The organism is Streptomyces shinuiensis, from assembly GCF_043660855.1.
Classification (GTDB): Bacteria; Actinomycetota; Actinomycetes; order Streptomycetales; family Streptomycetaceae; genus Streptomyces.
Genome location: NZ_JBIHML010000001.1, coordinates 5756974 through 5814644 on the forward strand (window position 1 = coordinate 5756974; position 57671 = coordinate 5814644).

Annotated in this window: 49 protein-coding genes and 7 pseudogenes (1 of these 56 running past the window's edge); 27 read left to right on the forward strand and 29 right to left on the reverse strand. The window is 70.5% G+C overall.

The window, feature by feature from the left end:
• Positions 1 to 282 precede the first annotated feature (282 nt).
• Positions 283 to 978 (forward strand): IS3 family transposase, encoded by a 696-nt coding sequence (locus ACGRHY_RS25970; protein ID WP_394637729.1) that lies wholly within the window; start codon positions 283 to 285, stop codon positions 976 to 978.
• Positions 979 to 987: 9 nt separating this feature from the next.
• Here ACGRHY_RS25970 and ACGRHY_RS25975 read toward each other — a convergent pair whose 3' ends face one another.
• Together ACGRHY_RS25975 and ACGRHY_RS25980 are read right to left on the reverse strand one after the other, a co-directional pair.
• Positions 988 to 11874 carry an amino acid adenylation domain-containing protein gene (locus ACGRHY_RS25975; RefSeq protein ID WP_394637730.1) on the reverse strand — a complete coding sequence of 3629 codons (10887 nt, stop codon included), beginning with the start codon at positions 11872 to 11874 and terminating at the stop codon, positions 988 to 990.
• Positions 11834 to 13195, reverse strand: a complete 1362-nt coding sequence (locus ACGRHY_RS25980) for an MFS transporter (protein WP_394637731.1) — start codon at positions 13193 to 13195, stop codon at positions 11834 to 11836. The genes ACGRHY_RS25975 and ACGRHY_RS25980 overlap by 41 nt, the downstream gene beginning before the upstream one ends.
• 458 nt (positions 13196 to 13653) lie before the next feature.
• Here ACGRHY_RS25980 and ACGRHY_RS25985 point away from each other — a divergent pair, with 458 nt between their 5' ends.
• Positions 13654 to 13929: a hypothetical protein gene (locus ACGRHY_RS25985; protein ID WP_394637732.1), complete on the forward strand. Its 276-nt coding sequence runs from the start codon at positions 13654 to 13656 to the stop codon at positions 13927 to 13929.
• A gap of 5 nt (positions 13930 to 13934) precedes the next feature.
• Positions 13935 to 14276: an MFS transporter gene (locus tag ACGRHY_RS25990; protein ID WP_394637733.1), complete on the forward strand. Its 342-nt coding sequence runs from the start codon at positions 13935 to 13937 to the stop codon at positions 14274 to 14276.
• 57 nt (positions 14277 to 14333) lie between these two features.
• Here ACGRHY_RS25990 and ACGRHY_RS25995 read toward each other — a convergent pair.
• From ACGRHY_RS25995 to ACGRHY_RS26050, 12 genes and pseudogenes are all read right to left on the reverse strand, one after another.
• Positions 14334 to 14687, reverse strand: a pseudogene (locus ACGRHY_RS25995) (transposase); the annotation flags it as partial.
• A gap of 18 nt (positions 14688 to 14705) precedes the next feature.
• A pseudogene (locus ACGRHY_RS26000) lies at positions 14706 to 14870 on the reverse strand (transposase); the annotation flags it as partial.
• Between the two features lie 202 nt (positions 14871 to 15072).
• Positions 15073 to 15729 (reverse strand): HD domain-containing protein, encoded by a 657-nt coding sequence (locus ACGRHY_RS26005; protein ID WP_394637734.1) that lies wholly within the window; start codon positions 15727 to 15729, stop codon positions 15073 to 15075.
• Between the two features lie 35 nt (positions 15730 to 15764).
• On the reverse strand, positions 15765 to 17126 hold the full coding sequence (locus ACGRHY_RS26010) for a solute carrier family 23 protein (RefSeq protein ID WP_394637735.1): 1362 nt from the start codon (positions 17124 to 17126) through the stop codon (positions 15765 to 15767).
• Positions 17113 to 17928, reverse strand: a complete 816-nt coding sequence (locus ACGRHY_RS26015) for a hypothetical protein (protein WP_394637736.1) — start codon at positions 17926 to 17928, stop codon at positions 17113 to 17115. The genes ACGRHY_RS26010 and ACGRHY_RS26015 overlap by 14 nt, the downstream gene beginning before the upstream one ends.
• The gene (locus ACGRHY_RS26020; RefSeq protein WP_394637737.1) at positions 17925 to 19301 is read right to left on the reverse strand and encodes an MFS transporter; all 1377 of its coding nucleotides are present in this window, start codon (positions 19299 to 19301) and stop codon (positions 17925 to 17927) included. The genes ACGRHY_RS26015 and ACGRHY_RS26020 overlap by 4 nt, the downstream gene beginning before the upstream one ends.
• 76 nt (positions 19302 to 19377) lie before the next feature.
• Positions 19378 to 20310 carry a nucleoside hydrolase gene (locus tag ACGRHY_RS26025; protein WP_394637738.1) on the reverse strand — a complete coding sequence of 311 codons (933 nt, stop codon included), beginning with the start codon at positions 20308 to 20310 and terminating at the stop codon, positions 19378 to 19380.
• 75 nt (positions 20311 to 20385) lie between these two features.
• The gene (locus ACGRHY_RS26030) at positions 20386 to 21471 is read right to left on the reverse strand and encodes a glycosyltransferase family 4 protein (protein ID WP_394637739.1); all 1086 of its coding nucleotides are present in this window, start codon (positions 21469 to 21471) and stop codon (positions 20386 to 20388) included.
• Positions 21472 to 21477: 6 nt separating this feature from the next.
• Entirely contained in the window at positions 21478 to 22491 is a 1014-nt protein-coding gene (locus ACGRHY_RS26035; protein WP_394637740.1) for a formylglycine-generating enzyme family protein, read from the reverse strand.
• A gap of 7 nt (positions 22492 to 22498) precedes the next feature.
• A complete protein-coding gene (ribD, locus tag ACGRHY_RS26040; protein WP_394637741.1) occupies positions 22499 to 23623 on the reverse strand; it encodes a bifunctional diaminohydroxyphosphoribosylaminopyrimidine deaminase/5-amino-6-(5-phosphoribosylamino)uracil reductase RibD in 1125 nt (374 codons plus the stop codon).
• Positions 23620 to 24306 (reverse strand): GTP cyclohydrolase II RibA, encoded by a 687-nt coding sequence (ribA, locus tag ACGRHY_RS26045; protein ID WP_394637742.1) that lies wholly within the window; start codon positions 24304 to 24306, stop codon positions 23620 to 23622. Before ribA ends, ribD begins: the two co-directional genes overlap by 4 nt.
• Before the next feature lie 10 nt (positions 24307 to 24316).
• The gene (locus tag ACGRHY_RS26050) at positions 24317 to 26038 is read right to left on the reverse strand and encodes a WD40 repeat domain-containing protein (RefSeq protein ID WP_394637743.1); all 1722 of its coding nucleotides are present in this window, start codon (positions 26036 to 26038) and stop codon (positions 24317 to 24319) included.
• A 513-nt stretch (positions 26039 to 26551) separates the two neighbouring features.
• On the opposite strand from ACGRHY_RS26050, the gene ACGRHY_RS26055 reads away from it, so the two are divergent.
• The 3 genes and pseudogenes from ACGRHY_RS26055 to ACGRHY_RS26065 all read left to right on the forward strand — a co-directional run.
• A complete protein-coding gene (locus tag ACGRHY_RS26055; protein WP_394637744.1) occupies positions 26552 to 27586 on the forward strand; it encodes a questin oxidase family protein in 1035 nt (344 codons plus the stop codon).
• 52 nt (positions 27587 to 27638) lie between these two features.
• Positions 27639 to 29225 (forward strand): alpha-amylase family glycosyl hydrolase, encoded by a 1587-nt coding sequence (locus ACGRHY_RS26060; protein ID WP_394637745.1) that lies wholly within the window; start codon positions 27639 to 27641, stop codon positions 29223 to 29225.
• Between the two features lie 84 nt (positions 29226 to 29309).
• Positions 29310 to 29826 (forward strand): annotated as a pseudogene (locus tag ACGRHY_RS26065) (helix-turn-helix domain-containing protein); the annotation flags it as partial.
• Positions 29827 to 29860: 34 nt separating this feature from the next.
• On the opposite strand, the pseudogene ACGRHY_RS26070 reads toward ACGRHY_RS26065, so the two are convergent.
• Positions 29861 to 30520 (reverse strand): annotated as a pseudogene (locus ACGRHY_RS26070) (IS3 family transposase); the annotation flags it as partial.
• A gap of 65 nt (positions 30521 to 30585) precedes the next feature.
• Here ACGRHY_RS26070 and ACGRHY_RS26075 point away from each other — a divergent pair.
• Positions 30586 to 30729: pseudogene (locus ACGRHY_RS26075) on the forward strand (IS5/IS1182 family transposase); the annotation flags it as partial.
• Positions 30730 to 30732: 3 nt separating this feature from the next.
• Here ACGRHY_RS26075 and ACGRHY_RS30290 read toward each other — a convergent pair.
• From ACGRHY_RS30290 to ACGRHY_RS26100, 4 genes and pseudogenes are all read right to left on the reverse strand, one after another.
• Positions 30733 to 31363 (reverse strand): annotated as a pseudogene (locus ACGRHY_RS30290) (IS3 family transposase); the annotation flags it as partial.
• A 361-nt stretch (positions 31364 to 31724) separates the two neighbouring features.
• Positions 31725 to 32987 carry an MFS transporter gene (locus ACGRHY_RS26090; RefSeq protein WP_394637747.1) on the reverse strand — a complete coding sequence of 421 codons (1263 nt, stop codon included), beginning with the start codon at positions 32985 to 32987 and terminating at the stop codon, positions 31725 to 31727.
• A 416-nt stretch (positions 32988 to 33403) separates the two neighbouring features.
• The gene (locus ACGRHY_RS26095) at positions 33404 to 34171 is read right to left on the reverse strand and encodes an IS5 family transposase (RefSeq protein ID WP_394637748.1); all 768 of its coding nucleotides are present in this window, start codon (positions 34169 to 34171) and stop codon (positions 33404 to 33406) included.
• Between the two features lie 56 nt (positions 34172 to 34227).
• Positions 34228 to 34401, reverse strand: a complete 174-nt coding sequence (locus ACGRHY_RS26100) for a hypothetical protein (RefSeq protein WP_394637749.1) — start codon at positions 34399 to 34401, stop codon at positions 34228 to 34230.
• A 695-nt stretch (positions 34402 to 35096) separates the two neighbouring features.
• Between ACGRHY_RS26100 and ACGRHY_RS26105 the strand changes: the two genes are divergently transcribed.
• A complete protein-coding gene (locus tag ACGRHY_RS26105; RefSeq protein ID WP_394637750.1) occupies positions 35097 to 35246 on the forward strand; it encodes a hypothetical protein in 150 nt (49 codons plus the stop codon).
• A 226-nt stretch (positions 35247 to 35472) separates the two neighbouring features.
• Here ACGRHY_RS26105 and ACGRHY_RS26110 read toward each other — a convergent pair whose 3' ends face one another.
• Positions 35473 to 35604 carry a hypothetical protein gene (locus ACGRHY_RS26110; protein ID WP_394637751.1) on the reverse strand — a complete coding sequence of 44 codons (132 nt, stop codon included), beginning with the start codon at positions 35602 to 35604 and terminating at the stop codon, positions 35473 to 35475.
• A 228-nt stretch (positions 35605 to 35832) separates the two neighbouring features.
• Here ACGRHY_RS26110 and ACGRHY_RS26115 point away from each other — a divergent pair, with 228 nt between their 5' ends.
• Together ACGRHY_RS26115 and ACGRHY_RS26120 are read left to right on the forward strand one after the other, a co-directional pair.
• Positions 35833 to 36381 carry an RNA polymerase sigma factor gene (locus ACGRHY_RS26115; protein ID WP_394637752.1) on the forward strand — a complete coding sequence of 183 codons (549 nt, stop codon included), beginning with the start codon at positions 35833 to 35835 and terminating at the stop codon, positions 36379 to 36381.
• Positions 36368 to 37324 (forward strand): CU044_5270 family protein, encoded by a 957-nt coding sequence (locus ACGRHY_RS26120; RefSeq protein WP_394637753.1) that lies wholly within the window; start codon positions 36368 to 36370, stop codon positions 37322 to 37324. Before ACGRHY_RS26115 ends, ACGRHY_RS26120 begins: the two co-directional genes overlap by 14 nt.
• An 84-nt stretch (positions 37325 to 37408) precedes the next feature.
• Here the strand turns inward: ACGRHY_RS26120 and ACGRHY_RS26125 are convergent, their stop codons facing one another.
• Positions 37409 to 38047, reverse strand: a complete 639-nt coding sequence (locus ACGRHY_RS26125; RefSeq protein WP_394637754.1) for a peptidase inhibitor family I36 protein — start codon at positions 38045 to 38047, stop codon at positions 37409 to 37411.
• 962 nt (positions 38048 to 39009) lie between these two features.
• On the opposite strand from ACGRHY_RS26125, the gene ACGRHY_RS26130 reads away from it, so the two are divergent.
• The 3 genes from ACGRHY_RS26130 (at position 39010) to ACGRHY_RS26140 (ending at position 41292) form a co-directional block, all read left to right on the forward strand.
• Positions 39010 to 39597, forward strand: a complete 588-nt coding sequence (locus ACGRHY_RS26130; RefSeq protein ID WP_394637755.1) for a VanZ family protein — start codon at positions 39010 to 39012, stop codon at positions 39595 to 39597.
• Entirely contained in the window at positions 39516 to 40340 is an 825-nt protein-coding gene (locus ACGRHY_RS26135) for a hypothetical protein (RefSeq protein ID WP_394637756.1), read from the forward strand. Before ACGRHY_RS26130 ends, ACGRHY_RS26135 begins: the two co-directional genes overlap by 82 nt.
• A gap of 715 nt (positions 40341 to 41055) precedes the next feature.
• On the forward strand, positions 41056 to 41292 hold the full coding sequence (locus tag ACGRHY_RS26140; RefSeq protein WP_394637757.1) for a hypothetical protein: 237 nt from the start codon (positions 41056 to 41058) through the stop codon (positions 41290 to 41292).
• Between the two features lie 395 nt (positions 41293 to 41687).
• On the opposite strand, the gene ACGRHY_RS26145 is transcribed toward ACGRHY_RS26140, so the two are convergent.
• Both ACGRHY_RS26145 and ACGRHY_RS26150 read right to left on the reverse strand, forming a co-directional pair.
• Positions 41688 to 42104 carry a DUF4259 domain-containing protein gene (locus ACGRHY_RS26145; RefSeq protein WP_394637758.1) on the reverse strand — a complete coding sequence of 139 codons (417 nt, stop codon included), beginning with the start codon at positions 42102 to 42104 and terminating at the stop codon, positions 41688 to 41690.
• A 61-nt stretch (positions 42105 to 42165) separates the two neighbouring features.
• Positions 42166 to 42645: pseudogene (locus ACGRHY_RS26150) on the reverse strand (ISL3 family transposase); the annotation flags it as partial.
• Positions 42646 to 43111: 466 nt separating this feature from the next.
• On the opposite strand from ACGRHY_RS26150, the gene ACGRHY_RS26155 reads away from it, so the two are divergent.
• Both ACGRHY_RS26155 and ACGRHY_RS26160 read left to right on the forward strand, forming a co-directional pair.
• Positions 43112 to 43555, forward strand: coding sequence for a hypothetical protein (locus ACGRHY_RS26155; protein ID WP_394637759.1), 444 nt, complete (start codon positions 43112 to 43114; stop codon positions 43553 to 43555).
• A 14-nt stretch (positions 43556 to 43569) separates the two neighbouring features.
• Positions 43570 to 43983 (forward strand): hypothetical protein, encoded by a 414-nt coding sequence (locus ACGRHY_RS26160; RefSeq protein ID WP_394637760.1) that lies wholly within the window; start codon positions 43570 to 43572, stop codon positions 43981 to 43983.
• A gap of 65 nt (positions 43984 to 44048) precedes the next feature.
• Here ACGRHY_RS26160 and ACGRHY_RS26165 read toward each other — a convergent pair whose 3' ends face one another.
• A complete protein-coding gene (locus ACGRHY_RS26165; protein WP_394637761.1) occupies positions 44049 to 44543 on the reverse strand; it encodes a hypothetical protein in 495 nt (164 codons plus the stop codon).
• Positions 44544 to 44589: 46 nt separating this feature from the next.
• Positions 44590 to 44904 carry a hypothetical protein gene (locus tag ACGRHY_RS26170; protein WP_394637762.1) on the reverse strand — a complete coding sequence of 105 codons (315 nt, stop codon included), beginning with the start codon at positions 44902 to 44904 and terminating at the stop codon, positions 44590 to 44592.
• A gap of 267 nt (positions 44905 to 45171) precedes the next feature.
• Here ACGRHY_RS26170 and ACGRHY_RS26175 point away from each other — a divergent pair, with 267 nt between their 5' ends.
• Positions 45172 to 45807 (forward strand): hypothetical protein, encoded by a 636-nt coding sequence (locus ACGRHY_RS26175; RefSeq protein ID WP_394637763.1) that lies wholly within the window; start codon positions 45172 to 45174, stop codon positions 45805 to 45807.
• A 146-nt stretch (positions 45808 to 45953) separates the two neighbouring features.
• On the opposite strand, the gene ACGRHY_RS26180 is transcribed toward ACGRHY_RS26175, so the two are convergent.
• Entirely contained in the window at positions 45954 to 46706 is a 753-nt protein-coding gene (locus tag ACGRHY_RS26180) for a hypothetical protein (RefSeq protein ID WP_394637764.1), read from the reverse strand.
• A 194-nt stretch (positions 46707 to 46900) separates the two neighbouring features.
• On the opposite strand from ACGRHY_RS26180, the gene ACGRHY_RS26185 reads away from it, so the two are divergent.
• From ACGRHY_RS26185 to ACGRHY_RS26225, 9 genes are all read left to right on the forward strand, one after another.
• Positions 46901 to 47056: a DUF8636 domain-containing protein gene (locus tag ACGRHY_RS26185; protein ID WP_394637765.1), complete on the forward strand. Its 156-nt coding sequence runs from the start codon at positions 46901 to 46903 to the stop codon at positions 47054 to 47056.
• A gap of 37 nt (positions 47057 to 47093) precedes the next feature.
• Complete coding sequence (locus tag ACGRHY_RS26190; protein ID WP_394638205.1) at positions 47094 to 47279, forward strand: DUF6417 family protein; 186 nt, start codon at positions 47094 to 47096, stop codon at positions 47277 to 47279.
• 46 nt (positions 47280 to 47325) lie between these two features.
• Entirely contained in the window at positions 47326 to 47505 is a 180-nt protein-coding gene (locus ACGRHY_RS26195) for a hypothetical protein (protein ID WP_394637766.1), read from the forward strand.
• Positions 47502 to 48236, forward strand: a complete 735-nt coding sequence (locus ACGRHY_RS26200) for a DUF6283 family protein (protein WP_394637767.1) — start codon at positions 47502 to 47504, stop codon at positions 48234 to 48236. Before ACGRHY_RS26195 ends, ACGRHY_RS26200 begins: the two co-directional genes overlap by 4 nt.
• Positions 48237 to 48779: 543 nt before the next feature.
• Positions 48780 to 49874, forward strand: coding sequence for a hypothetical protein (locus ACGRHY_RS26205; protein ID WP_394637768.1), 1095 nt, complete (start codon positions 48780 to 48782; stop codon positions 49872 to 49874).
• Between the two features lie 106 nt (positions 49875 to 49980).
• A complete protein-coding gene (locus ACGRHY_RS26210; RefSeq protein ID WP_394637769.1) occupies positions 49981 to 50343 on the forward strand; it encodes a hypothetical protein in 363 nt (120 codons plus the stop codon).
• A gap of 332 nt (positions 50344 to 50675) precedes the next feature.
• A complete protein-coding gene (locus tag ACGRHY_RS26215) occupies positions 50676 to 51170 on the forward strand; it encodes a hypothetical protein (protein ID WP_394637770.1) in 495 nt (164 codons plus the stop codon).
• Positions 51171 to 51207: 37 nt separating this feature from the next.
• Positions 51208 to 51849, forward strand: a complete 642-nt coding sequence (locus ACGRHY_RS26220; RefSeq protein WP_394637771.1) for a hypothetical protein — start codon at positions 51208 to 51210, stop codon at positions 51847 to 51849.
• A gap of 286 nt (positions 51850 to 52135) precedes the next feature.
• Positions 52136 to 52693, forward strand: a complete 558-nt coding sequence (locus tag ACGRHY_RS26225) for a hypothetical protein (protein WP_394637772.1) — start codon at positions 52136 to 52138, stop codon at positions 52691 to 52693.
• A gap of 446 nt (positions 52694 to 53139) precedes the next feature.
• Here the strand turns inward: ACGRHY_RS26225 and ACGRHY_RS26230 are convergent, their stop codons facing one another.
• Positions 53140 to 54228, reverse strand: a complete 1089-nt coding sequence (locus tag ACGRHY_RS26230) for a hypothetical protein (RefSeq protein WP_394637773.1) — start codon at positions 54226 to 54228, stop codon at positions 53140 to 53142.
• Positions 54229 to 54462: 234 nt separating this feature from the next.
• Here ACGRHY_RS26230 and ACGRHY_RS26235 point away from each other — a divergent pair, with 234 nt between their 5' ends.
• Positions 54463 to 54954 carry a DUF4145 domain-containing protein gene (locus ACGRHY_RS26235; RefSeq protein WP_394637774.1) on the forward strand — a complete coding sequence of 164 codons (492 nt, stop codon included), beginning with the start codon at positions 54463 to 54465 and terminating at the stop codon, positions 54952 to 54954.
• A gap of 72 nt (positions 54955 to 55026) precedes the next feature.
• On the opposite strand, the gene ACGRHY_RS26240 is transcribed toward ACGRHY_RS26235, so the two are convergent.
• Positions 55027 to 55743 (reverse strand): hypothetical protein, encoded by a 717-nt coding sequence (locus tag ACGRHY_RS26240; RefSeq protein WP_394637775.1) that lies wholly within the window; start codon positions 55741 to 55743, stop codon positions 55027 to 55029.
• A gap of 240 nt (positions 55744 to 55983) precedes the next feature.
• On the reverse strand, positions 55984 to 57021 hold the full coding sequence (locus ACGRHY_RS26245) for a hypothetical protein (protein ID WP_394637776.1): 1038 nt from the start codon (positions 57019 to 57021) through the stop codon (positions 55984 to 55986).
• Positions 57022 to 57504: 483 nt separating this feature from the next.
• Between ACGRHY_RS26245 and ACGRHY_RS26250 the strand changes: the two genes are divergently transcribed.
• Positions 57505 to 57671 carry the start of a DUF5131 family protein gene (locus ACGRHY_RS26250; protein ID WP_394637777.1) on the forward strand. The gene runs 583 nt beyond the window's last position, so the window shows 167 of its 750 coding nt (coding positions 1–167); it begins with the start codon at positions 57505 to 57507; its stop codon lies off the right edge, out of view.

Consider the following 57671-nt stretch of genomic DNA (forward strand, 5'->3'; position numbering starts at 1 on the left):
GTACGAGTGCTTCGTGGAGTCCCTGAAGCCAGGCTTGCGATCCTGGCCCGAAGGAGAACCACGAGCAGTGCCAGCACCACGCAAGTACCCGGACGAACTCCGCGAGCAGGCTGTCCGCGAGGTCCGCACCACTGGCCGTCCGATCGCGCATGTCGCGAAGGACCTGCGGGGAAAAGCGGAGTCGAGGCGGGCAAACGAGATTCCGAAGGCCGCGAGCTCGTTTTCGCGGCGGAACTCGACCGTCCCCGGACGAGGCCGAGCCGGGGCGCTCCCTTCGGGGGAGTGATCGAGTATCTCAGGGACAGGGACCTCGGGGCCGGGTTCGCCTGCCGGGCGCTGGGGCTGTCCGAGTCGGCGTACTACGAGCGCAGGAAGCGGCCGAAGTCGGCCCGCCGGCTGCGTGATGAGCAGCTCATGCCGCTGATTGAACAGGTCCGTGCCGAGCCCGGCGGCACCTATGGCGTCCGCCGGATCACCCGCGCGCTGCGGCGCAAGGGTGTGCACGTGGCCCGCTGCACGGTCGAGCGGCTGATGGCCGAGCTGGGTCGGCAAAACCGGCGGGACGTCCGCAACCCATTCCGTGATCGCGGTGAGGGAGGTGGCACCGGTCAGGGGCGTACAGGCTGCCAGGGCTACGACGAATACCAGCGGATGGCGACGGCCCGGTGGCGAGCGGGTCGAGCACGGCGGCCAGGTGGGCAGGCAGCCCGGCGGTCTCGCCGGGCTGCCTGCAGGGCGGGCCGAGGAGTTGACCCAGGCCGGGCGGGATGGGCGGTGATGAGCGGGCAGGCACGGTCTTCCGTTGTGGTGATCAGGGACTCGACACCTCGTGATCACCGGAGGCCGTGCCTGCCTCCGCGTCCGGTCCGGGCAACCGGTCACCGAGCCTCACAGGGCACTCAGCCCTCATCGACCGGGCGCGACCGCGGGAACGACGGAGCCCTGCCCCCTTCATCCCCACCGGCATCACATGATTGAACCGGGTCCTCAAGTGGAATGGTGCGGCCCTGCCCCCGGGCCGGCGCCACGCAAGCTCTCCAGCGGACGCCCGGGGTCCTCTGCCGCCGCTCTCAGGAGATCGATGAAGGATTGCCCCCACTTCTCAACGGTCGTATGGGTGAACAGGTCCGTGGAGTACTCGAAGGTGGCGGTGAGGGCGTCCTCACCGGGAGACAGGACGGCATAGAGTTCGTTCCGCGCCACTCCCGCCACGGGCAGGCTGTGTATCGAGGCGGACACCGCTGTCAGGTCGAGGGCGGGCGGTGGTGTGGTGACCACGGTGAACAGCGCCGTGGGGAACAACCCGTCTCCGGTCCCGGGCGAGACCAGCTCGACGACGTCTGTCAGCGGCAGGTCCTGGTGGTCCAGCGCTGTGAAGAGCGCGGTGCCCAGCCGCTTCACGAGGTCGGCGAAGGTGGCCGCCTCGCCGATACGGACACGCAGCAGAACAGCGTCGCCCAGCGGCCCGACCACATCCGCGCGTTCGTGCCGCGTGCGGTTCGAGCTGGATGCGGCCAGCACCACGTCGCCGGGTTCGCCGCAGAGTTCGGCCAGCCAGACGGCGAACGCGGCGGCGAGCACGGAGTACGGAGTAGCACCGAGACGGGACGCGGTATCGGTGGCGTGGCGGAGCGTGTCGCCCTCGATGGCCCGGGTGTGCAGGGCGCCCCGGCCGGAGAGCGTCTCGGGACGCGGCCGGTCACGGGGGAGGGCCGGGCACAGCGTCACGCCGTCGAGTTCGGTGCGCCAGAACTGTTCGAGCTTCCCCCTGTCCTCGTCGCTCAGCGCGTGCTCGGCTCGTGCGAAGTCGGTGAACTGGGCCGTGGGACCGGGAAGCCGGGCGCCGGTGCCGGACCGCCGTGTGTTGTACAGCTCCTGCAGCTCGCGCCAGATGATCCCCAGGGACCAGCCGTCGCAGACCGCGTGGTGGAACACGGTCACCAGCACCCAGCGGTCCGCGCCGGTGCGTGCCAGGCGGAAGCGGAACAGCGGTGCGCGGTCCATCTCGAACGCCCGGGATGCCTGCTCCCGGCACCACCGTTCGACGGTCGCGTCGCCGCCCTCGGCCTGTGTGCGCAGGTCGGTGACCGGCAGATCCACAGGCACTTCGGCCAGTATCTCGACGACGTGCCGCCCGTCGTCGAGTCGGACGGCCCGGCTGCGCAACGCGTGGTGGCGCCCCACCAGGTCCTCCAGAGCCCCGGCCAGGATGCCGGGGTCCAGGTCGCCGTGCAGGTCCACGCGGTGGGCGACGTTGTAGACGCTGGGGTCGGCGCGCTCGTGGTGTCGCCGCCACAGTCGGCGCAGGGCAGCCGGCATCGGCGCGGTGTCCACCACCCGCCCCGTGGGCGCCGGCCGTTCGCGGCGGGACGCGACACCCCTGATGGTCGGATCGAGGAAGAAGTCGGCCATGGTGAGGCCGGGGCCCAGATGCTCCGTCATGCGGTTCAGCAGCCGGATCGCGCTCAGGGAGTGGCCGCCGAGCTGGAAGAAGGACGCGGTCACCGGTATTTGCCGGACGCCGAGTTCATCGCACCACACCTCGTGCAACTCTTTCTCCAGGGGGGTGGCGGGCGCGGCGTCGGTTTTCGGGGCCGCCACGTCGGTGTCGGGCGTGGGTTCGGGCAGGGCGGCGCGGTCCAGCTTGCCGGAGGCGTTTACGGGGAGACGCTCCAGGGGCACCCAGTGGCGCGGAACCAGGTGGTCGGGGAGTTCGGCGGCGAGCGCGGCGCGCAGCCGGTGGACCTCCTCCGGCGAGGACGGTGCGGAGGCGGGCACCACATAGGCGGTGATCTGCGTGTCGCCGTGCCGGTCCCGGTGGGGTACGACGGCCGCGTCCCGTACACCGGGGAGGGCGGTCAGCGCAGCCTGGACCTCTCCGGGTTCGACCCGGTGGCCGCGGATCTTGATCTGGTCGTCGGCCCGGCCGCGGTACTGAAGGGTGCCGTCCGGAAGCCAGCGCCCGAGGTCTCCCGTCCGGTACAGCGTCCCGCCGGTGCCGTCGTCGAGGAACGCGGCGGCGGTCTCCTCTGGCCGGTCGTGGTAACCGTACGCGACCGGGATCCCGCCCACGTGGATCTCGCCCACGGCCCCGACCGGTACCTCCTGCCCCGTGCCGTCCAGCAGCCGGATGCGCGCTCCCGGCACCGGCGTACCGATGGCCGGCCACTCCCCGGCGTCCGGGGTGACGTGGTGGGAGGTGACGATGACCGATGCCTCCGTGGGCCCGTACTGGTTGTACAGCGCACAGTCGGGGTGCGCTGTGAGGAAGCGACGGAAGGCGCCGGTGAGCTGGAGCGCTTCACCGGCCGAGAACAGCTCCCGCAGGGACGGTAGCCGCGGGTCGGTCTCCATCAGGTACTTCAGCGGGGTGCAGGGCATGAACACCCGCTGTACCCCGTGGTGGCGCACCGCCTCGGCCACGGCCGCGGGGTCGTGCCGCGTCGAGTCGTCGATCAGGACGAGCCCGGCGCCGGAGGCCAGCGTGGTGAAGATCTCCTGCACGCTGACGTCGAACGCGGGCGATGTCCACTGCAGGGTGCGCAGCGGTGGGTGCCGGTCGAGGTGCCGGCGGACGAGGTTCGCCGGGCCGCGGTGGGGTACGACCACCCCTTTGGGGCGGCCGGTCGAGCCCGAGGTGTAGATGCAGTACGCCGGGTCCTCGGGCCGGGCCCCGTCCTGAAGCGGGCCGCCCGGGGACGGGTCGGCCGGGGAGATGCCGTCGGCCTCGTCGGTCGACAGCACGGGCAGCCGTGCCGCGAGTCCTGGGTGCTGCGCGAGGGCGGCCTCGGAGGCGAGCAGCAGGACGGGGGCGCCGTCGTCGAGAAGCGCGGTGAGCCGTGGGGTGGGCACGGATGGATCGAGGGGCAGGTATGCGGCTCCGCTCTTGAGTACGCCCAGCAGGGCGGTGATCAGCCGCGGGCCGCGCGGCAGCAGTACCGCCACGCGTTGTCCGCGCCCCGCACCCCGGTCGCGCAGCAGCCGGGCGAGCCGGCCCGCGAGGGCGTCCAGCTCCCCGTACGAGACGTGCCGGTCGCCGCTGATCAGTGCGACGGCGTCCGGGGTCTGGTGCGCCTGCCGCTCGAACAGGCCGTGCAGGGTGTCCCCGGCGGTGGGCGTTGTCTCGTCCAGGTTTCCCAGCCGGGTCAGCATCGTGCGGTCGGTGCCGGTTACGGCGGTCAGACCGTCGAGCGGCGTGCCGGGGGCGTCAAGGGCCCGGCACAGTATCTGCTCGACGTAGTCCACGAAGCGGCGCACTGTGGTCTCGTCGAAGAGGGCCGTGTCGTACTCGACCATGAACCGCACGCCACCTGGGTGGTGCGTCAGATAGACGCTGAGGTCGAACGGGGCCCGGGCGCTGGGCACGTCGAGCAGGGCGGCCGTCAGCCGGGGCGGGTCGAACTCCGCCTCGCCCTCGTTCTCATACTCCACCATCACCTGGAACAGCGGGTTCAGGCCGGGGTCGCGGCGCGGGTTCAGCGCGCCGACCAGCTCGTCGAAGGGGACGCCGCGGTGCTCGTACGCCGCCGTGCTGCTCTCGCGCACCCGGCGCAGCAGCGTCGGGAAGTCCGGGTTGCCGGTGAGGTCCAGCCGCAGCGGCACGGTGTCGAGGAAAAGACCGACATGGTGTTCGGCCCCGGCGGGGCGGGCGGCGACCGCGGTGCCCAGTACCACGTCCTGCTGCCCGCTGAACCGGCCGAGCACCGCGCCGATGGCACTGGTCAGCGTCATGAAGAGAGTGGCGCGGTGTCCGGCGGCGAACGTCCGCAGTCTGCCGACGAGACCGGCGTCCAGGGCGTGGGTGAGGCTCGCGCCCGCTCCGGACCTGACCGGCGGGCGGGGCCGGTCGGTGGGCAGGGAGAGGCTCGGGGAGTCGCGGAGTGTGTCCTTCCAGAAGTCGAGGGACGCGGAGAGCCCGGCGGTGTCCGGCCGCTCGGCCGGGGGCGGCTCGGGAAGCGGCGGCAGCTCGGGAACACCGTGCGCCCGGGTGCGTGCGCGGTAGAACGCGGCGAGGTCGCGGGCCAGTACGGCCGTGGAGGAGGAGTCGAAGACGATGTGGTGGGCCAGCAGGAACAACAGGTGCCGTTCCTCCGACAGGCGCAGCAGCCGGGCCGTGACCATCGGTCCGGTGGCCAGGTCGAGGACGCGGCGCCCCTCGGTCTCCAAAGCGGTGCGCAGGGCCTCCTCGTCCGACGCCCCGGTGTGGTCGTCGACCGGGCAGTCGAGCCGCATGTGGTCGCGTATCTCCTGGTACGGCACTCCTCCCCGCTCGCCGAACACCGTGCGCAGCGCCGGCTGCCGGTCCGCGACGCGCTGCAGCGCCCACCGCAGTGCGGGCACGTCGAGTGGCCCGTCGAGGCGGACGGCCTTGGGCTCGTGGTACATGCCCGTACCCGGGTGCAGCCGCTCCAGGAACCAGATGCGGCGCTGTGCGGGCGTGAGCGGCATCCGCCCCGGTGCCACGGGTGCCGCCCGTTCCCCCGCCGCCTCGGTCCGTTCGCGGCTCCGGACCCGGTCGAGCACCGGCAGCGCGGCCAGGACCTTCTCCCTCGGCACACCGAAGTCCACGAAGCAGGCGATCTCGTCCGCTCCGGCGTCCACAAGGCGGCGCACGGTCTCGGCGGCCGTCCTCTCGTCGCCGATCAGGGCACGCGAGGCGCAGTAGCGCTCATAGGCACGCCCGAGCAGAAACTCCACATCCTCCGCGGGGGTGTTCTCCAGGTCCACCTCGAAGCCGAGGCTGTTCGTCACCTGGTCGAAGAGGGAGAGCGAGGAGCGCAGGTAGGACACGAAGGGCCGGTACGCCTCGGCCCGCGCGCGCTCCGCGTCCTCCTCCAGGTAGGTGTGCACGAGCACCACCACGCGCCCCGCCGCCGGGTCGAGGCCGTGCTCGGCGCGGGTGCGCCGGTACAACGCGATGTTCTGCGCCAGCTGCTCGACGGTCTGTGTCATCAGGTTGGTGACCACACCCAGGTCCTCGGCGGCTGCCCGGCGGTAGCTGTCCGGCCTGCCCACCACCGCCGCGTACATGGGCAGTCGCCGCTGTACGGGGCGCGGGTGCAGTCGTATGTCGACGGGCTCGCCGTCGCCCGCTGCCGTTGTTACCGGCTGGCCGGACCACAGCCGCCGTACGGTCGCCAGCTGCTCGTACATCACCTCGCGGTGCCGGCCGAAGTTCTGCGGTGCGAGCGCGAAGTCGGTGGCGTGCCAGCCGCTCGCGAAGCACAGGCCCGCCCTGCCGCCGGAGATGTTGTCGACGACCGACCACTCCTCGGCGACCCGGACCGGATGGTGCAGCGGCAGCACGACGGAGCCCGCGTGCAGCCGGATCCGGCTCGTCCGGGCCGCAAGCGCGGCGGCGAGCACGGACGGGTTGGGGAAGAGCGCGCCGAAGGAGTTGAAGTGCCGCTCGGGGAACCACAGGGCGTGGAACCCGTGCCGGTCGGCGAACTCCGATGCCTCCATGATCAGCGCGTACTTGTCGTGGGCGGCGGCGTCGGGGTAGTCGCCGAAGAAGTAGAGGCTGAAGTCGCAGCCCGCGGAGGGTGCCGGTACGGGCACAGGGTGCGGGGCCGGCGCCGGCATCGGTGCCGGGGTCAGGCGTGGAGGCCGGGGCGCCGGGGCGGTAGCGGGCGGCGGTGTCGGGCTGCTGGACGCGAGCACGTCGAGCTGGCGGGAGAGCAGCTCGCTCACCTGGTCGACAAGTCGGCCCGCCAGTCCCAGCTGTTGTCCGAACAGGGAGTGCAGTTCCGCAGATGCTCCGGGCGCCGAGGGCGCCGAGGGCGCCGGGAGGGCCGGGGGTGCCGGGGGTACAGGGGGTTTCGAAGACCCCGCGGGCGCCGCAGGTGTCGAAGGCCCCGCCGCCTCCTGCGCGTCCACTTCCCGGTCGGTTTTCCGCGCCAGGTGTTCGGCCAGCTTGCGCGGGGTGTCCGCCGAGTCGAACAGCTCGCGGACCGGGACGCGCACCTCGTACCGCTGCTCCAGCTCCCTCGTCATGCTCATCAGCGAGAGCGAGTCCGCGCCCAGCTCGAAGAACGAGCTGTCGGGTGTGACGTCCGCCACCTGCCTGCCGAGTTTGTCGGCGGCCAGCTGCCGTACGGATGCGAGGAACCCGTCGGATGCGGCCGAGGTCCGCGAAGCGGTGGGCCGGTGCGCGGGGGGCTCGGGCGCCTTTGTGGTGTGGGAGGCCCGCACGGCGGGGAACGTGACCGGGAGCCGTCGCAGCGGATGGCCCGGCAGCGGTATGCGGCCTCCGCCGCGGGTGAGCGCTCGCCAGTTCGGCTCGGCTCCCCTGCGGTACAGCGAGCCCAGCGCGGTGAGCAGTCCGTGTATCTGATCCGCCGCGGCGTCGCCTTCTCCCTGCCCGTTCAGCCAGCGGCTCGTCGGCACGCAGTGCCGGCCGAGGCCGGTGAGGGTGTCTCCGGCCCCGATCTCCACGAAGTCCTCGCAGCCCCGCGCAGCGGCCGCGGCCATGGCCAGGTCGAAACGGACCGGCTGCCTCGCCTGACGGCAGAGATGGTCCGCGTCGACCGTCCAGCCCGCGCGGCGCACCTCGCCGTCGGCCGTCGTCACCAGTGAGGTGTGTATTCGCCGGTAGGCCACTTCCCCGGCCCGGGCCCGGAACGCGCGCAGCGCAGGTTCGGTCGCGGCCGAGTGGAACGCCCGGTCGACGGGCAGTACCCGACTGCGCAGCCCCTCCCGGTCGCACAGGTGCGCTGCTTCCTCCACAGCCTGCGGCGCGCCCGAGAGCACGTGGGCGCGCGGGCCGTTGACCGCGGCGATCTCGGCGCCGGCGGACCGTGCGATGCGCTGCGCGGTCTCTTTGTCGGCGCGGACCGCGAGCATGCCACCGGGAGGGCAGAGCGTGTGCATCAGGCGCCCGCGCCACGCGGTGAGCCGCAACGCGTCCTCCAGTGTCAGAGCGCCGGCCGCGTACAGCGCCGCGTACTCGCCGACGCTGTGGCCCAACAGCAGCGAGGGACGGACGCCGGCGTCGTGCCAGGTGTCGGCGAGAGCCGCATGGTGGGTGAAGAGGGCCGCCTGAGCCGTCTCGGTGGGCCAGATCCCACCGCTGGGAGCGTCCCCTTCCAGCAGGAGAGGCAGCAGAGCGCCGCCGAACTCGTCTGCGTAGACCTCCGCGCACCTCTCGAGTGTCCGCCGGGCCGCGGGATACGCGGCGTACAGACCGCTCGCCATACCGCGCCGTGCGCTGCCCTGCCCTGAAAAGGCGAAGGCGACCGGTCCGAGCGCAGCGGCCGGCCCGGGCCGCGGATCCCGAAGCGCGCGGGCGAGTTCCCCGGCTGTGCGGCCGACGGCCACGGTCCGCATCGCATGGTGCGGCCTGCCGAGCGCCAGAGTGGCGGCCACATCGGCGGCCCGGAGGTCCGGCCGCTGCCGCAGCCGGTCGCGGAGCCGTCCGGTGAGTTCGTCCAAGGCCTCGGCATCTCGGGCCGACACCGGTACGAGGAAGGGCAGTTCGGATACGGGCGTGGTCTTCGAAGTTGCGGGTGGGGCTTCCTGGAGGACTACGTGGGCGTTGGTGCCGCCGACGCCGAGCGCGCTGACCCCGGCCCGGCGCGGCATGCCGTCCGGCACCGACCACGGCCGCAGTTCGGCGGCCAGCGTCAATGGCCCCCCTTCCAGGGCGAGCTCGGGGTTGGGCCGGTTCAGGTGCGGCGTCGGCACCAGGGTGCGGTGACGGAGCATGAGCACCGTCTTGATCAGCCCGGCCATTCCGGCGCAGGAGTCGAGGTGCCCGATGTTCGGCTTCACCGAGCCGACCGTGCAGAACCCCGTGCGCCGGGCGCCCTCGCCGAGTGCCCTGCTGAGCGCCTCCACTTCCACCGGGTCCCCGAGCCGGGTACCGGTGCCGTGCGCCTCCACATACGAGATCGTCTCCGGCGGGACATTCGCCCTGCGCAGAGCCTGGCGTACGACCTCGGCCTGCCCCGCGACGCCGGGTGCGCTGAAACCGACCTTGCCCGTGCCGTCGTTGTTGACCGCGGAGCCCAGGATCACGGCGTGCACGGTGTCGCCATCGGCCAGCGCCCGGTCGAGCCGCTTGAGCAGGACGACGGCCACGCCGTTGCCGCCCACCGTGCCGTCGGCCTCCGCGTCGAAGGCGCGGCAGCGTCCCGTGGGCGACAGGATCGACCCCGGGTGGCTGCGATAGCCGGTCTCCTGGGGGAAGTGCACGGCCGCGGCGCCTGCCAGGGCCAGGTCCGCGTCGCCGCTCAGCAGCGCCTGGGCCGCGAGGTGCACGGCGACCAGCGAGGTGGAACAGGCCGTCTGCACGCCGACGGCCGGTCCCGTGAGCCCGAGGCGGTAGGCGGCCCGGGTGGCGAGGAAGTCCGGCTGCCGTCCGATCGCCGACTGCATGCCCGCGGCGGGATCGGCCGGGTCGTACGGTTCACCGTCCGCCGCCGGCTGCTGGTGGTCGTACAGGTTCATCCCGGAACCCGCGAAGACCCCGATCCTGGCGCCCGGCCCGGCGGCCGCGTATCCGCCGTCCTCCAGCGCCTGGTGGCAGCACTCCAGGAACAGACGGTGCGCGGGGTGGGTGAGCCGGGCTTCCCTGGGGCTGATACCGAAGAAGTCCGCGTCGAACCCGTCGGCGCCGTCGAGGGTTCCGGCGACGGGCACGAGGTCGGGGGAACGCCGCTGCTGCGGGGTGAGGCCCGCCGCCGCGAGCTCCTCATCGCCGAGGACCCGGGTGCTGTCCACGCCGTCGCGCAGATTGGCCCAGAACCGATCCGGTGAGTCGGCGCCCGGGAAGCGCAGCGAAAGTCCGATGATCGCGACGCGCCGGTCGGCGGTATCCACCGGTGCGGTGTCGTCGTGCAAGCGTTCCCCCCCGGCCTTTTCCGCCCGGGCCTCGACCGCGCCGGACGGCCGCTCGGCGGGCACGGCGGCACCGGACAGATGAGCGGCGAGGGCGCCGGCCGTCGGGTGCTCGAAGAACGCCGTCTGGGGGATGGACGTCCCGATCCGCTCCTCCAGCCGGGCCCGCAGGCGCACCAGAAGCACGGAGGTCAGGCCGAGCTCGTAGAACGGCAGGTCGGCGTCCACGTTCGGACGCCCCAGCGTGGCGGCGAGTTCCTCCCGCACCGCACGCGCCACCGCGTCGGAGTCCGGCCGTGCGGGCGGGGTCGGAACCCAGAACGTGTCGAAGCCGCCGTTTGCCAGGCGGTCCCGGAGCTCGGTGCGGCGGACCTTCCCCGCGGGCGTCCTTGGGAACTCGTCCCGGGGGACAGGCAGGACGTGGGCGGCGGTGAGCCTGAGCCTCGTGAACAGCTCCGCCTTCACCTCGCCCGCGATCCGTGTGTCCTCGTCGGTACCACGGCTGACGAAGAACACGGCCAACTCCTCGGTGCCCCGGTCCGGGTGCGGGACGCCGCAGGCGGCCACCTCGCCCTGCCGGACGCCCGCGACCGCGGCGGCGGCCTCCTCCACCTCGCGGCAGTGGACGTTGTGCCCGTTGAGGATGAGCATGTCCTTGCGCCGGCCTGTGATGACGACCTGGCCGCTGTCGAGGAAGGCCAGGTCTCCGGTGTCCAGCCAGTCCTGCCCGGAGGGGAAGGCCGCCGCGTCCGCCTCCGGGTTGCCCACGTAGCCGGGGGTCAGGCGTGTGGGTGAGTGGACCTGCAGGCGGCCGATCCTGCCCGGGGGCGTGAGGTCGCCGCTGTCCTCGACGACGCGCAGGGTGACGCCGTGCGCTGGGGAGCCGGACGCGACGAAGATGACGCACTCGTCGTCCGGTGTCTGCTCGTCAGCTCGCACCAGATCGCCGTCCAGGCTGTTCTTGAGGAGGCGGTGCACGGTGCCCGGTCGGTCGAGTCGGCCGTAGGTGACGGCCGTGACCGTCTCGGCCATGCCCCACGCCGGGACGATGTGCTCCTCGCGGACCCCGTACGGAGCCGTGGCCTCGAGGAAACGGCGCAGCACCGGCAGTGCGATCTGCTCGCCGCCGCAGACCAGGGACTTCAGACCGCCGAGGTCCCAGTGCCGGTCCGCCCCCTCGGAGAGCGCGTCCGCGACGAGCCGGTAGGCGAAGGTCGGCGCCCAGCTGTGCTGCGCCCGGTGCTCGTGGAGGAGGTCGAGCCAGCTCAGGGGGTCGGCCAGCACCCGTTCGGTCGGTGTGTGGACGTTGGTGCAGCCGGCGAAGACCGCGAGCAGGTGGTACAGCAGGAAGGCGCCGCTGTGGTCGACCGGGAGCCAGTTGACCGCGGTGTCCTCCGGGCGCACGTCCAGGATCCGTCGGGCGCTCGCCGCGAAGTCCGCGAGGCCGGCGTGCGTCAGCCGTGCGGCCTTGGGGGCCCCGGTGCTGCCGGAGGACAGCATCAGCAGGGCGGTGTCGGAAGCGGCCGGCTCGATGTGGTCGTCCGCGGGCGGCGAGCTCAGCCAGTCCCGTGCGACCGCGACGCGCAGCTCAGGGGCAGCCCGGGTGAGCACCGCCACGCCGACCGCGTCACCGATCACCAGGGGACGGTCCAGTAGCCGGCCGGTGTGCAGCAGGCGTTCGAAGGCCGGAGAGCCCGGCACGGGGGGCTCCGCGATGGCCACGGGACGGGCTCCGCCGAGCACACAGGCCCAGAAGGCGGGAAAGAACTCGGCCAGGGGCAGCCCGCACAGCACCACCGCGTCACCGGGAGCCAGTCCGTGGGCCCGCAGCCCCGTGAGCATCCGCCGCGCACCGTCCAGCAGATCGGAGTACGACTGCGCGGCCTTCGTCCCGTCCGCGGAGACGGTGACGACACCCCTGCCCGGAGCGGACCGCGCGGCCCGCAGCAGCGCCTGCACGGCGTCGCGCGGATCGCCGTTGGCGAGATCCGGCTCAGGTCCCCGGCAGAGCGCCTGTCCCTGTACTCGTTCCATGCGAGTCCTCTCCTCGTTCCCCGTGTTCTCCGCCCGTGGACGGCTGTGGCCCGGTCGCGCCGCGCCGCTCGAAGGTGCACAGCAGCAGAGCCAGTGCTCCGCACAGGGCCGCCCCGTGGAAGGCGGCCACGACGGCTGGGGCGGGCAGCGCCTCGAGGGCTGCCGCCGCGGCCAGCGTCCCCACGGCGAACCCGGACTGCTCCGCCATGGCCGACAGCCCGAAGAGGTGGCCGCGCTGCCGACCGGAGGCCGACTGAAGGCGCGAGGTGTAGACGATCTCGGTCCAGCCGTCCGCGAATCCCGCCGCCAGGGCCGCCACGACCAGCGCGAACGCGGGCAGTCCCAGGAACGCCACCACGAACGAGACCGACATGGCGCAGGTACCGAGGGCGAAAGCCCGCTCGCCCCATGCCCCTTCGCCCCGTCTGCGTCTCAGCACCAGATGAGCGAAGACGGTGCCCACCGCCCACGCCGCCCAGAACCGGGTCATGAACACCGCGGGCTCGGCCGGGTGGGTGGCGTGCGCGACCAAGGGGAGCGCGACGTTGTGCGAGGAGGACGCCAGGGCGTCCATCCCTCTGAGCAGGACCATGCCGAGCAGGATGAGCGGCACACCCGCCGCCGCGTGCCTCAGGCGTGCGACGCGGCCTCCACCGGAGGGGGACCGGGCCTCCCCGCGGGTGCCGGAATCCGCCGGCACGCACTCCTCCGGATCGTCGGTGCGGGGCCGTAACACCAGCAGTGCTGTGGCGGACACCGCGAAGCTGGCACCGTTGAGCGCGAACGCGGCGGCGAAACCACCGAATCCGATCACGGGGGCCGCCGAGGCGAACCCGAGCACCGTGGCCAGAGATCGCGCCGTCACCAGCAGCCCGTTGGCCCGGGCCCGGGCCTCCTGACCGACCATCACCGGAGTCGCGCTGCGCAGGGAGACGACGAAGAACGTGTTTCCAGCCCCCAGCACGACGACCACTCCCATGAGCAGCCACGGGGGCGTACGCACCGTGAACATCGCCAGGACCAGCACAGCGGCGCCCTGGGCGAGATCGGTGCAGATCATCACGGTCCGCCGGGTGACCCGGGCCGGCAGCGCCCCGGCGGCGAGGCCGGCTGCGAAGCCCGACAAGAGCCGCAACGCCATCACGATGCCGACGCCGAACGCCGTACCCGTGACCTCGTAGGAGAACAGACTCAGCGCGATCAGATTCAGGTAGTTGCCGTACGTGGAAACGGCATACGCGGACACGAGCACGCGGAAGTGTCGGTCGACACCCCCCACTGCGCCCCCTCGTGACAGACCGCCCCACCCCTGGCCATGCATCGGCTTGATCGTAGCCAGAGAGGCGGGCAGGTACGGTCAATTTCGGACAGGCGATTCTGTCCCGCGCGGCGCCCGGAAGGCGCCCGGCTCGTGCAGCTGCTGCGGATCGCCGTCCTCGACCGGCGGAAGTTCGAGGAAGAACAGCAGGAGTCATGACCCCGGCCACCGGGTCCGCGCGCGCTCGCGCGACCGGCTCTCCGCCGGCACCGGACCGGCCGGGCCTTCTCCCTTTTCCGGCGACGCGGCTCTCCCGCATCGTGGCCCCGGCCGCCGTCCTCCTCGTGCGGCGCCGGCCCCGCCGCGGGCGGCCTTCTGGTCGGCCTCGCGGGCGCCTGGCCCGCATTCGCCCTCATCACCGCGGCCTACACCCTCGCCGGCCTGCTGCCGTTCCGCGTGGACTTCCCCCACCGGCCCCTTCACGGGGCCGCCCCCAAGCTCGGGGCGCGAACACCGAGGGCATGCGCTACGTCCGCGCGAACTCCTGGCTGAGGATCCTGCTGCTGAGTTTCGCCGCCGTCAACCTGCTGATCGCCGGCCCTGCCGTCACCCTGGTGCCGGTCCTCGCGGAGGCACGGCTCCAGGGATCCGCCACCACCCTGGGGCTGCTGGCCGCGTACGGTGCCGGCGCGGCCTCGCCGCCCTGGGAACCGCCCGAGCCGTCCCCGGCGACCACAGCCGGGCGCTGCTGCTCTACCTGGCCTTCATCTGCTCGGCCGCCAGCCTCGCAGCGCTGAGCCTGGTGAGCGCGCTGCCCCTGGCACTGTTCCCGTACGCCCTGGCAGGCGCGGCGGGAGAGTACGGCAATGTCGTCTGGGTCACCGTCCTGCAGCGCCGGGTACCGCGCGAGCTCATCGGCCGCACCTCCTCACCCGACTGGTTCCTCTCCCTCAGCCCGGTGCCGCTGTCGACCGCGCTTTCCGGCACGGTGGCCGAGGCAGTGGGTGCAGGAACCCTGCTGCTGTGGTGCGGAGGAGGATGCGTCCTGCTGCTCGCCGTCGTCCTCTGCCGTGCCGACCGTGACACGGGGGCCGACGCGCCCATCGGCGCCGTGGACCATCGCCACGCGGACGAGGCCACGTGAACGCTGCCGGTGTGCCCTTGGTTCGAGGTGTCGGCCTCGTGTTGCCAGGAAGTCATCTCATTTGGTGAGTCGCCGGTAGCAGATGAGGGTGCAGGCGATGCTGTTGAAGGCGAGGAAGTGCTCGGCCTTGCGCTCGTAGCGGCGGTGGAGCCGGCGGCAGCCGGTGAGCCGGGCCATGGTGCGTTCGATGGCTCAGCGGTGCCGGCCCGGCCGCTGCGAGGTCTCGATGCCCTTGCGGGCGATGCGGTGCCAAATGCCCCGCTGGGACAGCCATCGCCGCAGGTGAGCGTAGTCGTAGCCCTTGTCCGCGTGGAGCTTGCCGGGCCTGCGCCGACCGCGGCGGGAGCGGATCGGGGGTGTGCCCTGCACCAGCGGGATGAGGGCCTGGCCGTCGTGGGTGTTGGCCCCGGACGGCCAGAACGATGCTGTGGGCAGCTGCTGCCAGGTACACCCCCGAGGTGGCCACGAAGATGATCGCGGCCGGCACCTCCCGGTCACCGTGCCGACGCGGCCGCCGTCCTGCGGCCGCATCGGCGCCTCCGGCACCACCCGCTCAACGATCCCTGTCACGGCCAAGAGCCTGCCCAGCCGAATGAGATGAGCTCTGAGGGCTCCGCCGTATCCGCCAGCGCCCTCAGGCCCGCTGCGCGCCAAGAGCGGCACAAGCCCCTTCGCCATTGCCGCGCACCGCTCGTCCTTCGCATACGGCACCATGATGGCGAACGAGACGTCCGACATGCGGCTGGACCGCAAAACGCCCAGGAGCAGGACAGGGGGCGGCCGACTCGGAATCTCTTCAGGCGCCGGGACGGGCGCGGGGGACCCAGCCGTTGGCGGCTCCTGTACGGATCAGGTCCTGTGCGTATTGCCAGAGGCCTGCGGAGGCGTCCTTGATCACGGACTTGCGGGCGAGCACGTCCTGCTCGGTGACTCCCGGGGTGCGCCAAGTCCCGCCGCGGTTGCCGTAGTTCAGAAGCAGGGGCTGGAGCCGGTCCATGGCCTTGGCGAATCGTGCCTCAGGGGTGCTGCGTTCCTCGAACTCGTCCCACAGGGAACGGAAATAGTCCCGTTGGTCGGGAGGCAGGAGGGCGAAGAGCTTGTCCGCTGCCTGTTGTTCCCGCGCTTCCTGGTCGGCGGCGGCCTCATTGTCGTACAGGAAGGTGTCTCCGGCGTAGATCTCCACCAGGTCGTGGAGGACTACGAGGGCCAGGACCTTGCTCGTGTCGATGGGTTCGTCCGCGTATTCGGCGAGTACCAGGGTCATCAGGGCGAGGTGCCAGGAGTGCTCGGCGTCGTTCTCCTTGCGGTCCGCTGCCAGCAGCGGGCTCTGCCGGAAGATGTCCTTGAGCCGGTCCACCTCGATGATGAACTCGATCTGGCGGCGCAGTCTGTCGGGGGTGCCGTCGGGCTGCTGGACCGATGTGGCGAGCAGGGGGGTGTCGTCGTTGGGCATGGCAGGCTCCTTGAGGGGGTTCATACGTGTGCTGTTCAGAGATTGAGGTATTGCAGGAGGACGCTGGCCGTGAGGACCAACGTCGTCACCCACAGAGCGGGACGCGGTCGTCGGCGGCTGAGTACGCTCGCGGCCGTGCTCACAATGAAGGCCACGGCCATGGCCTGGTCGATCGCGAGGGTGACGATCGTGACACCCACGGCAGTTGCTGTGACGGCCAGACCCAGGCTGTCCACTCCACCTGAGCGGGGTGAGGTGAGCATCTTGACCGCCACGAAGACCAAAGCACCGGTGGTGGCTTCGACGGGGACGTGGGCCAGGAGGGGACCGAGGAACAGGCAGGAGAACAGGAGCAGTCCGGTGACGATCGCCGCGATCCCGGTGCGGGCGCCGGCGCGGATGCCGACCGCGCTCTCCACGAAGGCCACGAAGCTGGAGGATCCGGTTGCGGATCCGGCAACGGTGGCGCCGGCGTCGACGAGCAGTACCTGACGCATGCCGGGCACCTGTCCGTTGACGTCCTGCAGGGGGGTGCGCGCCGACAGGCCCACCACTTTGGCGATGCTGCCGAAGAAGTCGAGGGCGAACAGCACGATGACGATGCTCCACGCCCTCGGGTCGGTGATGACGGTGAGGTCGAAGCGGAGTAGTGCGGCGCCGCTGCCGTGGACGCCGTCGTGGACGGCCTCGGTGCTGATGCCCGCATACGCGCAGTACAGCGCGGCGGCTGCGATGCCGCCCAGGCCCGCTGCGGCACGGGCGTCCAGGGCGTCCAGGACCAGGGCGACAGTGAGGCCGATGTACAGGGCGATGGCGGGTGGCCCCGTCCAGTCGCCCAGGCCGGACAGCCGTCCGTCGGACGTGGTGACGAGGTGGGCGATCTGCAGGCCGATGAGGCCGATGAACGTGCCGACCGCAGCGGCGAGCGCCGAACGCATCTGCGGGGGGATCGCGTTGATCACGGCCTCGCGCAGTCGCAGCAGGGACACCGCGAGCATCGCGATGCCGGACCAGAACACCATTCCCAGTGCCTCGGGCCAGGTGTAGGCAAGGGTACCGACCACGGAGAAGGCGATCATCGCGTTCATCTCCATGCCGGGTGCCACGGCGAAGGGGAGCCGCGCCCACAGTCCCATGGCCATGGTGGCGAGGCCGCCGACCGCTGCCGTCGCGAAGAAGGCGGCGGCGTGGGGGATGCCTCCCTGGCTGAGGATGGCCGGGTTGAGGACCACGATGTAGGAGAGGGCCAGGAACGTCGATATCCCGGCGAATATCTCGCGGCGCCAGGTTGATCCCCTCGCGCTCAGGGAGAAGTACCGGTCGACGGCTCCGTGGCCGGAGACGGGGGTGTCTGAGACCGGCTTCGGCCTGATTCCTGGGCGGTCAGGCGCGGTCACGTCGTTGTCCGCGTGGTGGAAAGGTGGGGGTGACGGGGCTGATGGTGTCTCCGACGTCGCCCAGCAGTACCTGGTCGGGTGCGTCCGGTTCCACGGCATAGAACTTTCCGTTCAGTGCCCCGGACACGTGACCGACGTGGAGGGTCAGCGACACCTCCAGTTGTTCGGCGTACCTCGCCAGGGCGAGTGCGCCCTGCCGGGTGGAGTGGCAGGTGAAGATCTCGACGTCGGCTCCCGGCCGGAGTGTCAGCTGCAGCATCGCCATGAGGGTCACTCCGCTGGCCACGACGCCGTCGACGATGACCAGCCGGTCTGCCTGCGAGGGCAGCCACTCGTCTACACCGACAAGCAGTCCCCCGGCCACCGGCATCCGCTTGGCGTGTGGTGTCCAGCCCCGCTTCCGGGGCAGGACGTCGAGGCGTTCGGCCAGGATGCGCCCCTCGCGCTCCGGCGCGATGACCGTCGTTCCCGGTTCGGAGGCGCCGTGCTGCGCTTGGACGGGAAGCATGCCGTAGATGTCGAGGAGCGCCTGTAGGTAGCGGCTGCGATCGGCCTCATGGTGTTCGGGAAGGTTGGCGACCGCGGTGACGGTGGACATCCGCTCGATCACTGCAGGATTGGTGGTGGACGCGACATGTATGGTGTCCGGCAGCGCGCCGGGGGCGTGCAGCGACTCCAGCAGTCGGGGGCCGAAGTGGACCAGGTGGCTGAAGTACGTGTCGTGTGCCTTCTCGAAGTCGTCCACCGTCTGCCGGGCCTGCGGGAGGAGTCCGGTCCTGTCGAGTAAGCGGGCAGTGTTCATCGATGACCTCCGGTCCTGTGCTGTGAAGGCTGGTCTTGTCGCGACACCGGGGCGGGCTGTCGCCCTGTACGGGCGAGGAGGAACAGCGCCGATGGCGCGGCCGTCGCGGCGATGACCGCGGTGACGCAGAACGTCCGGACGAAGTCCGGGCTTGCCGGGTGCTCTCCGTGGAGCAGGACGAGCAGCGCCAGGCCGATGGAGCCGCCGATGTACTGCGCCGTTGTCATCAGGGCGCTCCCGGTCGCGTTGCTCGCCTGCGGGAGGTCACGGGTTCCGGTGATGAACATTCCGGTGAATGCCATTCCCTGTCCCAGGCCGCTGAGCAGTAGTCCCGGCAGGATGCCGGGCACGTAGCCGCCCTTGGTGCCGACGGCCAGGGCGAGTACCAGAAGGCCGGCCGCACCGGTGAGGAACGCCGTGGACAGCAGCCTCCGCAACGGCAGTCGGCTGGCCAGTCGGCCGGCCACGGTGTTCCCCACGGTGATGGCACCGGCCAGTGGGAGGAAGGCCATGCCCGCAGCGAGCGCGCTGTAGTCCCGTACGTCCTGGAGGTACAGGGTGACGAGGTAGAACTCCGCTCCGAAGCTCGCCATATACAAACCCGCTACGAGACAGGCCACTTGAAGGGTCCGCACGCGCAACAGGGCGCGGGGCACCAGCGGCCTGCGCCGTTTCTGGCTGAGCGCGAGGAGTGCTCCGGCCAGGAGCGCCACTGCTAGTGCGGCGGCAACAACGGGGAGGGAGGGCTGGGCGCGGGAGAGTTCGGTGAAGGCAAGGACCACGGCCACGACCGCGGCGCAGGCCGAGAGCGTGGCCGTGCTGGCGACGGGAGCCCGGGCCCCGGTGGCGGTGGAACGGACCGCGTTCCCGGCGGCGAGCAGACAGACCGCCACGATGGGGATGTTGATCCAGAAGATCCACTGCCAGGAGGCCGCCGCGAGGATGCCTCCGCCAGCCGTGACCCCGAGGGCGAGCCCGACCGCCCCTGTGGTGCCCCACACGCCCAGGGCCCGGTCGCGCTCCGGGCCTGCTGGGTAGGCGGAGCTGAGCAGACCCAGCGTCGCGGGCACCAGCAGGGCCGCCGCCACCCCTTGTCCGGCACGCGCGGCGATCAGCACCGCGGCGGAAGACGAGAGTGCGGCACCGACCGAGGAGGCAGCAAAGAGCAGCTGAGCGGTGAGGTACACCCGGCCGGCGCCGAAGATGTCCGCCAGTTGCCCGCCCAACAGCAGGAATCCGGCGAAGAAGATCGCGTACGCGCTCACGATCCACTGCAGTGCGACTGCGGAGAAATGGAGGCTTGTCCCGATATCGGGCAGCGCGACGTAGATGATGGAGAAGTCGAGCGCCACCAGCAGCTGTGCCCCGGCCAATGCCGTCAGTAAGCGGGCACCTGGCGTCGGATGGGGGGAAACGGGCACGGTCGGTCAGCCTCCGTAGGTCAACTGGTCAGCCCAGGGCGGTGAGCGCCGCGATGAACACGTCCCAGAACCGTTCGGTGTCCAGCCGCGCCGCCACCTGGGCGTTGGGGATCCTGCCTGTGACACCGTAGAGGTCGATCACGGTTGCGCCGCGGGTGAACTCCCCGTGCAGTTCGATCGAGACGGGGGCCTCGACGCATTCCACGAGGCTCTCATCGAGCACGCGGGCGATGGCGACGGGGTCGTGCAGCGGCGCGTCGGGCAGGTCCCAGATCTGGTCGTAGGTGCCGGAGCGGAATTCGAGGAGGGCTGCGGACGCCTTGCTGATGTGCGTGCCCACGTCGGTGATCCGCTGCAGCACGTCGCGGGTGACCGACGCCTGGTGCGTGACGTTGAGGCCGCAGTACGTCAGGGGGATGCCGCTGGCGAGTACTTCGTGGGCGGCCTCGGGGTCGACCAGGACGTTGTACTCCGAGTAGGGCAGGGTGTTGCCGCGGTGCGTGGCCCCTCCCATGCACACGATTTCCTTGATCTTCTCCTTGTCCTGCGGGTGGAGGGCGAGGAGTCCCGCGATGTTCGTCTGGGGTCCGGTGACCACCAGGGTGAGGGGCTCGGGGCTGTCCGCCAGCAGGTTGTGGATGAGATCCACGGCATGCGCGGAGTGGAGCAGGACCTCCGGCTCCGGGAAGTCCCAGCCGTCCAGACCGGTTTCGCCGTGCACGTCGTCGCCGACCAGCAGCCTGCCGGTGAGCGGCTTGGGGTATCCGGCGGCGACGGGCACGTCGAAGGCTTTGGCGAGGGAGCACATGCGCCGTGCGTTCAGGGCCGTCTTCTCCACGGTCTGGTTGCCCGCGCTGGTGGTGACCGCTTTCAGATCCACGCGGGGATCGCCGACGGCAAGCAGGATGGCCATGGCGTCGTCGTGGCCGGGATCGCAGTCCAGGATGATGGGGGTGGGCATGGGGACTCCAGGTGTTCGATCGGGGGTCTGCGGCAAATCGGCGTCCCCGCTTCGGCGGTGGCGGCGCCGGCCTGGTCATGCCGCATGGGCGAGGGTCTGGTAGAAGGCCAGGTGGCGCTGGCCGGCGGTCGCGAAACCGTCGCGGAGGTGTTGCGCCAGGGCGCGGTCACCCGCCGTCGGCACGACCGGCGGGCGCTGCGCGGCCTCTCTGAGTGCACTGGTCAGTGCCTGGACATCGCCGGCGGGGACGATGGTGGCGGCCGAGTAGTCGCTGAGCAGCAGCGGCAGGTTCCCGGAGTCGCTGGCGATGACGCGTCGTCCGCAGATGACGGCCTGCGCGACGGAGAGCGAGAAGGGCTCTCCGTGTGCGCCTCGGTCGATGGTCGGATGGATGATGATGTCGCTCGCGCGGATGGCGGCCCAACTCTGCTGGGGACGGTAGTGGGTGAAGTGCACGCGTCCCTTTTCCTGCCAGACGCCGGCCCGTTCCAGGAGGGATTCGGGGATGCCGGGCGGCCAGATGAGGTGCTGGGTTCCCGCGTGGACGAAGTGCAGATCGGCGCCTTCGTCCAGCAGGGTCAAGGACGCCTCCAGGCTCAGGTGGGAGCCCTTCCAACGGGTCATCCTGCTGGGTTGCAGCACTCTGGTGCCGCCCGCCCCGGGGAGCCGGAAGGGGGCTTCTTCCAAGGGCAGGGCGAGCGCGAGGACGGTGACTTCGGCATCGGGCAGCCTGTGCCTGACCTCGTCGGCGACGAAGGTGGAGTGGGCGACCAGGGGGCCGGGGAGCGTGGCGAGGAACTCCCATTGTTCGGGGCGCTCGTCGATGTTGTGCAGGTCGAGGACGAGGCGGCCGCGCCACCGGCGCTCACGCAGTCGCTCCACGACGGTGGTCACGACCTCGGGCCTGTGCCACTGCGGGTTGTGCCAGTGCACGATGTCGGCGTCCAGGCACCGCTCGGCGAATGCGGTGGCACGGTCGGGGACGAAGGGTTCGTCGATGTCGAGGGCCGGGTCGTAGTCACAGCCGGGTGAGTGCTGTGTGCCGACGACGGCCTGGATCTCGCACGTCAGGGCGCCGAGCTGGCCGACGACCGCGTTCAGATGGCTCTCTACACCACCGGTGACCGGTAGTCCGGTCCAGTGGACGTGGACGATTCGCACAGCTCGTCAGTCCTTCCCGGACGCCGGAACGTCCTCGGCCAGCCGGAAGCCCATCGCGTACAGCGATCGTGGGTAGGGGCCGTGCCGGCGCTGGCATCTGGCCAGATCACGGAACCGGTTGAAGGCTCCGCCCCGGGCGATGCGGTACGCGCCGAGCCTCACGTACAGGTCGTCGTGCACCACTTCCCCGCCCGGGTAGGGGCCGTAGGTGCTGCTGGTGTACTCCTCGACGTTGCCCGCCATGTCCAGGGCGCCGCACCATGACCGGCCCTCGGGGAAGGCCCCGACCGGGCTGGTCATGAGCAGGCCGGTTTCCAGTGTGTTGGCCGCCTGGGCGCTCCAGGTGTCGCCCCAGGGATGGCGCAGTCCCTCCGGCCCTGCTGCGGCGTATTCCCATTCCTGCTCGGTGGGCAGACGAAAGCGGCGGCCGGTGCGACGGCTGAGCCAGTTCGCGTAGGCGTCGGCGCTTTGTGCCGTGACCGTGTAGACGGGGTGGTTGGAGGCAGCGGGGTCGAACCGGCCGTAGTTCCAGTTGCTCGGGATCTCGGAATGGCCGGTGTCCTTGAGGAAGACTGCGAACTCGTCGTTGGTCACCGGGTATTTGGCGATGTTGAAGGCCGGGATCCGGAGTGTGTGGCGGGGGCATTCCTTCTCCACCCAGGACCGCTGCACGCCGAACTGGGCGGCGTCGGCGTGCAGTGCGTCGACCTCGCTGTCAGGCGTTCCGAGGAGTGCTCGGCCTGCGGGGATGTGCAGCATGTCCGGGGCGTTCCAGCGAATTCGGGGGTCGCCCGCGAGGGCCAGGGCGGTTCCGGCCGCCAGACGGTGTTCGAGGGGGAGCGACGCGTCCCCGACCAGGCCGGCCAGCTGGGTCGGCGGATGGCCGGCCACCTGGGCGAAGTGATCAAGGCGCTCCGCTCTGGGTTCCACGTAGCCTTCGGGCAGCCCCATCGCTGCTCTGTCGGTCAGGGAGTTGATGTCGGCGTCGACCAGGTTCGCGTGCACGATGTGGGACGTCACGTCGCTCCTACTTCCTGCGGGCGGATTCCGGCTCCAGAACCGTGCGTACGTCCTCACCGAGCTGTCGCGTGCCGAGGACGCGGAAGTTCGGTGCCACGCCGCAGGACGGCACGTCGAGACCGCGGATGGCGGGTGCGCCGTCCTGTCCGAGCAGCCTGGCGGCGCTGTACCAGATGATCCGGTCCACCAGTTGCTCGGTCAGAAGGGCGCCGGCCAGTGTGGCGCCTCCCTCGACGAGGAGCGACCGGATGCCCCTGTCGTACAGCTCGTGCAGGGAAGCGGTGAGGTAGTCCGGGCCGGGTTCCACGGTGATCAGCTCGGCCTCCCCCAGGGGCTTGCCCCCCGCTGACCGAGTGGTGAGGATCCAGGTGGGGGCCGTGCCGTCGGAGGCGAGGCGCGAGTCGGCAGGGGTGCGCAGCCGACGGTCGAAGACCACCCGGACCGGCTGTCGTGCCCTGAGGCGGCCGGCGGCGCTGCGGGCGGTGAGCTCGGGATCGTCGATCAGAACGGTGGTGCTGCCGACCGCGATCGCGTCCACCCTGGCCCGCAGCAAGTGGGTGTCCCGGCGTGCCGGTGGGCCGGTGATCCAGCGGCTGCTTCCGTCGCGCGCCGCGATCCGCCCGTCGAGCGTGGCCGCGAGTTTGAGGGTGACGTGCGGCCGCCGGGTGACCGCAGAGGTCAGCCAGGCGTGGTTGACCTCTGCGGCGCGCTCCTCGAAGAGCCCGGACCGGACATCGACTCCGGCTGCCCGCAGTGCTGCCGGGCCCTCGCCGGACAGGGTGGGATCGGGGACCGCGAAGATCACTCGGCGGATCCCGGCGTCGAGCAGGGCCTGGGTGCAGGGGCCGGTACGCCCCTGTCGGCTGCAGGGTTCCAGGGTGACCACGGCGGTGCCGCCCTCGGCGAGGGATCCCGCCGCGCGCAGTGCGTGGACCTCGGCGTGCGGCGCCCCGGCTTTTTGGTGCCAGCCCTCGCCGACCTGTCGGCCCTCACGGTCGAGGACCACTGCCCCGACGACCGGGTTCGGCGCCACGGTGCCCAGTCCGCGCCGGGCCAGCGACACGGCCCGCGCCATCGCGGCCCGCTCCCCGTCGGTGAAGGTCTGTCCGTCCTCGGAAGAATCGGGTGTCACGGTGCCCCCTGCCTCGAGACACCGACGGGAAGTCCGGTGGGCGGACCCGTCGTGCCCAGTGCGTCGAGGTGGCCCATCAGCCGGTCCTTGACCTCGAGGTATGCCTCGTTGAAGGGAGTGCGGAAGCCTCCGAGCGGGACCCGGTCCTCGACCACGACCCCCTGGGCGGCGAGTTGTCCGACCTTCTCCGGGTTGTTGGTCATGAGGCGGACCCGGGTGATGCCCAGATGCCGCAGGCAATCGGCGGCCATCCGGAAGTCACGGCCCTCCGCCGGGAAGCCGAGGGCGAGGTTCGCGCTGATGGTGTCGTGCCCCGCCGCCTGCAGCGCGTAAGCGCGAATCTTGTTCGCCAGGCCGATGCCCCGCCCTTCCTGGCGGAGCATGTAGACGAGAACTCCGTTGTACGACTGGATGATGACGCCCAGGGCCGCGGACAGCTGGGGACCGCAGTCGCACTTCTGCGAGCCGAGGACGTCTCCGGTGAAGCAGGCGCTGTGGATGCGCGCGACCGGCGGGGCGGCGGATTCGCTCCGCGGCGCGACCGTCCGCAGGGTGACCACTTCCTCCGTCTCCTGGCCGTCCGCGCCGACCTGCCCGAAGACGGTCAGCTGCATGCTGGTGGAGCCGACCGGGACGGGGGCACTCGCGAGGCGTGCCACCACCGTCTCATCGGATGTCGTCATCAGGTGGCTCCTACTTGTTCCGGCTGGCGGATTCAACGGCCGCAGGTACGTCGATCCCGTACACACGGCCGTCATAGGAGGAGGCCAGGAACCGTCCCGGTGAACCGGCGGCAGCCAGTGCCGAGATGCCGGCGGTCGTCGGCCGCTCGTCGTACACCCACTCACCGGCAACGGGGTCGTAGACGGCGACCCGGCCGTGGTAGCCGCCCGTCACGATCAGACTGGTGTGCGGGTCGACCGCGACGCACTTGATGCTGTTGCGGTGCGGAGTCGGCACGACTGCCTGCTGCTCCCCGCCAGCGGTCCAGATCCTCAGCGTCAGGTCGCGGCTCACACTGACGAACCGCCCGTCCGGAAGAGCCGCCGCGCCGTTGGCGATGCGCGCGTGTGCCTCGTCGTTGTCGGCGACGAGCTTCAGATCCGGCATGGAGTGCCACCTCGCGGCACCGGTTGCGCACACGCTGAAGAGCACGTCGCCCTGGACGGCCATGCCCTTGACGGCGTTCTCCTGGACGCGGTGCTGGCCGACCAGCTTCAGTCCGGTACCCGCCTCGTCGCGCAGGACGAGCGCCTCACCGGTGTAGGTGCCGACGACCAACACGTCGCCGTCCGATGTCGTGTGCACGACCGCGCAGTTGAGAGGGGAGCGGTGCTGGTACAGCACCGCCCCGGTGGTCGCGTCGTAGAGGGCACCGAGCTGGCCGCCGCTGACGACCGTGCCCGCGACCGGGGTGACGAAGTTGCAGCAACTGCCGAGTTCGGCCGAGATCTCGTCATCGTGCCGGACCGTGCCGCTGTCACCGACCGTGAACCGCCCGAGAGAGGTCTGCGCGACCGCGTTCAGGCCCGGCGTGGGCTCGACACCGGTCAGGTCCCAGCTCCCGCCCTCCCGGTCGAAGACCGCGTAACTCGATCCGAAGGTCCCGAAGACCCAGCGAGTGGCGTCCAGTTTGGCGCAGGACCGCAGCCAGACGTCGGCCGGCACCTCGCTCGTCAGGAGATGGACGGGATCCGTTTTCTCGCTCAGGCGCCACAGCCGCACCGTGCGGTCGTAGCTGGAACTGAGCAGGACGCCCCCCTCGGCATCGTAGGCGAGCCGCTTGATCCCGGCGTCGTGTACACGGTGGCGCCTCGTACCCGACGGGCCGATCAGGATCAGCTCTCCCTCGTCGTTACCGAGCGCGAAGCGGTTCACACCCAAAACCGCGACCGTGTCCGTCTCGACGTCCCCGAGGTCGATGGTGCTCAACAGGGATCCGCTGCCTGCGTCCCAGCGGCGGACGGTTCCGTCGTCGCTGGTGGTCACCAACTCGGTGCCGTCCCGCACCCATTCGACGGACAGGACGTCGGCCTCATGCCCCTCCAGGCGGTGGATCAGCCGTCCGTCCAGGTCGTAGATCCGCGCCATGTGGTCGCGTGAGGCCGTGGCCACCCGTGTCTCGTCGGGCGAGACCACAGTCATCTCCACGTCGTCCTTCTGATCCGTGAGGACCGTGATGAGACGCAGGTCGGGCACGGACCATAAGCGGGCCGAATAGTCACTGCTCGATGTCACGACGATGCGGCCCGAAGCGGAGAACCGGCACTGATTGGCGAGGTGGTCGTGGCGTGCCTCGGTGATGGCGGTGCGGGTCGACGCGTTCCAGAGAATGACCCGGTTGTCGTAGCCGGCGGTCACTACAAGGCCGCCGTGGGCGTCGATTCCACTGATCGGCGATGTGTGCTTAATCATGAATTCTCCTTGTCGTCACGTGTCAGCTCCCGTAAACGGGCACAGGTGTGCCCCCTACGGTGCGATGACGCCAAATTGGTGGTGCGGATGAAGTCCGCTCAATGAAAGGTCAATGAGAGGCGTTCAAATGAAACGCGGATCGGTTTCGAGCCGGACGCAGGTGAGGGACCACATTAGGGTCGAGGAAGGACTGTAGTTTTGGAAAATGCCCAAGTCAACGCCGCCCGGGCAACTGTCTCGTTATCGCGTGCTTCCGTCGATCTGAAAAGCCCTCTGGAACGAGCCAAGATCGTATGAGTGCGTCCCTGACGATACCTGTCACCGCCTGCGAAGACTCGCATATACGCATGATCGCAGCTCCGCCTGTCCACTGCCGAAACCCGCCCGTCGGTGCCGGGCGGATGCCGGTCACGAGCCTTCCGGCAGCCCCGGAATGAGTCAATATGTATCGACCATGTTGCCGAAGAGGCCGCCGCATCCTTCAATGGAGAGGAAGCGATCTTAGGGAGAACGGTGGACGATCTAGACGGCGCACTGCAGTACCTCAGCGGCTCCGGGCCCGAGTTCGGCCCGGGTGTGAGCAACCACGGTCCCATGGCTGCCGAAGCCCTCGGGCAACTCGGGCACACCGACGCGATCGGGGCCTGGGTGTCCTCGTACCGGAAGATCCTCTACGAGGACACGTACGGGCGCTTCCACGAGATCACCCACGACAACTGGCGCCCCGCCCTTGGCAACATGCGCCTCCTCGGGGACTGGACCGAATTCTTCCGGCGGCAACTCGACGGCGCTGCCTGGACCGATGTCCTCGCCCGCTGGTGGCCGCGCCTGCTGCCAGGCTTCGCGGCAGGAGGTGGCCACGGCGTCATCCGCACCGGGCACGCGGTGCGGATGCTGGGGGAGGCCCACACCCCATGGCGTCTCGAGGAACTCGCCCGCGGACTGGGCTACTGGGCCGCCCGGTACCAGGAACTCCCCGAGGAACCGTCGACACCACGCAATCGGGATCTGGCGCAAGCGTGGGAGGCGGTCCCGAGGCTGCGCAGCGATCAGGGCATGGGCATGATCTTCAGGATCCGGCTCGAAACGGTATGGCTCGAACCGGACTTCGCGCCGGCCGTGGACTCCCTGCTCCCCGAGAACGACGCCAACCAGGCGCTGAGCCGGCTCACCCGGGCCGCCGCCGGGAGCTACCTCACGGACGATCACAAGACTCCCATGGCCTTCGTCCACGCGCTCACCACGCCTGCGGCGGTACGCCTGGTCCTGCCGAGCCTGCCCACCGAACTCCACTGGCCCAGCGTCGCCGCCGCCGTGCGTTTCTCGGCAGCCATCCGCAGCGCCTACGGCACCGGGCAACGCGAGCATCACCCCGAGGAGCCGGTTCAGGACTACGCCACACTCGCCGAGCGCGCTCTGGCGACCGAGGACCCGCACGCCATCAAGTACGTGGAAGCCTGCCAGCGCGAAGACAAACTGAACCCCGATCCCGCCTACGCGATCGCAGCGACCGACTGGGTCCGCCGCTGCGAGACCGGCTCCTTCTGAACGCGGCCGGGATCAACAGCCGATGACGACGCGGTCCTGGTGGAACGGCGCTGTGATCTACCACGTCTACCCGCGGAGTTTCCTCGACACCAACGGCGACGGCGTCGGCGACCTGTGCGGCGTTAGCAGTCAGATCCCCTACCTCGCCTCCCTCGGAGTCGACGCGCTGTGGCTGTCGCCCTTCTTCTCCTCCCCCATGGAGGACTTCGGGTACGACATCCGGGATCACACCGCCATCGATCCGCTCTTCGGGGATTTGAAGGACTTCGACGCTCTCATCCGCACGGCGCATAGTCACGGAATGCGTGTGCTGATCGACTACGTGCCCAATCACACATCCAGCGAACACCCGTGGTTCCGCGAATCAAGAACAGGACCGGACAGCCACCGGCGAGACTGGTACACATGGCGAGATCCGGCACCGGGAGGTGGACCACCCAACAATTGGATCACCTTGTTCGGGGAACCCGCATGGACTCAGGACACCGAAAGCGGCCAGTACTATCTCCACTCATTCCTGCCGTCCATGCCCGACCTGAATTGGCGTAACCTCGCCGTCAAGAATGCCATGTTCGATGTAGCACGCTTCTGGCTCGACCGTGGCGTCGATGGATTTCGCGTGGACTGCGCCACGCTTTTAGCCAAAGACCCCGAACTGCGAGACAACCCCCCGGCGCCAACGGGTGCCACGGCCCATCACCGTCCCATGGGTGACTATGACAGCCAGCAACACATTTACGACCAGGCCCATCCGGATGTCCACGAGATCTTCCGCGACTTCCGCAAGCTACTCGACTCTTACGGAGACAGGGCGGGCGATCGTATTTCCTTGGGAGAGGTCCACGAATACGACTGGTCGGTCTGGAGCCGCTACTTCGGCCGCGACCTCGACGAAATCCACCTCCCCATCAACTTCGGCCTGCTGCAGACTCCCTGGCAGGCCCAGGCCGTCAGAGACCTCGTCCGCGCGGTCATCCGCGCGCTCCCCGGCACAGCGGTGCCGACCTGGGTCATGGGCAGCCACGACGACCCGAGGGTTGCCTCACGCGTCGGAATGGCACAAGCCCCCAACGCTATGCTGCTGCTGCTCACCCTGCCCGGCACGGCCATCCTGTACAATGGCGACGAACTCGGCTTACCGGACGCGGACATCGCTCCCGAAGACGTACGGGACCCCTGGGGAACACGCGTCCCTGAACTGAGCCGCGATCCCGCACGCTCTCCCATGCCTTGGAACGACGGCCCGACAGCGGGATTCACCACGTCAGACACAAGTCCGTGGCTCCCCCTGGCGCTTCCCCCTGGAGGCACCGCAGCAGCGCAGGAAGATGATCCCCGGTCCCTACTCAGGCTCACACGGGCGCTGCTGGACTTGCGCCGCCATCATGAGGCCCTCGGACCCGGCCTGATCGAGTTCCTCGACAGCCCCACCGAAGTGCTGGCCTATGTGCGCTCCAGACGCCCAGAGGCTGAAACCCTCTTGATCACGCTCAACTTGACTGATCGCGCGATCAGTATCGGCCAGGTCCTCGGTGACCGCGGCTGGGAACGGCTCCTGTCCACTTGCCCCGCCGCTTCCGTGAGCAGCACCTCGCCGGTTCTGGCTCCCGACGAGGGGACGATCTGGAGACCGAAGTAGTGCCGTAGCAGGCAACGTTTGCCCTGTTGTGATGTGACGCGCCGTCCGCCGTGCCGGGCGGCGCGTGGCCGTCACCCTGTCCGGGTGGCAGAACCGGTACGAGTGCGCGAGATCGACGATGACGAAGGCAGACGGCTGCTTCGGATCATCCGCCGGGGAACCGGGTCGGTGGTGACCTGGCGGCGCGCCCAGATGGTCCTGCTGTCCGCCCAGGGCATACCGGTGACAAAGATCGCCGAGGTGACCTTCACCAGCGCGGACCGGGTCCGGGACGTGATCCACAACTTCAACGCCGACGGCTTCGACTCCCTGTAGCCGAAGTACAAGGGCGGCCGGCCCAAGACCTTCGCCCTGCCCGAGCGCCGCGAGATCAAGAAGATCGCGAAGTCCAAGCCGACCGAACACGACCTGCCCTTTTCGACCTGGAGCCTGACCGAGCTGGCGGACTTCCTGATTGCCGAGGGGGTGGTCGACGACATCAGCCACGAGGGCCTGCGCACCCTGCTCCGCGAGGAAGGCGTCTCCTACCAACGCCTGAAGACCTGGAAGCCCCCCCCGCGACCCCGACTACGCGGCCAAGAAGGCCCGCGTCGAACACCTTGAGGTTGCACCCCGAGCGTGGACACCGGGTTCCATGCTGTGAGGTCGAGGCCAGCGGAGTCGATCAACCGCTGTTCGAACTCGATGGGTGTGAGGTACTGCAGAGCCGAGTACCGACGGCGGTGGTTGTAGTACGAAAGCCAGCGGAACAGACCGAGCCGGGCGTCGGCCTTCGAGGTCCACCGGAGCTGGTGCGTCAACTCCCGCTTCAGCCCCCGGAAGAACGACTCGGCCAGGGCATTGTCGTAGCTGGATCCGACACGTCCCATCGAACGGCGGATGCCGTGCCGGCGGCAGGCCGCAGCGAAGGCCCGACTCGTATATTGCGCCCCGCGATCGCTGTGGAACGCCACACCCGCGACGCTCCCGCCGCGGGCGGCCACGGCCGCTTCCATCGCATCGACGACCAGGTCCACGCGTATGTGATCGGCGATGGACCAGCCGACCACCCGGCGCGAGCAGATGTCGATCACCGTGGCCAGATAGAGCCACGACGACCCGACCGGGATGTACGTGATGCCGCCGCACCGGCGGACATCGAGCGTCGCGGCGGTGAAGTCCCGCTCGAGCAGGTCCGGCGCCGGCGGCGCGGCGCGGTCCCGCACGGTCGTCCGCTTGCGTTTGCGCAGGTGGAGGCCGACGATACCGTGCTCGCGCATCAGCCGTGCCACCCGCTTGCGGTTGATGGGCCGACCTGGGAGAAGTCAGGCTGGTACGGCGGTGCCAGTTTCGGCATCCGCTGATCCTCAGGGCGGTGCCCGGGGTGACGGCCTCCCGACGGTTCACCGAGTGGACCGAGGCCCGGGTGTGGGTCAAGCTCCACCGCCTGATCCTGGACGAACTCGGCTCCCGGGGCGAGCTGGACTGGTCACGGTGCGCGATCGACTCCGTCAGCGTCCGGGCCTTCACGGACGGCGCCGGTGATGCCGAGCTCGCGCATGAGGCGTTCGACGGTGCAGCGGGCCACCGTCCAGCCCTGGCGGTTCAGGTGCCGCCAGATTTTCCTCGCGCCGTGGACGCGGTAGTTGGCGTTGTATGCCTCCTGGATCAGGATCTTCAGTTCGGTGTCGCGGACGACGCGGGCCGGGGTGACGTCAGGTGTTTGTGGTGGGCGTAGTAGGTGGACGGGGCGATCTTGCAGTCGTGGTCGGTGAGAATACGGCAGATCGGCTCGACGCCGCCGAAGCGGTCCCGGTGCCCGTCGATGAACGTTACGAGCGCGGATGTGGCCGGTCGAGCTCGGCCGCGAAGAAACTCGCCGCGGCCTTCAGGATCTCGTCGGTCCGCTTCAGCTCGGCGTTCTCCTTCTTCAGCGCCTTGATCCGCGCGGACTCCTCCGTCGTCGTCCCCGGACGCTGCCCGGAATCGATCTGGTCCTGGCGAATCCACTTGCGCGGCGTCTCGCGCGAGCCGAGTCCCAGCTTTGCGACGACCGCGTTGATCGCAGCGGACTCGGTCGGGTAGTCGCCGCGGATCTCGGCGACCATGCGCACCGCGCGCTTGCGCAGCTCAGGCGGGTAGGGAGAAGGTCGTGCCATGACTCGGTCCTTGCATGAAATCGAGTCTCCAGTCGACCCGGAGCGGTTCACCGCTACCGCTCGGCAGGCGTCAGCCCCTACGACACCGCGAGTCCCACCTCAGTGGCTCCGCCGACGAGGTGCCGGTGCAACCCACGGCGGCGTGGCGGCCCGGGAACACGGGCCAGGCCGTGGCGGTATGACGGCCGCGACTCTCCGCGCGGCACCTGGGACCCTCACATGAGACCGTCCTGGTCGCGATCTCTGACGGGCAGGCGCTGCGAGACGTGACCGGAGGGGCCGGGGGCCGGGGAGCGCCGGCCGGCCTCCGGCGAGGACGGTGTCCCTGCCGGAGGCCGACCGTGTGTGCGGAAGGTGTTGATCAGGCCTCCACCTGCGATAGGTTTTTGCCGATCCGGGGCAACGGCGACAGCGCTAGGAGAACCACTACGGATAGCATTCCCAGCGTCAATGCCAGCTGCGCGCTCCGGAAGCCGACCAGCCCGCCCAACAAGCCGCCAAGCAGTGCGCCGATCGGTGTTGCCCCCTGCGCGAGGAAGCGGTTGGTCGCGGCCACCCGGCCTTGGAAGGTATTCGGGGTCATGACCTGTCGGATGGTGCGCATCACGATCGAGTGAGCCAGGCCGAATCCTCCGAACAGAAAATTGATCAGTATCAATGCCGCGACGGAAGGCATTCCGTTGCCGTGTACCAGAGATATTGCTTGCACTATCCCGTTGGCGCCTATGGCGGTGAGGAGGATGGTCGGCCCGTAGCCGATTTTCTGTGGAAGCCACGCGGCAAAGCTCGCGCCGAGGAGCAGGCCGGGCCCGAGGGCGCCGAGCACAATCCCCACGGCGCTGGCCGACAACTCCAGTTCACGGGTCAGGAAAAGCAGGTTGACGGTCTGAAAGCCGGCGAAGAACATGTTGTAGATGCCTGCGACGATTGCCATGATCCGCAGCACTTCGTTGCCGAACACGACGCGGAGCCCGTCGCGGATCTGCATCACCACGCCGCCCACGGTCTTTCCGCTGCCCGTGCCGCCGGTGGCCGGCGTGCGCCACACTGCGATCACCGACACCAAGTAGGCCGCGGCCCCGGCCACAACGGCCAACGGCGCGGTGAGGACCTGCACGAGCGCACCGCCCGCGGCGGGGCCCGCGATGGTCGACGCCGACCGACTGGCTTCCAGGGCCCCGTTGCCCGAGGCCACCTGGTCGCGGTGGATGATCAGCGGCAGCTGGGCCTGTGACGCGATGTCGAACAGCACCGTGCACGTGCCGACGGCGAAGGCGATCAGGTAGAGCCAACCGATGCCGAGCACGCCGGTGATGTGCAGCAGCGGGACCACCCCCAGCAGCATGAGTCGGCCCAGGTCCGCGCCGACCAATATCCGGCGCGGGGAGAACCAGTCGACGAGAACGCCCGCGACCAGCGCCACCACGATGTAGGGAAGCTGGGTCACCGCGGCAAGCAGGCCGACCTGCTCGGAGGACGCGTCCAACGCGAGCACGGCCACCAAGGGAAGTGCCACCTTGGTGAGTTGGCTGCCGAACTCGGAGGCGGTGAGCCCGATCCACAGGTTGCGGAATCCGGCCTGCCCCCAGAGATTGGTACCGGGGGTGTCGTTGACTGCAGTCATGCTACCTCGTCAGTACTTGAGGGTGAATCTGTGTTCCGGAGCCGGTCTCGGACGAACGAGACGAGACGCGGTGCCCAAGCCGTATTCCGGGTGAATGGGGATGTCTTTCCGTCAAGGCGCCCCGTCCTTCGGCGAACAGGCCGTCGAATAGGCTGTGATTAGTTGCGTCGAAATCGGTCACCGACCTGTCTCCTCCGGGTCCGGCCGGGGAACTTCGAGTCGACTGGCGGCATGGATGTTCGCAGGAAACGGCCCACTCCGGACGGTCGATGCCCTAAGAGCGGCCGGGCGGCCGACTGCAATGAACGCGATTTGAGTCGATCGCAGTCGTAAGGAAAAGCGGTATCCGCGGATCATGGCCGGACGAACCATAGCCACGCCTGAGTGAACGGTCAACACCCACTGAGCTCTTTCCATCATCGGTCTGAGCTGGCCAGATGCAGGGTCAGGACGGCTTGGACGAGGCTTGTGATGCGGGTGGTCGAGCAGCGCAGTTTGCGGAGGAGCCGCCAGGACTTGAGGGTGGCGACGGCCTGCTCAACCAGGGCCCGGATCTTGGCGTGGGACCGGTTGACGGCCTTCTGGCCTTGGGAGAGCGTCTCCCAGCGTCCCCAGTACGGGACACGGACCGTGCCTCCGGCGCCTCGGTAGCCCTTGTCGGCCCAGCAGGTGATGCCGGTGGCCGTGAGAGCGGCGATGATGCCGTGCTCGCGGGCGGCCCGGACGTCGTGGACGGCTCCGGGCAGAGCCGGTGAGGTCCACAGCAGCCGACCGGTGGGATCGGCCAGGATCTGCACGTTCATCCCGTGCCCCTTGTGCTTCCCGGAGTAGAAGGGGCGGTCCGCGGCGACGCGGTCGATCGGCAGCAGGGTGCCGTCCAGCAGCACGAACGCCTTCGACGATGCCGTCCGGGCCGCCTCCGCAAGAGTCGGGGCGAGCGCGGCCAGGAGCCCGACGGCCTCGGTGACGTACCGGTAGGCGGTGGTGGTCCCGATACCGAATCCGGCTGCGAGCTGGGCGTACGGGTGGCCGTTGCGGAGATGGGCGAGTGTGAGCAGGGCCTGCCGGCCCGGACTCAGACGCCGCCACCGGGTGCCGAGCTCCCGGCGGCGCTGACGGAGCTTGGCGGACAGGAAGCGCAGGGCAGAGCTGGACACGTCGACGCCGGACGGGTAGACAAGCACACGAAGCCTCTGGTGGAGACGGTTCTTCTTGGTCGAAAACCCATCTGCCAGGGGCTTCACCTGTCTGTCATCCCAACTGACCTGCCCGGCGGCCAGGTTGGAACGGGCTCAGTCGCCTGCGGGTTCTGGACTGTGCCGGGGAGTTCGCCGGCCTCGCGGCGGGTGGTGGTGCGGCTGACGTTGCATGCGGCGGTGGCCTTCTGCTGGGTCAGCATCGGGCGCGTAGTCATGCCCCACATCCTTCTTGCTCGCTTCCGTTGCGTCGGTCCGACCCGTTCGCCCGCTCTGCTCCCCCGGAGGGTCGGTTGGGCTCCGGGTCTGCCGGTGGGCGTACGTGTACAAGGCGGACCCCTTCTCGCACCTTCGATTCGAAGGCTTCTGACTTGCCAAGACGCACTGAAAGCACCCTTAATCGTATTGCCTATGCACCACAACTAAGGGGAGAGTTAGCTTCTGCCTTCGATTCGAAGGTATGTTGAGGCGCACCGTACGGCGAGCCTACTCGTCGGGCGGGGCTTGTGCGGTTATGCCCGTGGCCGTGTACGGGGGCTGTTCAGGGGCCGGACGGGCAGGTCTCTGAGCAGCCGCCGCAGGGCGATCCAAGGGGGATCTTCCGGTGAAGTAGCAGGCCGTCTTCCTTGATGGCTCTGTGAGGGGCAGGTCGGGAAGGCCGGGCAGGGGGTTGCGCGGTTAGCCCTCTCCTCCCTCACTGTGCTGCCTGCTGTAGTGGCTCGCCCCCGGATCACGCGTGAGGGCGAGCGTTTCCGCCGCATGCAACCACAACAAGGTAAGTGGCGCCGGTGTGTGCCCGCGCGCCCTGACTCAGACGAAGGAGACTGTGATGCCCGTCGCTCCGCAGAACCGGCAATATCCGCAGCCACCCGTGCCGCCCTCGTCTCCGAGGCCAGCGGTTCCGAGTTCGGGGGTGGCGGCGCTCGTTGGTGTGGTGGTGCTGGCGGTGGCATTCGTCGGTTATCTCGTCGCCCGGCACCCCTCGCTGAACGCGCCGGTGGTGGCCGCGGCCACCGTGGGGACGATGCTGGTGGCTGTCCTCGCGCTGGTGCTGCGCCGCTGACGGAGGGCCGGGGCTGCGCTGCCGTCTCATTGTCGCGCCAGCGCGCCCAGAGAGGCTGTGGAGAGTTTCCCTAGAGCCCCACGAGGCGGCTTCCGGTCTCCGGCGGTTCCCGGAGGCTGAGCTGCTGGGGGTCGAAGTCGTAGACGTTGCGGCTGCGGTAGTGGTCCTCGAACAGGCTCTGGTGCAGGGATGCTTGGAGACTTCGGCCAGGCCGCGTTGGGCGAGTTCATGGGGTCTCGTCGCTGAGGTCGTACCGCTCGCGCCCGCTGCGCGGGGACAGCCACACCTTCTTTTCCTGGCCCCGCTGCTCGTGCAGAAGGATCAGATACATGGCGATCACCGCGCCGGGGAGTTCCACGATCCATCCGTTGGTTCACAACCCGGCGGGGAGTTGGGCGTACAAGTATTCCTCCCGGTCTTGCGAGGTGGTGTGCTGCGGGCGCGCGCACCGGTCAGGTCAGCGGCATCACCGGCGTCCGCTCGTCCTCGTTCTCCTGGCGGCCCGGGCCGCTGCCAGCGGCCCGATGTTTTCGGGCCGGGTGTAACAGGTGCAGGGGTGCCGGACATCTACCGGGGTGGAGGGCAGATGGAATCGACGATCGAGGAACAGTTCACCGCCTTGTACCGGCGTCACCGGGAGGCAGTGGAGCGGTACGTGCTGCGGCGGGCCGGGCCGCAGGAGGTGGGGGATGTGCTGGCAGAGGTCTTCCTGGTCGCGTGGCGCCGGTTCGACCGGATACCCGCGGACCCACTGCCGTGGCTGTACGGCGTGGCCCGGCGGGTGCTGGCCAACGACCGCCGCGCCGCCCGGCGCCGCACCGACCTGGAGGACTTACTGGCCATCCAGCCGCACCGGCCTGATGCCGGACACGCGGAGGAGGTGGCCGCCCGCACCGACCTGGCCCAGGCCTTCGGCCGGCTCGGCACCGCGGACCAGGAAGTGCTGCGGCTGGCGCTGTGGGAGGAACTGACCCCCGCGGAGATCGCCCGCGTGCTGGGCCAGAGCAGCGTGGCGGTGCGGGTGCGGCTGCACCGCGCCCGCGGCCGGCTGCGCAGGCAATTCCAGGCGCATCCCGCAGCTTCCATCCCGACCAGCACATCCGTCCAGCAGGAGGTCACCCATGCGCGACACTGACAGGCTGCTACGCGACCTGGACCCCGCCCGTGACAGCACCCCGGTGATGAACGACACCGAAGCCGAAGCGCTCCTGGCCCGTATCACCGCCACCCCCCGCCGGCCGCAGCCTGCCCGCGCGCGGACCCGCCGGCGTCCGCTGGTGTGGACTGCGGCAGCCGCGGTCACGGCCCTGGCGGTGGTCGGCGGCATCGGCCTGCTGGACAGCCCCGCCCAGACCCCCGCCTACGCCGCCACCCCGGCCCCGCTCCGCCTGCAGGACCCCGCAGGCACCCCGGCCGCGCAACTGCTCCGGCAACTGGCGGGCAAGGCGGAACAGCAAACGGCCCCGGCCCCACCCCAGGACACCACCGCGCACTTCGAATACGAGATGTGGTCCCTGTTCACCACCATCGACGGTGAGCGGGTCACCTCCGAGGTCGTCCCGCAGCGCTACGAAACCTGGCACCGCCCCGACGGGTCCACCCGCCAGGTCATCACCTGGGACGGCGGCCGGGAGGCGGACGACTTCCCCGCGGGAGAGCAGTCCGCCTCCCGGCCGCCCGCAGACGGGGGCGCGCAAGCCATGAAGGACTGGATTCTCTCCCGCGGCGACGGCCGGGGAGCGGGCGCGTTCCTCAGCCGCTTCAACGAACGCGCTCTGAACACGATCCTGTCCCCGCGCCAGCAGGCCGGAGTGCTACGCGCGCTGGCGACGTTCGACGGGATGGAGTACCACGGCACCGTCCGGGACCGCTCCGGCAGGCCGGGCTTGGCCTTCTCCGTCGACTCCGACTTCGGCGGGCTGCCGAAGAAGCAGACCGTTATCCTCGCCCCGGACACGGGCAAGCTCCTGGCGTACGAGGAGATGCTCACGAAAGACGCCGGGGCGTTGAACGTGAAGATCCCGTCGGTCACCGAGTACGTCACCCACCTCGACCACGGCTACACGCGCGGCGACTGAGCGACGGCCACAGAACCCCTTCCGCCCTCCCGCCGCGTACACGGCAGGAGGGCGGAGGAACAGTGCCGGGGGTCAACGGGCAAGCTAGTTGAAAGTCCGGAAGCAGTCAGCCCGGTTGTCGACGACACCACCGACGTAGCTGTCCTTCATGTGCTTGGACTCAGACCACAGCTGATCGGTGCAGCTGCTGTCGTCGCCGCTGCGGGTCCGCCCGTAGACGCCGATGGTCATCCCCCCGCCGTTGACCCACGAGGATGTCCTGTTGATGAAGTCGTAGTTGGAGAAGTAGACCCGCTCCTCATGAGAGGCGTTCCACTGCAGACGTCGCCCACCGTAGTTCTCGTACTGGTAGAAGCAGTACCAGTCGTTGCCGAACACCTCGGTCGGACAGCCTTCGTGATCGCCGGCCACCCACTCTGCCCACTCTGCGCCGTTGGTGCCCATCTGCGGCTCCCCGGCGAGCTTGGCCTGGAGCTTGCGCGCTGCGGGCGAACTGTCCGGCGCCTTTTCCTCTCCCGGGCGAGGGAAGGACATGATGACGGCTCCGCCCTCCCAGGAGATCTCGTAGGCACTGATCTGCGTGCCCTCCTCGGTGTTGGCGAGCACCTCATCGATGGACTCCTGCAGCGTCCCGGTGGATGCTGCAGGGTCGTCTACCCCAGGCGGCTCAGACGCCTGGGCCTGCGTGATACCCGCCAGGCTCGCGATGGCGGTGACCGCCACGGCAGCGGTACGTAACGAGCGGCGCTTCGTACGCAAGGACTTCCCCCTCATAGATGGTTATTTCGGGCATGCCTGGTAGTACCTCCAGGCGGCTTCTGTGCGTCTGGGGTGCTGTCAGGCGGGCCGGGCGTGAACACTGCATCACTGATCGATCACTCATAGCAATCAGTTTTAGGTCACGTTGATCACAGCACCCCGATTCCCTCCGGCACCGTCCAAGGAGGCGGTCAGAAACAGACGGTCTGACCTGGGCTGATCAAGTCGATGTCGCTCCCGAGTGGATCGCGGTCAAGCCATGCGAGTGCCTCGGCGCCTGTGGTGATCATGGAGTGGCGGTGATCTCCTGGCGTGCAGCTTTGTCTGATACCGGATGGTGCCGATCTGGAAGCCCTTCAGCCCACTATCGCGTGGGAGGTGTTCTCGGTCATGGGCAAACCGGTCGGGCAAGGGGTGTTCGGGGACGTAGCGGGCGCGGTCGGCCGCAGGTGGTCAGCCCGCAGACCAGGGGTGCCTTCGCATGGTGGCCACCGGAAGCTTGCGCCGTCTCGCGCGCGGCCCTATCTGGCCACCGAGTCGGCCGTGTGCGGCCGGAGGAACGTGAGGACACGATGCCCACCGCCCACCCCGCACCGCCTCCGCGGCACCGCTCGCATACCGGGCGGGAAACACCTGGTGCTGCCGGGGCGGCCAGCCCCGCACTCGGCCCCGCTGCCCCGGTCGAATAGCTTCCCCCGGCCACCGATGCGCACTGCGCCTATGCGGCCGGCTGGATCGCCACCAAGCTCCGCTGGCTCCTGACCGCCGACCCCGCTGAACGGTCGGCGCTCGTGAACTGTCGGTTCAGCGTCGCCACCACCGCCTGCTCGTGGTCTGAAAGGTGCCCGGACCGCGCGCAACCGCGTGCGGCCCGGGCACCGTCTTGACCCCACGCCCACCCACCGCGTACTCATTCCGAGGTTTCCGTGATCCGCGCCATCGTCCAGTCACACCCCTGGCTGATCCCCACCTTCTGTCTCCTGGGGTTAGTCCTGGGCACCGGTTTGTTCCTCCTGGCACGGCGCCACCACCTGCCGCGAACCCACGCCGTCCTACTCGGCCTGGCACTGGCCGCGGAAGCCACCGCCACCCTCTACCCCATGCACCCCGGCGCTGGAGCACCGCAGGTGTGCACCCTCAACCGCGACCTGCTCACCCCGCTGACCGGCCAGCAGGGGCTGATGAACATCGTCATGTTCATCCCCGTGGCATTCTTCGCCGCCACCACCTTCCGCCGCTACGCCCTGCCTCTGGCCGGCGGGATCCTGCTGTCGGGCACCACCGAACTCCTCCAAGCCGTCACCCCCACAGCGGCCGCTCCTGCGCCTCGGAGGACGTGGTCGCCAACACCCTCGGCACCGCCGTCGGAGTCGGCCTGGCCGCCGCACTGCACCTGCTCGGCTCCCGCCGCCGAACAGCCGAAACCGGACCGGTGTTCACCAAGACTGACCTCACTCGCGGCGGCACCGTCCTCGCCGCCGGCGGCGCGCTCCTGGCCCTGGCCGGCTACCTGACCGTCACCCCGGTCTTCGCCGAGGTCAACGAAATCACCCAGGCCAGCACCGCACAGCACCAGGCCGCGGAGAAAGCCGTCCACGACATCTTCGGCGACACCCACACCATCGCCAACGTCCAATACCTCAAAGGCCCGGACGCCGACTCCGGTGAACTGGCGGTCGCCCTCGACGACGGCCTGCTGCAGATCCTCTGGCCCGGCCAGGAACTGATCAGCGGCTCCACCAACGCCCCCGCCCTCCCTGGCGTCCCCAACCGAAAAGTCGACAACGACGAAGACGCCGTCCGCCAGGCCACCGCCTTCGTCCGCACCCGCTTCCCCTGGGCCCTCAAGGACAGCGAAACCATGGTCTACCCGACCGTCGCCGACGGTCCGGCCCGCACCGTCTCCTGGCGCCAGCGCGTCGACGGCGTCCTGATGCCCATGCGCATGGACGTCGTCGTCGAACCCACCGGCAGGATCTCCGCCTTCACCGCCCGGAACGAAAAGCCCCCCGCCGACCTCCCCCCACACAAGATCACCGAGGAACAGGCCCGCCAGGCCGCAGCCGAACACACCAAGAGCCGCAAGGTGATCGGCTCGGAACTCTTCCTGTCGAAGACCACTGAAGGGCGCTGGGAGATCCGCTGGGCCATCACCTACGCCACCCCCAAGCCCACCGAGGAGTTCCAGGACGGACCCGGGCACGTCACCATCCTCATCAACGCTGTCACCGGGGAGTTCGTCGACACCACCTACTGAGAGCCCCGACAGCCTCAGCCCGAGCCTGCCGGAAGCAGGCAGAAGACGGCCCAGCTACGCGACAACCACCCCACCTCGCCTCCGCTCCCAGCCCGTTGTGTGACGGAGCGGGGGAGGGCGGTGAGGGCGCGGATGTCGGGATCGGGCGGCGCTGGTTGGGGCTGCACGATGCAGTGCCTGCAGCTGTGCGGTGGCCGGAGAGCGATGACACCTGAAGCGCTGGCCCCCGCTTCCGGGACCTTGGCCGGGCTTTGGCCGGGTAGTGAAAGGCAGGACGTCGGCGCGGGGCGGTTCCTCTGTCCGGGCCAGGAGCAGCCTCAGCTCGGTTGCCTCCTCTGTACCCGGCCGCCACCATGAGCCCGTTTCCGCAGGCGGTCCTGCTGCGCGCCGCCGTGGTCTGGGCGAAGGGCCGCGGGTTGGCCATCGCCATGTACGGCCCGTACGCGGATGCGGCGCGCGCGGTCTCGGGCCTGCGGCAGGCGGGGTGTTCATCGGGTAGTTCCTCGCGGGTTCTCCTCTGGGCCGGGGTCTCCGGATGCGGGGTTGCGCGGCTAACCCGCCGGTCCTCCACCGTGCCGTCTGCCAGGCAAACGACTCGCGGGAACTACGGCGAGGGCGCTGTCTGGCTGTCTCCGCTGGCCTCTCAAGGGGGCGGAGCACGTCACATGGCCCACTGCGCACGGTTCCGTGCGCCTGGCACCGGAGGAAGCCGTCTATGTCCACTGCCCCGCACAACCACCAGCCCGGCCCGCAGCAGCCCGCACCGGCCCCGTACTCGGCGCCGGTGACGCTGAGCCCGGGAGCACTGGCACTCGTTGGCGTGCTCGCCCTGGCAGGGGCGTTCACCGCCTACCTGGTCCACCAGCACCCCGAGCTGAACGCGCCGGTGGTGGCCGCGGCCACCGTGGGGACGGTGCTGGTGGCTGTCCTTGCGCTGGTGCTGCGCCGCTGACAGGCGTGACGGGCCGGTCGGAGAGGGAAGTCCGTCACGCCGGTCGCCCCATCCTGCCTCCGCGGGACCGGAGCCGCTGATCCGCCAGAGAGGCGGATCAGCGGCTCCGGGAGGTAGCCGGCGGTGGCGGCCCCTTGACCGGGCCCGTGCGCCGACGTCGGCTCGGCTCGTCCGGGTGACAAGAACTCGCAGGAGACCTGGGAGGAGAGCCGGTCCGCCGCCGCACCGGCCCGCGCGGTTGGTCGGTGGGCTTCGGGCTTCTTCCAGGCCGGTGGCTTGAAGATGCGCCGGTGCTGCCGGCCGGCTTGCCTCCGGATGCCCCGGTACTGGATCGGCGGTGGTCTGCAGCGTGTTCGGGAACGGGTTCTGGCACGACTTCCGTGAAGCGGTCACGATTAGTGATCAGTGGGTGTTTCGAGTGCTTGGAGGATCTGTCGTACTTCCTGGCGCCACTGGTCAGCGTCAGCGCTGTCCACCCAGCCGGTTGCCATTTCTGATCCATCCTGGAGAACCCGGTCAAGTGCGAGTTCCGCCGACGCGCGAAGGGAGACTGGCAGTTCGGGCAGCGGTTCCCTGGGGCCGTCGTCCGGGTCAATCACGATGGGGCTGTCCGGGAGGGCGCTGGCGACGAGAGCGCCAGCGGCAACAGCTTCGGCGCCGTCTCCGCCATCGACGCGTTCTCCCGAGTCGGTGACTCGCTGGAATGCCCTTTCCAGCACGTCGATGACCTGCTGGTTGGTGAGTCCCTCAAGTTGATCGACGAAGTCTGCGGCGAGGTCGCTGTCGAACGGGCCGGTTCCCCACGTTCCCATGCATGGCTCCTGATACGGCTGTCTCGGACGAAGGCATGGTTCCAGGAGCCACTGACATCGGTCATGGGGCGAGGAGGACCCGCTTGCGGAGCAGTGCGAAGCCAGCGCGACCGAACATCTGGCGCTTGAGCATCTTGATCCGGTTGACGTGTCCTTCGACGACTCCGGAGTTCCAGGGCAGGGTCAGTCCGGCGGTGACGGCGTTGCGGTCTCGGTCGATGCCGGCCGCGAGAGTGTGGAGGCTGGGCAGGTCGTCCTGGCGGACGGCGTCGAGCCACTGCGGGAGTCGTTCGCCCTGGCGCTCGGTGAGCATCTGGGCGAAGGACCGGACGTGACCGGTCAGGGCGTCGAGTTCAGGGCAGTTGGCCAGGACGGCCTTGAGCCGGAGCTGTTCGATCTCGGTCAGCGTCTCGGGTCGGCTGAGGATCCATCTCGTCACCACGCGGGGTGCCGGCGGTTGCGCGGTGACCGGCCGTGGCGAGGTGCGCTTCTCTCGCAGGTAGGCGCTGACGCGGCCGTAGCTGCCTCGATAGCGAACTGGACGGCACAACCATCAACACCCTGCTCGACCTGGCCCTGCCGCCCTCCGCGAAGAAGACCGCGGACAGCTGAGAACCCCTGCCCGGCCATACCGACTGTTCTTGAGTTCGCTCAGGAAGAGTTCACGGGGGAGCCGGGCAGGCCTCACGGCGCGACACTGCCGGGCGAGCGCGCTTGGTAGCGTTCGGGTGACAGTCAGTGGTACCGGGGTGCGGCGTCTGGTGCGTGTCGCGTCAGCAGCCGTCAAGCAGGACATCGAAGTCCTCCATCGCACGAGCACAAGGGAGTACCTCAGTTCCATGAGAAAGGCGACCATAGCCGCGGTGTTCGCGGTGATCCTCTCTGTCGCGGGCTGTGCCGACAACGACGCCAGCGGAAACGCTGACGCCAAGCCGGCGTGGCCCCAGAGCCAGGCGCCGCAGGGAACCGACGATGGGGATCCAACGACGCGATCGATCGGCCAGACCGTGACCCTGGATGACACCGAGGGGCGCCCCATGCAGGTCACGCTCACCGGCATCGCCTACCGGGACGCATTCGCCAAGGACGAGACTCTCGCCCTGACCGGCCAATACGCCCTGGCCATCGCCTTCACCATGAAGTCCAAGACCGGCGGCATGCTCGGAGAGCAAACCGACAACCACATCAAGTGGGCGCACGGCGCGGACACGGCCGAGGGCCGGGACTACACGGACGCGCCGTGGCAGGGCTGCATCGACGCCTACACCCCCTACGCCGAGATCGAACCCAACCGTGAGTACCAGGCCATCACCGACATGAACGTGCCAACGAAGGGCGGAACTCTGATCATTGAGGACGCCTACGGTGGCGTCGCCCGCTGGCAACTCCCCGAAACGGACGCAGGCAGCGGTACCGAGCCCGCGACCAGGTACACCACCGAGAACTGCTGAACACCCTGGACACCATGGCCTGGCTTCTGGGCGAGATCCTCGCCGACTGGTCGCAGCGGGCCGCCGGGGCCGTCGCCGCCGACCGTGCGGAAGGGCACGGGCCGCCCGCCACCGCCGACGTCACCCGGGCCCTGACCCCGGTCGTGCTCTCCCTCAAGGACGGGCCGATGCGCGGCAGCCCGCCGCCCCCCTGCGCCCGCGCCCACAGGGAACCGCGGCTGCCCGTGGTCCCTGACGGCAAGAGCCGCCACGGACGGACGGACGTGGCGGTCTGGGTGCCCGGCGGACCGAACGCCGTGATCGAGACCGGCTCCGCACCGACCCCGGCTTCCGCCAAGAAGCTCCTTTTCCTCGCCCGCGATGCCGGTGCCTTCCCGCCGTGGGTCCGCTCCGGAAAAAGGGCAGCATCGAGAAGACCGACGGTGTGATGGTCCTGGACGTCCGTGGCGCCGTGCGGGGTGTGCGCGAGGCGGGAGCCCGACAGGGCCGTTGCTTACGGGGTGCCGCCGGCGCCTGATGCCGTGGCGTTCGGCATGCCGACCTTGCGGCGGTAGCGGCCCTGGGCGGCCTGCTCGGACTCCACGCCGAGCGCGGCGGCGATCTGCTTGAACGTCAGCAACGGTTTGCCGGTGCGGGTGCTGGCCGTACGGGCGGCCAGCAGCAGGGCGGCCTCCAGGTCTTCCAGGTCGTCGCGGGCGACCTGGAGCAGCGCGAGCGCGGCGGCGACGTCCTCCGCGCGGTCCTCGGGCATGTCCGTGACGCCGGCGGTCTCCCGCCAGCGCGGGTCGGAGGCGAGCAGGCGGCGGGCCTGGTGGGCGTGGACCGCGTGCAGCAGCACCGGCACCGACGCCTGCGGCGTACGGTCCCGGACCTCGGGCAGGGCGCTGGCGTAGGCCTCGGAGAGCCGGGCGAGGAGCCCGGCCTGCTCCTCGTCCATCACGTACGGGACCGGCCGGGGCGCACGGGGTGGCTTGTCGGTGTTCGTCATGCCCCTCACCCTCCCCGCACAGCACCACGCTGACAACGCCTCGCTGTCAGCGCGGCGTTGCGTTTTGGGGGGCGTACAGGCGCGCATCCCGCGGGCTCGCCTGTTCCAGTCCGCCTTCCTCAGCCTTTCCTGCAGGACCGATCCGTTCAGCTGCCGAACGACGGTGAAAGGAACAGCAGGCACACCGTCCGTGCGTCTCGGCCTGGTCGACGGCCAGCTGGAACAGACCGCCCAGACGGGAGCGGCGCCGCTGCCCGTCGGCGCAGGCGGCGCTCAGCAGCGCGCCGCTGGACAAGATCCGTTCGCTTCCGGTGGCCGCAGGGCCAACGGCGGATCCGGAGACGCTGTCGAGGAACACCACCGAGAAGAGCCGCGGCACGGCACAGGCCGGCGGAGCCCGCACCGCCGGACAGGCCGCCCGGCCCGGCGCGCGCCCCACGGCGGGGTGCACCCCCGTACCGCCGCTGTGCCGGCACAACGGCCCGGCAGGCACCGGCCCGGTGACGCTGCCGGAATCGGGCAGTGCCGCCCGTCCGGCCGCGTGGAAGCATCAGGCCCGCCCGGGGGGCCGAGCACATCAGGGCGATGCCCCTGCGGGTGAGGAGCGGCACAGGCACGGGGCGGGCGGATGGCGAAGACGAGAAGCAAGAGCATGCGGGCACGGCGGGCCGCCCGGCGCAGAAAGACCGCGGCCGCACACCGGGGCGGACACCGCGCTCCGGCCGCCGCATACCGGGCGCCGGCGGGCAGCCGCGCCGATCTGGAGCACCAACTGCGCCGGGCGCGTAGTCGGCGGACACCGCCCGGCCGGATCAAACGGGCCCTGTGGTGGTGCATGGCCGCAGCCCTGCTGGCCGGAGCGGCGACCACCGGCACCTTCACCGCCTCGGCCGCCGGCTGGGCCGGAACCCCCGGGACACTGACCGCGCGGGAATGCCATCAGAAGTCCAACGGCAAAGGCGGACACAGCACGGTGTGCTCCGGGGTGTTCGTCTCCGACGACGGCCACTCCACCGACCCGCGGGCGAGCATGGTGTGGCACGGCGGCGAGGCGGGCGACACCGTACGGGTCCGCACCGTGGCGCCGGGCGGCTACCAGCAGCAGGGCGTCGACGAGGTGGGGCTGCTGGTGACACTGACCGGCATACTCGCCCTGTCCGGTACGGTGTGCGCCTTCACGGGCCTGCCCGGCACCGGCCGGGACCGGCTCGCCTCCCACCTGCCCGACCGGGCCTTCGCCCGCTACGTGAACTGGCAGACCTGACCCCTCCCCGGCCGCCGCGCGGACAGCCCGGACCGGGGCGCGCCATGCGGCAAGACCCGCACCGGAGACGGAAGAAACCATCGCCCCCTGGCCGCGCCGCGGCCGACCGCCCAGGAGAAAACCCCCGGGGGAGAGGCGGCCGCGGCTCACTCGGGAGCGGGCTCGAGATACGCGTCCAGGCCGAGCTCGGCGTAGGAGGGCTGCTCGCGCTCCAGCTCCCACACGGCGCGGTCCGCGGCGCGCACCACCTCGGCCAGCATGTCGAGCGTGGCCAGCACACGGCCGGCCCCCAGACGGACTCTGCCGCCCACCTCGGAGCGCTCATAGCTCTCCAGCCCGCTCTCGGCCTGATCGTCGCGGAACTTCTCCACCAGCTTCTGCGAGCGCAGCTCACCGTTCTGGTGGGTCAGCAGGTGCCGCAGATCCCGGGCCCACCTGACAGCGTCGGTGTCGACGACGGTGCCCAGCGCCCGGTGCGCCTTGACCAGGGTCGACCAGGGCGGGGACTGATAGTGCCCCGGAGTCTCCAGCCGCAGCGCGCGCCGCCGGCCGCCGACCGTGACCCGGAAGCGGCGGGTGAGTTCCAAGACGGCCTTCTCCAGATACACCTCGAACGCGCTCACGCCGTTGCGGACCACCAAGGACTCCGTCATCCAGGCGTAGGAGGACGGCCACAGCCCGCCCACGGCCCGGTCGAACACCTCGACGTGCTCGTCCCCGTCGTGCCGGTCGGGATCGAAGAACTGGTTGGCGGTCTCCAACGCCTTCCTCTGCTCGCGGTCGTAAGCCTCCGCCGACCAGCGGGCGGAGAGAACCAGGAAAGCCCGGTTCTCCTCATCGGTACGCCGCCAGTCGAAGAACGGCCTGCTGAACATCCCGGTGCTCTCGTCCCACCTCACGCCGGTAAGCGTAGAAGCGGCAACTCCCGCGCGCCGCTGACTTTCCGCCGTGTCCGCCCCCGGAGGGCACGAGGGGGCCGCGCCCCGGCGCACTGTCACAGGCTCCTGCAACGATGAAGCTGTCACCCGGCGGCAGGAGACACCAGCACTCTCCTGCCGCAGAGAGCCGTGCCGGAACACACACAGGAGCAGCGGTGGAGAACTTCAAAGTCGAGTGGACCGACATCCACGGCGCCCCCCGCCGGTCGGTCGTCTCTTACAGCAGGACCTGCGCGGCCGAACGCGTCGCCGAACTGAAAGAACAGGGTCTGACCGACGCGAAGGCGGTACCGGTCCCGCCCGGCCAGTAACCGACAGCCCCCGGCGGCCGGCACCCTGTGGGAGGCCCTGACCGAGGCCCACTACGACACCGCCACCAACCGGTGGCGCCTCCAACTCGACGACACCGGCCTCGCGGGTCTGGCCCACGCCGTGCACCTGGAGGCACTGGCCGGACAGGTCACCGCCCGCAACCGCCTCCACCGCGCCTGCGGCCTCACCCACCACCCCATCCCCACCACCCCGGCCCCCTGACCCCCGCCCTGCCTGCCCGCGCCAACACCATCGAGGACAACCGGCCATGAGCACCCACAACCACAGCGCATACGCCCCGCCCATCGGCGGGATGAAGCACACCCTTCCCGAGCTGACCGACCCCTGCCGCCCGCCCGGCGAGCGCACCTACCCCGAGCACGCCTACCCGGCCGCCGGGGAAGCCCGGTGCCGCCGCTGCAACGCCACCGAGAACAACCACTCGTGAGCGGCATCGACGCCCCGGCCACCACCAGGCAGCCGGGCGGCCCGCCCCGCTGCGCCACAGACCACGAACACAACCGGCGGGTGCGCGCCCGCCTGGCCGAACTGGCCGCCCGCCACGGCATGACGGCCGAGGAAGTCCTCCAGGACATCAACGCCCGCCTGGCCGCCGGACAGCCCCCCACCTCCGAGGCGCCGCCCGCCCCGGCGGCACACCCCGCCCCGCGGCCCAGCCCACGCGTGGTGGCCCACCGGCCCGCCGACGACACCTGGGGCGTGACCGGCGTGGCGTACGACGGCCCCCCGGCCGCACCCCGCCGCCCCTGCGCAGGCGCAGAACCCTGCCCATGGCGCCGGGACGCCCCCCGCGGCCAGTTCCCGCCCCAGGCCTTCCTCCACTCCGCGCCCGGCAACCGCACCGGCGGCCCCACGGGCCGGTTCGGCTGCCACGCCGGCACCCCCGCCCGGCCCCTGCTCTGCGCGGGCTGGCTCCTGGCCGGGGCCGACGGCAACCCCGACGTGCTGGACCTGCTGCGCTCCGGCGCGCTGCCCACGCCCCAACTGCCCGACGGGACGACCGTGTACGGCAGCTACGCCGAGATGGCCGCCGCCAACGGCGTCGACCCCGCCCTGCCGGCCCTGTACCCGGGCGCGGCAACGGCGAGTGAGGAGGAGGACTTCGTTGCGATGAACGCCCTCGCCGACGGGCGCGAGGAACCGTCCCGGAGCGACTGAGGCGACAACACCGGCGGACAGCCTCCGGGGCGGGGCGCTCGACTCGAGTCCGCTCGGCCCGTGTGCAGGATGCCGATGCCCCCGCCGTCCAGGCCGCCGGCCCCGGAATGCTCCGCAGCAGCCCCGTAGATCACCGCGCAGCATCCGCGTTCCGGCGCTGACGGCACCGCTCGGCGGCGGCGTTCGGACGCCCCCGCCGCCAGCGCTCCGCCCGTTCCTTGACCCGTCCGCACCTCCGATGGCAAGGCTTCAAGCCGACTGGCGCTTTCGAAAGCAAGGACGCGGACCGTGGGCGGCCCTGCCCCGCCGGGGTGTGCCTGGCAGGCCGGAGCACCCAGGCCCGCACCGGCCGCGCAGCGGCCCGTCCTCTGGCCGCCCTCCGGCGGCCGGCGTGCCCTGCCCGGCGCGCGGCAGCACACCGGGGCGCCCAGACCGGGCCCGCCCCCCAGGCGAAGGAGAGTGCTCTGCCCGGTTCCCTCGTCGGGGGGAACCCTCCCGGCTTCCGGCCCCGCACCAGAGCGGACGCTGCCATCCTCAGCGGCCATGACCTCCCAGCCGACGACGCCGCACGACCACGCCGAGCGTCTGGCCGCCCACGCGGCCGCCGGAGCACGCCGCGACGGCCGCGTAGGCGCGGTCGCCGCGGTCAACGACCGGCTGCGACGCCCAGGAGCGGTACCCCGCCCCCTCCACCACGACCCGGGCCGCGCCCTGTGGCGGGCGGCCGTCAACCGCGTGCTGCGCGACCACGGCTGGCCCGAGGCCGCCGACCACGAGTTCCACCCTGCCCCCGACCGCTCCCTGCCCACCACCCCGGCCCGGCCGGACACCCCCGCCCACCGCCCCGACCCGTGGCGGTGGACCACCGCACACGCCATCTCCCGCGCCGCCTGCCAGGGCACGGTGCACCGGGTGGTCTTCGACCGCGGCCGCATCACCCACCCCGACCACCCCGACGGCACCTGGCAGACCGCCGCCTGCCACCGCTCACCCCACCTGCGCGCGGTCAAGGACGCCCAGGACGCCGCCGGGCCCCTGCGGTACTTCACCCCCACCTGGTTCACCGACCACGAGGTCGAAACCGTCCCCTGGGAGGAGGCGGCGATGCACTGGGGACCGGTCCCCGACCTGCACCCCGACGCGGACGACGACCGGTTCTGCCAGCGCCGGGCCGCCACCCGCCACGACGACGACCTGCACGAAGCGGTCTTCCCCCCGGTACAGCACCTGGTCCTCCACGACCCGCTGCGCCCGGACCTGACCGGCATCACCGCCGGCCGCGGCACCGGCCTGCCCGACGGAGCCTGGTGGCAGGCCCCGGGCACCCTGCACCTGACGGTGTGCCTGTCGGCATGGTGGCCGCTGGAGGTCGCCGCCCGCCCCTGGCACCACATCCAGTCACTGACCGCCCTGGACGTCCTGGCCTGGGACCTGGAGCGATGTGCCCCCCACCAGATGCTCCTGCTGGACTGGACCGACGACCCCGCCGCCCGCCTGCTGCACCAGCTGGGCCCCTGGGTGGAGGAGACCGGCGGCCCGCTGGCCCCGGTCCTCCTGCGCGCCGAGGTCACCGACCAGCCCGACGGCACCTGGCACATCACCGCCGAACTCGACCGCACCCCGGTGACCGCCCCCTGACCTCCCGGGGCCTGCCGCCCCGGGCCCGCGCAACCGCCCCGACCCGGACGGACACCCCCGCCGCACCGGCCGGTGCCAACCGGTGTGCTGGGCCAGGATGGGAGCCGTGGACGCCGACCGATGCAGCCCTGCCGAGGATCTCCTGTACTGGCGCGGAGACCTGCCCGAGCTCCTCCGGGCGGCCCAGCGCCACAGGACGTCGACTCCCGCCATCTTCACCCGCGGCCACGCCGCCGCCGCCCTGGAGAAGACCCTCGCCGGACTGGCCGGCCCGGGCCAGCTCACCGCCTGGGCCCAGGCGGTGCACTTCCAGGAGGAAGTCGACATCGACGAGGCGCACCAGGACCTGCTGACGCAGTTCCTGCTCGAGATCTCCACCCCGGAGCTGTTCGAACCGGTCACCGCCGAGACCTGCCGACGATGGCTGCACCGGATACGAACGTCCCCACGGAGCACGGCAGACCGGTGACCCGGCCCGGCGCGGTACCGCCTGCCAGCCCTCCCCACTGCCGGACCCCGCACCTGAGGCAGCCGAGGTGCGGCAGCAGCGCCCCCACGGCCTTCTGGCCCAGAGACTGGAGGAGATCACCGCGCCGGGGACGGCGTGGCGCGACAGCACCGGGAACTGGTAACCCTCGCGGCGGCGCCCACCGCGCCGTGCGGCACCACCGCCGTCGACGCCCCGTCGTGCCGCAGACCCCCCGACACCTCTGCGGCCGGGTGAATGGACACAGCCTCGGGGTGGCAGGATTTTCTCAGCGCACTTACGCCGACCGCGCACCCGGAGGGGGAGGGGGCTTCTTGGACGTCCTTGCCAAGCTGCTGGGCAGGGAACCGCCCTACAGCGACTGGCCCAAGAGCTACGACAGCTTCTGCGGCGACATGGCCAAGGCCGCCGGCGTCGCGGTGGCACGGGTCCGCTGCCACCGCAACACCTGGGCCTACCTCCAGGAGAACGTCCCTCAGGACACCGAGACGACCATCACCGGCACCGAACGAGGCCTCAGCGCCGCGTTCAAGCCGCCCGCCCAGGACGAGATCACCTCCGAGGAGGATGGACTGGTCACCGTGCCGCTGTCCGGCACCACCCTCGCGGCGGTACTCAGCTGGTGCCACAACATCCAGCCCAACACCCTCGGCAGCCCCTGGACCGCCCTGGACCGGTCGATCGCCCGCCGCGTCGGCGCCGCGATCTCCCAGGCCCTGGACCACGTGGTTCCCTCCTCCGACGCGAACGGGCCAACGGCCGTCATCTACCTCGACGACCGCATGACCGCCAAGGACGCCACCGCATAGGCACTGGTGTGCTCCGCCCTGGCCCATCATGGGGCGGGTGACGATGCCTTCCCCGGACGAAGTCGAGGCCGCGCGTACTTTGGCGGGCGGCTGGACCCGTGATCAGCTCGCCGCCTGGGGCGTGCCCTGGCCGCCCCCGAAGGGCTGGAGGCAGCGCCTGGCCGACCAGTGGCACGCCGCCCAGCAGGAACCGCACCGGAACGCCGCACCCTCGGGGCCCGGTGGGGGAGAGAAGCCCGCAGCCGCACCTGGCACGGGTGTGGTCCGGGTGCCGGGGCCGGAGGCGGACTGGCAGCCCGCGACCGTTCCGCCGTACCACGTGGGCAACAACCCCGTCTCCCAGGTGAGCCCGTGGCAGTACGCGGCGAGCTTCTACCGGATCGTCGCCGGACTGACACCGCCGCTGGAGACGGTCGCGGCCCGGCTGCGCCTGGAAGTGGAGCGCACCTGGGAGGAACTGGGCGAGGTGGATGTGGCCCTGTTCCGCATCCAGGGCACGGAGTTCGCCCTCAGCCGGTTCGCGCACCGCCAGGATCCCCACCTGTTCGTGTGGCTGAACCGCTCACAGCGCGACATCGAGACGGCCCTGGACCTCCTCCTCGGCACGCTCGGGGTGGGACGCGAGGCCGTGGCCTTCATCGAGGACCAGGAGGGCGACCCGTCCGGCACGCCCGGCTGACCCCTTCCCGTCTCCGGCAACGCACGGCCACGGGGGCCACAGCGGACGGCTTGCGGCGGCAGGAGCCCTGGCCCCGCACACCGCCTGACCACCACCGCCGGGCCCCGGCCACACTCCACCCCACAGCACACGGCCACAACGGGGCGGCCCCCCGCCGCCCGCCCCGCCCCGGGCCGCCAACGCCGGGCGGCGAGACCGATACCCCACAAGTACGGTCCCCCGCTCCCTGGCCCTGCTGTGGGCAACGGCCGGACACCGGGCCGAACCCGGCCTCTAGGCTGTGGCCGTGCGGAACACCAAGGCGTTCAAGGAAGCCGTTGCCCAGACACTCGCGGAGCTGGCCCGCCAGGGGGTGACCCTCGCCCCGGCGACCGTGGAGGACACCATCGAGCAGCAGATCACCACCATCTCCGGGCGGCTCGGCATCCAAACGCGCTCCGCCTGGCGCTACTTCGACGCCAAGAGCACAGCCGACCGCCTGGCGCAGAGCCTGTCCTCCCACGAGCACAGCAGCAACACGGGTGTGGGGCAGGCCCCGATGCCGCCGATCGACAACCCCGAACTCGCCCTGGTCCTCGCCGGGGTGCCGGACTCCCTGGCCCAGACCGGCGGCGACCTGTACGCGGTCATCATCAACGTGGCCGTCAACGCCTGGATGGCCGGCCACATCCACGGCGAGGACGGCTGCCCCGGATGCGACGGCAGCCGCGGCCCGGCCGGACACGACTGGGAGGCCCGGATGCGCACCATCACCGAGATGCAGCCGGACATCACCAAGTGGTTCGACCGCGGCGTGTGGACCCGCGCCGTCAACGACACCGGCTTCACCGTCACCCGCCGCTGACACAGCCCGCAGCCTTGGCCTGTCCGGGGGGCCGGAACGAACTTCATCCACCCCACCGGGAACCGCCGGCACCCTGGGGGCAACCGGACCCGCGCCACCCGGGGCCGGGCCGCCGGGGGAAGCGCACCATGCTGCGCGGCCCCGCCCAGGTCCTGGGCGCCCTGTGTGATACGCAGCCGGAGCACGGCAGGGCATTCCGGCCCACGCCCGCCTGACCCCGCCCGACAGAACTCTCTGCCCCGCTCGCTCTCACCGGCGGGCCCGCCGATGGCCGCCTGCTGCTCGTGGCGCGGGCCGGCACCGCGAAGGCGGACTCGCCGCCGGTCAGGCACTGCCTGACGCGGACACCGTCCTGCGCGAAGGGCCGTGCGCAGGTGCTCAGCCTGGCGGCTGAGCACGGCGAAGGTGGGCGCCTCCGGGATGCGAGCACGCCGGTCGCAGAGCAGCTACGCGTCGCCGTCCTCGTCGTCGCCGGGCCGTTCGAGGTCCTGGTTCAGCGCACGCAGCAGGGCGTGGGCGAGGAGGATCGCCGGCAGAACGAACTCCGGACGGTAGGTGTCGGGCGAGGCCTGGTGCGCTCCGAGGTGGCGGTTGAAGGTGTCCTGAGTGGCGCCGGGTCCGAAGGCGTTCCGCATGCCCGCCACCACCAGATAGTGCTTGAACTGCAGCAGCGTGAGATCGCCCCAGTCCTCCGCATCGTCCAGGGCACTGCCGATGGTGCCGTGATGCCCGGCCCTCGACGGGTAGGCCACCTGGGGGAAGGAACGCCGGATCCAGGCGTTGCCGTGCCTGCTCATCGCACTCTCGAGGACGTTGCCCGCCAGGGCCTGGGCGCCCTCGCCGAAACCGGCCCGCGCGGTGCGGGTGGCGGCGCTCAGGATGGCGACCATGCCGGTGAGTTCGGGATGGGTGACGATCCGGAGGCTGGCGTCGATGTCGTCGAGAACGTCGTCGCGGCGTTCGGCCAGGAGGGCGTAGCGCTCCTGGCGCGTCCCGAGGGGGAGCAGGGCTTTGACGATCCCGGTCCGTGGTGCCCACGCCAGGGACAGTCCGTCGTCCCCACCCATCTCCAGGATGGTGCGGAGCTCCTCGGTGTCCAGACCACCAAGGTTGGCGGGCAGGAAGAGGGCCGCTGTCGCTGCGAGTCGTTCCAGCAGTGCGCGGGGGAGCGACACGCTGCGCACGACGTCGTTGATGCGGCTGTGCCAGTCGTAGATGTCGCTCAGGCTGCTCTGGAGTGCCAGGACGGGCTCGGTAACCGCCCGGTACTGTCGTTGGGCGTCCAGCGCGACCTGATAGACCGTGCCCGGCCCCATGACGCTTTCGACGGTCCGGCGGGCGGACTCCAGCATCCGGATGTGACGGCGGGCGGGCTCAAGCGCCTTGTCGACGGAAGTGAGCCAGGCCGAGGTCTGCCTGAACTGCTCCATGATGCCGGGCAGGTCGCTGCCGGCGCTACGGGTCTGGCGCGGCCCCGCTTCCCGGCCGAAGCCTTCTCCGCCGTCTTCTGCGCCCGGGGTGTCCTCGTCGTTCATACCCTCATGATCCCGATTCCGCCACGGGCGGGCACCGGCATTTGCAGATGCTGTGCCCTGCACAAGGCGCCGGTGCTGGCCGCACCGCCGATCGACCGGTCATCCACGTCGATGGTTTGGGCCCCAGCCACCGGCGCCGCCCCGTACTCAAGGACACGTACTGCCCAGCACGCCGTCGGCAACGAGCACCCAAAGCCGGTGCGGCCGGCCGCGGACCGGTGCCACACTTCCGGGATGTACACCAGCTCCGCCGACCTGCCGTGGCCGGTGCCGGACCCGCGGGCCCGGCACTGGGCGGGCCAGTTCTCCGACATGCACACCATCGTCGAGCCGCTGAAGGTCCCCCAGAGCCTGCCGGTCAATGTCCAGCGGCTGTTCGAGACATGCCGGGAACTGCTCCGCTTCAGCTACTACCACCTGGAGTTCGGCCCGGCCGCCGTCTACACCTCGATCACCGCGGTCGAGGCCGCCCTGAGGGAGCGCTACCAGGGCCGCAACCTCAACGAGATGATCGGCACGGCGCTGGCCGACGGAACCCTCACCGCCGAGCAGGCCGACCGGCTGCACGCCGGGCGGCAGATCCGGAACCGGTATTCACACGGCCGGACGATGCACCCGGCCATGGCCATCCCCTTCGCTGTGCAGCTGGTGGCGGTAGCACTGGAGGTAGTGGCGCTCCTGGATACGAGCGACTCCGGCGAAGACGTCGGCACGCACCCGGCCTGAATGCTGTCGAGGAGCCCCAGGGAGAGTACGACAGGCTTCCCCGATACCCGCGCAGGCGCTGCCTGGCCCAGGTCAGCGGGGTTCTGGGTAGCCGTCCAAGCCGAGTGGCACCGGGGCCAGCGGCCGGTCGTCGCCACTTCGACGGCAGATGCGGTAGTGCTCGCCGCCGGCGGGGCGGAGCACCACGCGGTGCCCGGCGGCACGCCCGGCATCGAGCGCGGCGAGCGCGGCGTGGCCGTCCTCGGCGGTGACGCGGGGGTGGAAGACGATCACGGGGCCGATGTCCAGGCCGCGCCCGGCCACCGTCACGGGGTACTCGCCGGTGACCACGCGGACCGACCGCGGCTCGCCCCCGAGCAGGGACCGCAGATCAGGGCCGTCCTCTCCGCTGAGGGTGATGGTCAGGGTGCGGGCGAAGGGCAGGGCCACGCAGTGCCCCTCGATGACCAGCCGCGCGGCGCGCACGGTGACCCGCTCAGCTGCCGATATCTCCTCGGGCAGGGGGAAGTACTGCTCGCAGTGCCGCTGGAGCACCTCCATGTCCTGCGCGTACAGCCGCAGCTGCTCCACCTGCGCCACCACGGCGGCGTCCTGGCCGGGGGACAGGTACCCGGACGCCGCGGTCCTCCCCTCGGCCCGGACGGCGAACGCGCCTCCGGCCAGCACCCGCCGGTACAGCCCCAGCAGCTTCAGGGCCTCGGCCGGATCGGCCCCGGCCAGATCACCGGAGAAGACCATCTGCATCGCCGCCCCCTCGTAGGGCAACAGCAGCCGCAACCGGCCCCGCACAGGTCCACCTCCACCGAGCGGCCGATACTGCCGGCCCCCAGCGGCTGCGCCCACCGCGTCGTGCGGCACCACCGCCGTCGGCGTCCCGTCGTGCCGCAGGCCCCCGACGCCTCTGCGGCCGGGTGAACAGACCCCACCGAACCCCTTCTCCGCCCGCTATGGGCACTGCCGTAGCGGGCGGAGAAGGCAGGGCCGCCCCCCCCGACACCGGACACCCGACGGTCACACACGGCTCCGGCGCTACCCAGTGGCGATCACCGCGTGCAGGCAGTCGTCGCAGGCGGATTCCTCGCCGACCGCAGCAAACGGCTTCTCGCAGCGGGCGCACTCCCGCACGCCAGAGACGGTCTCACCGCAGTGAAAGCACAGATCGACCGGGTTCTCGGGGCCGGCCGCGGTGAGCACCGTACGCACCAGAGCCTCGACGTCGCAGAGCGGGCACCAATACACCGGATCCAGCCCGCCGGAAACCGCCGACCACGTGGTGCGGCCGAGGACCTCGTACGCGTAGGCCAGCGCGATGTCTTCAGGCCCGCGCCGCTGGTGGCAGTAGAGACAGGAGCCGCCCTCCCCGGCCCCGACGACCAGAGCGAACTGGCCGCACTCCCAGCACACGACGGTACGGGACGTCACAGGGCCGAGACGGGGACGCAGCCGCCGCATCCGCGCCGCGACGTAGCCGCGAATCTCGTCGAGCCCTTCGCGGATCCAAGCCAGCGACGCGGCGGCATCCCCGCCCGGCGGGCCGATACGGGGCAGCAGCTCCGAGTCCACGAAGTGCATCAGGAACTCCAGCACGCTCACGGCGTTCGCCCCGATCACGTACCGGTTGACCTTGGCGTCGTGCGGGCGGCCGTAGTGCTGGAGCTGGTTGCGGAGCCTGGCCAGATCCTTGAGGTTCTTCTCCTCCTTCGGGCCGATGGCGACGCCCGCGAGGTTGACGAGGCGGGTGACCGTCTGGTCCACGGTGCAGCTGTCCAGGCTGCCGTCGTCCAGCTTGCTGTACTTGGCATCACCGGGGTTCTTGAACACCAAGCTCCAGTGCTCCAGCTCCAGCCGGTACTTCAGCAGGCACTCCACAGCGGCCTGCAGGTGCACCACGGCGTACTTCAGCTCCCGGCGGCCGACCTCCTCACCGCGCAGGTGATCGACCACGCTGACCAGATAGTCCAGGCCGTTGTCCAGCGGCGGGTAGTGCACCTCGGCGGCCAACTCCCCGCCGTCCACGGTGAGCGCGGCCTGCCCGGCCGGCGCCGCGCCCTTCTTCCCATCCCTCACAGCAGGAGTGCCTCCCTCTCGTTCCCACCAACCTGGCGGCTGACGGAACATCATGCCGTCCGCCACGAACTCTCGGCAGGCCATGCCCCCTTCCCTCCCAGGGGCGCACAGCCACGGCGGCCGGACGCACCGCATCACTCAGCGCACCCGTCTACGCTCGGCACCTGCTCGCGCTCAGGTCGTCGGCGCCCCGGCGCCCGGCTCCGGGGCGCGGCCGCCAAAGGGGCTGCGGGAGAGCTGCTTCAAAGACGGGGGCCGCCGCGCCCCCCGGGGGCTGATGGTGGAGTTCATCGACATCGACTATCTCGAGCTCACCCACTAGGCTTCCGCATCTGTGTTCGATTCCTTGAGAGCTTGCGGAAAGAAGACGGAAAGACTCGTGGCTGATGGTTGGATGGCCGGTGTCCGCACATGCCGCGGATCGTTGGGCACAGCGCACCGCACCACCTTGACGGGGCGCGGTTCGTCAGCAGGAGGTAGTCGGTGAGCGACCGAAGCGCGATCGAGTGGACCGAGGCCACCTGGAACCCCACCACCGGATGCGACCGCGTCTCGCCCGGCTGCGACAACTGCTACGCCCTGACCCTGGCCAAACGACTCAAGGCCATGGGAGCACCCAAATACCAGAACGACGGCGACCCGCGCACCTC

Excerpts from the sequence above, each read along its gene's own strand:
- ACGRHY_RS25975 (WP_394637730.1), bottom strand. The coding sequence starts at position 11,874 with ATGGAACGAGTACAGGGACAGGCGCTCTGCCGGGGACCTGAGCCGGAT.
- ACGRHY_RS25980 (WP_394637731.1), bottom strand. The coding sequence starts at position 13,195 with ATGCATGGCCAGGGGTGGGGCGGTCTGTCACGAGGGGGCGCAGTGGGG.
- ACGRHY_RS25985 (WP_394637732.1), top strand. The coding sequence starts at position 13,654 with ATGCGCTACGTCCGCGCGAACTCCTGGCTGAGGATCCTGCTGCTGAGT.
- ACGRHY_RS26005 (WP_394637734.1), bottom strand. The coding sequence starts at position 15,729 with ATGCCCAACGACGACACCCCCCTGCTCGCCACATCGGTCCAGCAGCCC.
- ACGRHY_RS26015 (WP_394637736.1), bottom strand. The coding sequence starts at position 17,928 with ATGAACACTGCCCGCTTACTCGACAGGACCGGACTCCTCCCGCAGGCC.
- ACGRHY_RS26025 (WP_394637738.1), bottom strand. The coding sequence starts at position 20,310 with ATGCCCACCCCCATCATCCTGGACTGCGATCCCGGCCACGACGACGCC.
- ribA (WP_394637742.1), bottom strand. The coding sequence starts at position 24,306 with ATGACGACATCCGATGAGACGGTGGTGGCACGCCTCGCGAGTGCCCCC.
- ACGRHY_RS26050 (WP_394637743.1), bottom strand. The coding sequence starts at position 26,038 with ATGATTAAGCACACATCGCCGATCAGTGGAATCGACGCCCACGGCGGC.
- ACGRHY_RS26090 (WP_394637747.1), bottom strand. The coding sequence starts at position 32,987 with ATGACTGCAGTCAACGACACCCCCGGTACCAATCTCTGGGGGCAGGCC.
- ACGRHY_RS26100 (WP_394637749.1), bottom strand. The coding sequence starts at position 34,401 with ATGACTACGCGCCCGATGCTGACCCAGCAGAAGGCCACCGCCGCATGC.
- ACGRHY_RS26115 (WP_394637752.1), top strand. The coding sequence starts at position 35,833 with ATGGAATCGACGATCGAGGAACAGTTCACCGCCTTGTACCGGCGTCAC.
- ACGRHY_RS26120 (WP_394637753.1), top strand. The coding sequence starts at position 36,368 with ATGCGCGACACTGACAGGCTGCTACGCGACCTGGACCCCGCCCGTGAC.
- ACGRHY_RS26140 (WP_394637757.1), top strand. The coding sequence starts at position 41,056 with ATGTCCACTGCCCCGCACAACCACCAGCCCGGCCCGCAGCAGCCCGCA.
- ACGRHY_RS26145 (WP_394637758.1), bottom strand. The coding sequence starts at position 42,104 with ATGGGAACGTGGGGAACCGGCCCGTTCGACAGCGACCTCGCCGCAGAC.
- ACGRHY_RS26160 (WP_394637760.1), top strand. The coding sequence starts at position 43,570 with ATGGCCTGGCTTCTGGGCGAGATCCTCGCCGACTGGTCGCAGCGGGCC.
- ACGRHY_RS26165 (WP_394637761.1), bottom strand. The coding sequence starts at position 44,543 with ATGACGAACACCGACAAGCCACCCCGTGCGCCCCGGCCGGTCCCGTAC.
- ACGRHY_RS26175 (WP_394637763.1), top strand. The coding sequence starts at position 45,172 with ATGGCGAAGACGAGAAGCAAGAGCATGCGGGCACGGCGGGCCGCCCGG.
- ACGRHY_RS26195 (WP_394637766.1), top strand. The coding sequence starts at position 47,326 with ATGAGCACCCACAACCACAGCGCATACGCCCCGCCCATCGGCGGGATG.
- ACGRHY_RS26205 (WP_394637768.1), top strand. The coding sequence starts at position 48,780 with ATGACCTCCCAGCCGACGACGCCGCACGACCACGCCGAGCGTCTGGCC.
- ACGRHY_RS26230 (WP_394637773.1), bottom strand. The coding sequence starts at position 54,228 with ATGAACGACGAGGACACCCCGGGCGCAGAAGACGGCGGAGAAGGCTTC.
- ACGRHY_RS26235 (WP_394637774.1), top strand. The coding sequence starts at position 54,463 with ATGTACACCAGCTCCGCCGACCTGCCGTGGCCGGTGCCGGACCCGCGG.